Source organism: Oscillospiraceae bacterium (assembly GCA_034925865.1).
In the GTDB taxonomy this organism is placed as follows: Bacteria; Bacillota; Clostridia; order Oscillospirales; family SIG627; genus SIG704.
Genome location: JAYFRN010000043.1, coordinates 1 through 57,671, shown reverse-complemented (window position 1 = coordinate 57,671; position 57,671 = coordinate 1). Strand labels below are relative to the sequence as shown.

Genomic DNA, 57,671 nt, shown 5'->3' with positions numbered 1-57,671 from the left:
TTTCGCGGCGGCGGTTTTATTGCTGTTTTTCCTGTTGATCTGGCGCGGATATTATATTGCTCGTTACGCTCCGCGTCGTTTCGCCGCGATGCTCGCTGCGGGACTTACGACGGCGATAGCGGTTCAGGTTCTTCTCAACATCGCGGTTGTTACGAATGCAGTGCCCGCAACCGGTGTTTCTCTTCCCTTTTTCAGCTACGGAGGTACGTCACTTACGATTTTTATGTCTGAAATGGGAGTTGTATTAAATATTTCGAGATATTCATATATCAACCGTAATTAATGTCTTCAAATAATACCGCTTGCGGTAAGCTTCATAAGGTTGAATTTTTAAAAAAGCAACTCCTGTCGAAAGGATAAATCGTATATATGAGAGTTTTATTGAGCGGAGGCGGTACGGGAGGGCATATAAATCCTGCTCTTTCCATCGCGAAAAGAATACTTGTCGAAGAGCCGGACAGCACAATTGCCTTTGTCGGAACGCCGAAAGGAATGGAAAACAGGCTTGTGAGCAAGGAGAATTTTCCGATATATCACGTAGATGTCATGGGATATCAGCGAAAACTCACTCCTAAAAATATAAAAGCCGCTTTTCTTGCCATTACATCTGTATATAAAGCTGAAAAAATAATCCGAGAATTCCGCCCGGATGCCGTAGTAGGCACGGGCGGCTATGTCTGTTGGCCTGTGCTGCGCGCCGCGGCAAAAATGAGAATACCGACGTTTGTGCATGAACAAAACGCCGTCGTAGGAATGACCGTAAAAATGCTTTCAAAATATGTGGATAGAATTCTCGTCGCTTTTGAAGAAAGCAAAAATGAATTTAATTCTCAGGACAAAATAAGAGTCGTAGGAAATCCGGTTGATCCGAGAATGCTCGGATCTAACCAACTCGCATCGAGAGATTCGCTGGGAATAACCGGACCTTTCGTACTTTCATACGGAGGGAGCCTTGGCGCCCGACCGGTAAATGAAGCGGTGTTTGACATGATGAAGGACTATTCGTCAAAGCGAGGTATTTATCATACTCACGCGTTCGGAACCGCCGCCTACCAAAGCTGGTATAAAAAAGCAGAAGAAAATGGGCTTTCAGGGCTTGCCAACATTAAGCTTTTAGAGTATATTTATAATATGCCGGAGCTGATGGCGGCAGCGGATATCGTGATATCACGCGCGGGTGCACTTACCTTAAGCGAGCTTGCTGTTTTAAACAAGCCTGCCATTCTTATTCCTTCTCCTTATGTAACCGGAAATCACCAATATAAAAACGCAAAAATGTTTGCCGACGCAGGAGCAGCGATACTGATAGAAGAAAAGGAGCTTTCGGGTGAAAGGCTTTCCTCGGAAGTCGACGCGCTTCTCAGAAATCCCAAAATAATTGAAAAAATGAAGTCGGCCATGCGTGCGTTTGCCGTAACTGACTCGGATAAAAGAATTTACAGGATAATCAAAGAAATTACAGGATAATACAAAATGGATGAGCGCGGTCTTAAGAAAGCCGAAGTAAAAGCAAGCATTAATAAATTGGGGCAGAAAATCTTTTTCTGCCTTTTAATTGCTTCGCTCATCGCTTGTGTATTTTACTTTATCGAAAAATATTACCTTACTGTTTCAGTTATCGAAGTTTTCGGAGCTTCCATACATACCCAAGATGAAATAATAGCTTTTTCAGGAATTAAAAACGGAGACGAAATGCTTTCAGTTTCTGAAACCTCCGTAAAAAAGCGGATTTACAAATCTGCGGCTTTTATATCTGATATAAAAATAAAAAAACAGTATCCCAATAAAATAATCATAACGATAACAGAAGATCCGGGTTCGATGACCATCAAAATAGGCAATAATACATTTATTCTCTCGGCAGATCAGAAGGTAGTAGGATGCCTTTCCGATATAAAAGAAAATCTGACAGAAACTCCACACAGAATCGAACTTAAAATTAATAAGGTGAAACGCTGTATTGTCGGTGAATATATACAATATAATGACGTCAACCTATTCGATGCCGTTGACAAGCTTTATTGTGTTTTAAAGTCAAAGGAAATTTCTGACTGCATATCTTATATCGATGTAACGAATAAGTTTTATATAACTCTTGAATTTAAAAACAGATTTTTAATATATTTCGGCGATTGGGATAATGCCATATATAAAACCGCGCTGTTTATAAAGGTAGTGGATGAGCTTTATGAGGACGACACAGGAGAGATAGACGTGTCAAACACGAGAGAAGCAATAGTAAATCTTTACAGCAAGATCTGATGCTTTAATCATACTCAGTCGATTTATACTTTATGATGAATTTTTTTGAAAAAAAAGAACAAAAGCTCTTGCAAATTGTCCTATTATCGTATAGAATATATAGTGTTGTATAATATGCGCCGATAGGTCATTGTAAAGTTCTTATCGGCTTTTTATAATTGAATATTTAACTGTAAATACATCAGGAGGACATAAATATGCCTATGGAACTTGATACAAGCTATGAGAACAATGTCGTAATTAAAGTAATCGGTATCGGCGGCGGCGGTAACAACACAATAAACCGTATGATCAACAACGGTGCCAAAGGTGTCGAATTTATAGCCGTAAACACAGACAGAGCAACACTGAGCCAATCTCGTGCCGACAAAAAAATACCGATCGGCGAAAAAATAACAAAGGGTCACGGTGCAGGCGCAAAACCTGAAATCGGACAGCGCGCCGCAGAAGAATCGCTTGAAGAAATCACTTCCGCAATTAAAGGCGCAGATATGATTTTTCTCACCTCCGGCATGGGAGGCGGCACCGGAACCGGCGCCACTCCTATTATAGCGAAGCTTGCCAAAGACATGGGCATACTTACCATCGCCATCGTCACAAAACCTTTTGCATTCGAAGGTCAAAGGCGCATGGGTCAGGCCGAAGAAGGCATAAAAAATCTCAGTGAACATGTGGACTCTCTGATTGTCATACCGAATGAAAGACTTCGCCTTGTATCTGAAACTCGTATAACCTTCCTGAATGCTTTCGAAATTGCCGACGGAGTGTTGAGCCGCGGCGTACAGAGCATCTCGGAATTGATAAGCACGACCGGTCTCGTCAACCTTGACTTTGCCGATGTTACTTCGATAATGAGCAATGCCGGTCTTGCTCATATGGGCGTCGGCAACGGCAAAGGCAAGGATAAAGCCGAAGCAGCCGCAAAAATGGCTATATCCAGCCCGTTGCTTGAAACAAGTATTTCAGGCGCAAGAGGCATCATAGTCAACATCACCGCTTCTCCTGACATCGGATTTGAAGAGGTTGATACAGCTTCAAATATGATAGCCACAGAGGCTCATCCTGATGCCAACATTATCTGGGGTGCGGCGTTTGATCCGTCTCTCGAAGACGAGATGCGTGTGACCGTCATCGCGACCGGATTCACCACCGAAAAAAAGGGCGCGGTTCTCGGTAAACGTGCTGCATCTCCTGCGGCAGCCGCTCCTAAAGCCGCTGATACCGCTTCCGCCGCAAAAGCGGAGACACCCGCCAACGACGATGAATACGATCTGATCCTCGATATTCTCAACAAGTCAAAAAAGAGAAAAGAAGACGAGAACAAACGCAATTATTGATTATACATGCAAAGGATCGTCGGCGCGCCGGATTCGGCGCGCCGCTGTTTAATATATGAACAGATTGACTATAGGTTGTCATCTTTCGTCAGCAGGAGGATATTCGGCTATGGCTTCGGAAGCCAGCTCGATAGGCGCTAATACCTTCCAGTTTTTTACCCGCAATCCGCGCGGCGGCGCCGCAAAGCCGATAAACCCTGCCGATATTTCAAGTTTTTCGCTGCTTTGCGAACGATTCGGTATAAGGCATATACTCGCTCATGCTCCGTTTACGCTTAATCCCTGCGCCTCCGACCAAAGAGTGCGTAATTTTGCAAGGGAAACATTTGCAGACGATTTAAAGCGTATGGAAGCAACACCCGGACAGACATATAACTTTCATCCCGGAAGCCATGTCGGTCAGGGAATTGAAACAGGTATTTCTCTTACAGCAGAGCTGATCGGAGAGGTCATGTTCGACGGCATGACAACAACTGTTTTAATAGAGACAATGTCGGGAAAGGGATCCGAAATCGGCGGAAAATTTGAAGAAATACGAGAAATTATCGACAGAGCCGTTTGTCCCGGACATACCGCAGAAAAGATCGGAGTCTGCCTTGATACATGCCATGTATTTGACGGCGGCTATGACATTGTGGGAAATCCCGACGGAGTATTGACGGAGTTTGACAAAGTAATTGGTTTGAAAAAGCTCAAGGCAATACACCTTAACGATTCAAAAAGCGCTTTTTCAAGCAGAAAGGACCGGCATGAGATCATCGGCGGAGGTAATATCGGATTTGAACCTCTGATGCGTTTGGTCACTCACCCCGCTCTGCGCGAGCTTCCATTTTATCTTGAAACCCCGAACGATATTGATGGATACAGAGAGGAAATTTCCCGCATAAGGGAATATGCCGAGTCAGTTTAATCTGGAGCTTTTCCCGGGAGACTCCCGGGTAACTTCTTCATTGATGAACTTTTCACAAAAAGGCTCGGACTCCTAGGCTCGTATTTGAGATAGCGATTGTTAAATCGGAAATTAAATCATTACCGCTAAAAGAGAGAAAAGCTCTTGTATATGGGCTTTTATCTCTAATAATAAGTTTCTTTACCAGGCTTCTTTTCAAAGAAACCGCGTACTTCCCTTTTAAAAAATCCGGCGGCGCGTATTACACGCGCCGCCGGATTTTTACCTGAAATTATTTTATAATGACTTCGTGTCCTGTCTTTGCGGATTCGTAAATGGCATCGATCATTTTCATCAGGATTACTCCGTCTTCCGCGGGAGCTTTGCATTTTGTGCCGTTTGCAACACAATCAATGAAATGCGCTATCTCCGCGTTGAACGCTCCGGTAAAATCATTTTTCGGAAGCGCATACGGCTTTACATCCACAAAATAATCATTCATCTGAGTGTACATTTCGAGGGTGTCGCCCACTTTCAATCCGGCCTTTGTCCCGAACAGCTCATAATAAGCAACATCTTCTTTTATATTCAGATTGAAGCTCGCCTCTACACTGAGAACAAGCCCGTTGTCGAATCTGATCATTGCGGTTGCGAAATCCTCTACGGAATATTTGCAGTCGGAAGGAGCGTTGTTGTCACGTTCATAACCAAAAGTCGGAATGGAATTACACGCGCGGTTGCGACCGAGATTGTTGAAGGTCGCGCCATATGCGCTGACCGGCTTTGGCAATCCCCCGAGATATCTGACGATATCCATTACGTGAACGCCGAGATCTATAAGCGGACCGCCTCCGGCATATGATTTGTCTCCAAACCAGCCGCCCGGGCATCCGTTCCGGCGAAGGTATGTAGCTTTTGCGTAATAAATGTCGCCGAGAGCGCCATCGCGCTTTAGGTTTTCCATAACTTCGGTTGTATTGTTATACCGCATAACAAATCCGATTTGCAGCAGCTTGTTATTCTTTTTGGCGGTATCCGCCATAAGCTGAGCCTCTGCGGAGTTCATAGCCATCGGCTTTTCGCAAAGCACGTTTACTCCGGCATTAAGCGCGGCAACAGACGCCGGCATGTGAGCCGCGTTCCATGTTGTGACGCTTACCGCGTCAAGTTTTTCTTTAGCAAGCATTTCGTTATAATCGGTATAATATGCCGGTATATTATAATTCTGTGCATAAGCCGCAGCCTTTGCTTCATTTATGTCGCAGCATGCAACCACCTGGCAATTCGGAAGGAGGCTGTATCCATGTGTATGACATGCGCTGATCCCGCCGGAACCAATTATACCAATTCTTAATTTTCCCATTTTACACTCCATTATTATTAGCTTTTCGCTGAAATTCATGATAATTCTATCAGTAATTAAAGGAAAAAGCAAGCGTTACTATTGAAAAAAAGCCGAAATGTGTTATAATAATATACACTGAAAGCAATAACAGAGGGATAATATCATTTATCCTTCAATTACCCTCTGCAAATTTTTGCCTTTGAGCATTAATTTATCAAACTGGCATTTAAATACTACTGTAAAACAATGATTTTTTATTAACTCGGCAATTTAATAAATACCGCTAAAAGAGAGAAAAGGCTCTTGTATATGGACTTTTCTCTTTTATAAAACAAGGATTATTAAATTGCATTTTTAATAACTACCATTTTATAACAATCGAACAGCCGTATAAAACAGTCAGAATGTTAGTAATTAGTATAATACAAAATTAAAGGAGATAGTCAAATGATGATTTGTCCCGGATGCAAAAAGGAAGTTCCGGAGAATCAGTATTGTCCGGAATGCGGATATAAGCTTTCTGCGGAAAAGCCTGAAAGTGAAACAGCAAAGTCGTCCTCCGAAACCGGAAATACAGATTCTCAGTCAAAACCCAATAATCAGGATTATAATACAGCTCAAAATAAAGGAGCTTCATATGCTCCCGTTTACGGTTCGTATAGCTCATCCGGCGGCCAAGGCGCCGGACAGCAATTCAATTACAATCAGGGATATTATACAAACACAGGATATAACCAATACGGGCAGCCATACTATGTCCAGCCACCGCAGGTGATTTCCGTCAGTTCATATCTTTTAATGATACTCGTGGGAATGATACCGATCGCCGGGCTAATTATATACCTTATCTGGGCATTTGACTCCTCCACAGAGATAAATAAAAAGAACTTCGCACGGGCACATCTGATCATAATCTTAATATCCATTGGTATCTCAATTTTATTATACACGTTGATTGCCGCATCATTTATCGGATTGTTGGCTTCCCTCGGGAGTAGATAAACATATATATGAATAAAGCTCTACACAAAAATCATAAGCGCAAGCTTCGCAATTCTATATCCGCGTCAATTATTATACTTCTGACATTTGTGTTATGCCTGATATTTATAAAAATCAATTCCGGCACAGCTATCGATTATAGCAAGGCTCCGGAAACCACTGCCGCATCCGTTTCAGATACCTCAGCACCGCCCGTTACGGATGAAAATCAAGCAGCTGATAATACCGGCAACTCAACAGGTAAATCAATAAATAATACCGGCAGCACTGCGAATAATTAAGCAGAAAATTAAATTGTCATTATATATTATTATAAAGGATTATAAAATGAAAACAACAGCACTTCGTTTATACGGTCAGAACGACCTCAGACTCGAGTCATTTGAGCTTCCGGAAATAAAGGATGACGAAATACTCGCCCACATTATTTCAGACAGCGTTTGTATGTCAAGCTATAAAGCCACCATACAGGGAGCGGCACATAAAAGAGTTCCCGATGACGTAGCGGTAAACCCAATCATAATCGGTCACGAATTTTGCGGTGAAATCATCAAAGTCGGACAAAAATGGCAAAGCCAATTCAAGTCCGGAGACAGATTTTCAATACAACCCGCGCTCAATTACAACGGCAGTCTTAATTCTCCCGGTTATTCATATAAATATATCGGCGGTGACGCCACATATATCGTAATTCCTCACGAGGTGATGGAAACGGGTTCTCTTCTCCCTTACAATGGAGAGGCATTTTTCCACGGCTCTCTTTCCGAGCCAATGAGCTGCATAATCGGTTCTTTCCACGCTATGTATCATACGCAAAACGGCGTGTATACTCATAAGATGGGTATTAAGGAAGGCGGATGCCTCGCAATTCTCGCCGGAGCGGGACCGATGGGTCTCGGAGCCATTGATTATGCGATTCACGGCGGAATAAAGCCCGCCATAATAGTCGTCACCGATATCGACGACGCAAGACTGGCACGCGCGGCCGAGATACTTTCGGTTGAAAAAGCGGCCTCGGAAGGCGTAAAGCTCTATTACATCAACACAGCAAAATGCGAAAATGCAGAAGATTATCTGCGAAGCCTCACCGGCGGCAACGGATTCGACGATCTGTTTGTATTTGCTCCTGTTAAACCCGTTGTTGAAATGGGCGACAGACTGTTGGCACGCGACGGATGCCTCAACTTCTTCGCGGGTCCGACAAACACCGAATTCTCCGCCATGTTTAATTTTTACAATGTCCATTATATTTCCACGCATATTGTCGGAACCAGCGGCGGGAACACGGATGACATGAAAGAATCTCTTTGTCTTATGCAGCATGGAAAGATTAATCCTTCCGCAATGATCACTCACATCGGAGGGCTTGACGCGGCGAAGGATACCATTCTCAACCTGCCGAATATAAAGGGCGGAAAGAAGCTTATATACACAAATATAAGCATGCCGCTTGTCGCTCTTGACGATTTGGAAAAGCTGGGTGAAAACGATCCGCTGTATGCAAAGCTGGGCGAAATAGTGAAGGCCAATAACGGTCTATGGTGCGCGGAAGCAGAAAAACATCTCCTTGCGCACGCAAAAAGCATCGGCTGAAATTACAAAATGCGCTGCTTCTTAGAAAAGAAGCATGGCAAGATCTTTATAAATAATCAAGCAATCTCGCTGTAACATCAGTGATTATCAAGGCGGTGCGAATATTTCGTGCCGCTTTCCTTATAAATAAACCGGGTTGCGTTCACTGATCTTTTACAACATGAAAATATGTTTATTTTAATCCAAGCCTGTACGGAGTGTAGACAATTCCGTCGCGGACCATCCTTTCTCCTGCTTTTTCAAAGCCCATCGCCTCATAAAAAGCCATGCCGTAATCCGACGAGTTTACTGTCATTTCGTTTATATTCGCATCAGTTTTCGCAAATTCATACATTTCATTGAATAATTCTCTGCCGATTCCGTGGCGGTGATATTCTCCGTCGACAAAATTCAAACAAATATGGCTCTTTTCGCGCACTCCGGAAACGCCGACAAGTCTGTCTTTTGATCGGTCTCCCTGATCGAACGCGCCGAACAAAACAACATATCCATCGAAGCTGTTCATTCTCAAAGAAACAGGTTCGATAAAATTTCTAAAATTGACAAGTCCTTCTTCTGAATATCCCTTTGATTCGAATTTATAAAAAGTCAGCCATATCAATCGCGAAGCTTCTTCGATTTCATTATCAAAAAGCCGTCTTACATAAAACATACCAACAACCTTAAATCCTTAGTGTATAACTTATTTATTAACTCGGCAATTAAATAACACAATCGATTATTCTAAAATTCGAGTTTTTAGAGGTTGCCATAATTGCCATTTTAATTATTATAGTACACATTCATGCGGGTTTCAATGTCATGGCATATTTAAATTCTATTTTTTTGAAAGGCAGTAAATCAAATGAATAAATTGTTTTTAGGTTACGATATTGGCGGAACGAAAATCAATATGCGTGTTGAAAGCTCCGACAGCAGTTTTTTCAAACAGAAGCGTATCGCTTCTTCATCTGATTTCAATTCAATATATGATGACACTCTTTCATTTTTACATGAAAACGGCATAAACGAGTCCGATATTGCCGGCTGCGGCTGCGGCGTTCCGGGCTGCGTAGCCAAAGACGGCGTGACCGTTTCCGTTGCTCCGGCGCTCGGTTGGGAAAACATATCTCTTTACGATGCGTTCTTTTCAAAATTCAAGTTTCCATGTTATGCGCTGAACGATGTCAGCGCGTCGCTTTATGCTGAAATAAGTTCCGGAAGCCTTAAGGGCTGTCAGGATGCCCTGTTCATATCTGCCGGCACGGGACTGGGAAGCGCGATATTATCAGATGGGGCCGTCATATCCGGACATAACGGAAGCGCCGGAGAAATCGGTTATTTCATTGAAGAAGCGGAAGCGCGGGAATCGCTGAGGTTTTCATCATCCACCTTCGGCGCATGTGAAAATAAACTCTCAGGCACTGCGCTAAATGACTTTGCCGTGAAAATCGGCACGGATTCACGAGGGCTATTTTCACAATACATGAAAAACAATAAAGCGAGAGAAATTGTCGATACATATGTTCTCCGCCTTTCTGTGCTTATTGCAAATTGTTCAAGCCTGCTTAACCCGGAAAAAGTAGTGATTGGAGGAGGCGTTTCCGAATCGCTCGGCGGTTTTATCGGTGTCATATCAGAAACGGTCGGAAGACTTACTCCTATAAAATCAGAAGTCATCATAACAAAGCTGAAAAACGATGCAGGAGCAATCGGCGCATGTGCGTATGCAAAAATACGCAATGTGAATAAGTAATTATAAGCCTTATACGGAGTTGGGTCGCCGTGTTATTATTTATTCGGAAAATGTTTGGTAAATATAGCCATCGGCTGTAAATTATGTTATAATTATTATAGTATTAACCTTTATAACAAAATAAAAGCATCAAATGAAAAATTAATAAAGGCGGTGCCAGGATGGATTGCTCTCAGAAAAAGCTGATCATTAGTGATTTGTGTAAAGAATATGCAACCTTAAACGGACGGGTAATTGCCATAGACCATATGTCGCTTACCGTAAATGAAGGCGAATTTGTCGCCGTTGTAGGTAAATCCGGTTCCGGCAAAACGACTCTGCTTAATATGATCGCAGGTCTTGATCGGCCGGACAGCGGACGCATTTATTTGGACGATATAGAGATCAACCGGTTATCGGGCAGAGAATCAGCGAAGATACGGCGACAAAAGGTAGGCGTAATTTATCAGTTTTTCAATTTGATACCGGAATTAAATGTAATTGAAAATATTACACTTCCTACGGAGCTTGACGGCAGAGTTATTGATAAAGCGGAGCTTGCTTCCATTATTGCGAAAATCGGTCTATCAGGTCGTGAACAAGCATACCCTTCAATGCTCTCCGGCGGTCAACAGCAACGTATTGCCATCGCAAGAGCTTTGTTTAGTAAGCCGTCCATTCTCCTTGCGGACGAACCAACCGGAAATCTTGACCGGGAAAGTTTACGAGAAGTTCTCGACTTGTTGACCGCGATGAATCAGGAATATAGGATTACTGTTCTTGTTGTGACTCACAGCACTGAAATCGCAAATTCCGCCGGACGTGTAATCACAATTTCTGACGGTAAAATTATTAGTGACAGGAGGCAGTGATATGTCACCTGTAAAAAGAATTGCGTTTAGAAGGATCAAGCAGAATTATCATAAAAACATATTTTTTTCTATTGCATTCTTGTTTTCTATGCTGTTAATTTCGTTTTTCTCTTTCTTTGGGCTTCAAACGAATGCAATTACGAATCAAACTTATATGGATTTACCTTCAAGAAATTTTACGGAAAAAGTTCAATTATGTATGAATTTGACCGTTGCATTTTTGGTTGTTATTACATTTATAACAGTAAGAATTTATTGTCGCATGCAAAGCGAAGAAATCAATCAAACACTCGCTGTTCTAACCAGTGTAGGAGCCACCGGAAAGCAAAAAAGAATACTCATTCTGATTGAAATATGTGCCTTGTATCTCCTGCCTAATATCATCGGTGTTATTTGCGGAAGCATTCCCGGAATTGCTTTAGGCAGACGTTTTCAAGAAGTATCGCAAGAAAATGCTTTGGATTATGGATTATTCCTATTGCTTTCTATTATATTGATTGCCGGGGGAATGCTTTTAATTATCATCAGTTATTTCTTGCAAACCATAAGTCTGAAAAGGCACTCTGTGATTCACTCGATAAGAAAGCAGAATATCAAAGCTTCGAAGGAAAAGCACAGCTATCATCAATCCCAAACCTTTAAAAACCAACCAATATTAAAGCTGTTGGCAAATAAAAGCATGGAGTATTATAAAAAAGCCTATAATGGAATTGCCCTCACCTTCGCTACATCTGCACTGTATCCGGTATTGGCATTCTTATTGTTATGGAATATAGGAAATTCCAATGTTGTTCTGGACACCAATCCCTATGATCAAATTAACACAACCGCAGATGTATTGGCTGTTGTCCATCATTTGCTGTTATTTTTGATAGGATGCTTCCTGGTATTGACACTTGCGGGGATTGCTCAAACAGTTTTTATTGCTCGTATGCAATATATGAACCGCAAAAAGTCAGCAAATATTTATCTTTCAATCGGTATGCCTGATACAGATATAAAGAAAATGCTGATATATGAATTACGAAGCGTGTTTTTGCGTTTCTTTGTTTATTTATTTTTCGGAGCGTTTTTGATAAACACCTGCTTTAAAATGTTTGTAAAATGACATTATATAGGGCATGCACCATATTTCAATTTGGAAATTAAAATTTCATATATATTATAATTGACATCACAGATCTTTTATGTTATAATATACAAAATTGATGAAAGCGAGGTGAGCTATATGGCAAAGGATAAACTTCAGGGTATCAATATTTCAATGGGCATTTTGTCCGTTAAATCATTGATATGCGGATTCACTGTTACAGCTATAAGGGAGAAGTCTGCCCATTTTTGCCGTTATAGCTGTGCCTCTGAAAATATCGGATAATATTTTATCTGAATTTAAGCGGACAGCTTCGGCTGTCCGCTTTTTGTTGAACAGTTGAAATGCGGAACACCGGCAGAACTTCACCCTGTAATTCGGGGCAAGAATTCTGCCGGTGTTTTTCCATGTTTATTTTAAAGGAGACATTATTATGCGAATTTTTAAAATATATGAACTCTCCCACGCGTTTGTGGGTAAAAGTATCTTTAATAAAACCGAACTTATGGTAACTGACAGTGACCGTATCGGTCTTGTCGGTCCGAATGGCTGCGGCAAATCGACATTGCTCAAAATGCTCACCGGAGAGGTTATCCCGGATGAATGGCGCTTTGAATCGAACGGAAAACTGCGTATCGGGTATCTTGACCAGTATGCCGATATCGGCAAGGATATCACGGTCTATGATTATCTCGACAGTGTTTTTACAGAGCTATATAAAATGAATGACGCAGTTGAAAGAATTTATGCGAGCCTTGCGGAGCTTGATGAAGCGGAACAGATGAAAGCTGTCAGCCGCGCGCAGAGTATGTCGGAGTATCTCGATGCGCACGAATTTGACCGTATACCAAAAAAGCTTGACAATGTTCTTCTCGGTCTCGGCTTTTCTGATTCTGACAGAGAAAAGACTGTTTCGCAATTATCCGGCGGCATGAAAATGAAGCTGATCCTTGCAAAGCTTCTCTTGACTGAAAACGATTTACTCGTTCTGGACGAGCCTACAAACTTTCTAGACATCAGTTATATAAACTGGCTTGGAGATTATCTCTGCCGTTTGAAATGCGCTTATATTATCATATCGCACGACCGCGCGTTTCTAAATCGCGTGTCAAACAAGATTGTTGAAATTGCCAATCGAAAATTCAAGGTATATGAGGGTTACTACGAGTTTTATGTTAAAGAAAAAGCTCATCGTGAGGAAATACAGAACGAACAAAGCATCGCACAGGGCAAATTCATAGCTCGTTCGGAAGCATATGTTCAAACATTTTTATATAACAATCCCGGCGGTCAGGGCAAGTCAAAGGCGACATGGCTTAAAAAAATGCTTGAAAACCTCGAACGGATTGAAAAGCCGGACGAGATTGTCAAACCGCAGTTCAAATTCAAGTACGCAAACGGCGCGACCAGGTTAATTATGACACTTGCTGCGCTTGAAGTTGGATATAATGGCTGCGCCGTGCTGCCTCCATTATCGCTTGTTGTTACGCGCGGTGAAAAGATTGTGTTCAAGGGCTTTAACGGAATCGGGAAAACTACGATTTTGAAGACGATTAACGACGATTTGCCAGCAGTCGGCGGCAATATGGAATTCGGCGAAAATATCGAATCCGTTTTCCTGCGGCAGGAGGAGGATTACGAAAACAATTTTTCGCATTTTGATAAATTCGAACGCAAACGACTCGGCATAAAAAAAGGCAAACAGCACGCGATCACTGTAATTGAATTTGCCAAAGAATACTACCCCGAAATACCACAGAAAGAGCTGCAGGCGGCGCTGTTTTCCTGCGGTCTGAACGAGACGCATTTTTTTAATCAGGTGCGGACACTGTCCGGCGGAGAAATGACGAAGCTTCGTATGTGTCTTGCGATGATGAAGCCGGTGAATCTCATCCTCCTCGACGAGCCGACGAATCACCTGGATGTTTATTCGAAAGAAGTGCTGATGCATTCGCTTAGCGAGTTTCCTGGCACCGTTCTTATGACGACGCACGACATCAATGCCGATATTTCATGGGCGACGAAAACTATTAATCTGGAGGATTTATTCAATTAAAAAGATGTTATTAAACAGCAAATATAAAACAGCATTACCCTCAGCATCCATTGATTACCGCCTGTGCAATCAATTGTTTTCTTAATAGGTAATTCTTCAGCTTCTGCTTCTGCGGTTAATCGCTCCTATTAAAAGCGCACGTATCGGAAAAGCGGTGCGCCACAAAAAGAATACAAATTTCCATTTGATCGCAGAACAATCAATAATCATGTTTCCGCGGATAATAGTATTTACTATAGCAATAACGCAATCAGTTTTAATCGGCATATCGCGTCCAAGGCAGCCATCGCCCGTTGTCTGAAGCGACTTTCCGCCGCGGAATATCCTGGTTATACGGTGAAGTATGTATCTGTCCTTTTCATACGGCGATTCGAATAAGACTATATCGCCCTTTTTCAAAGAACGGTTAATTGCGGTAATAATAACCGCATCCGTATTGTCCCTGATAAGCGGACTCATGCTTATTCCGCTTACAGTGAATTTAACATCATAGCCTTCGCCGAGAAGTGATTTTACAAGTGGAAAAAACAAATGCGAGGCAACTATTCTTTTTTCCTTTTTTTCTGTCATTAAATTACACTTCTATACTGTTTGTTTTTATAAGGCAGTTTTTCAGCGTTGTGACAGCGTCGGGATCGGGTTTGCAGCAAAGCCTTACACACGGTATATTTTCGCATAGATTTAATATTTTGTCAACAGCAAGCGATTTATATTTATAATCCCAAAGCGGCGCCGCCGCACGGCAAGCAAGAGCCTTGAAAGCGGACGGAGATGGCATAATTTCCGCATGATTCTCGTCTCCGCGTTCCAGCAGCACAATAGCCGACAACGGCACCCGGCGGTTAATACATTCTCCGGACGATCCATACCACGGAGAACCATACAGATATATTCCGCCATCGGTTTCACGGCAAAGCCCTCTGTCTCCGTTTAATATTATCGCATTTTCATAATCACGCCATAAAGCCGCATGCGTCGACTTCCCTACTCCGGAAGCGGCGCATATCAAAATACCGGTGCCTTTATATTCTATTGCCGCACCGTGAAAAACAATCGCATCTGTCAGAACGGCATAAGAAAACATTCTGCCGAGTTCTCCCGCGAGATCGAAATGAGAATCCGGCGATGTAATGTCTTTGATTATATCGACAGCTTTATAATCGCTCGTAACATCGAGTATCAGCTCTTCACAGCCATGCTGCTGATATCTGAAAATATATCCTTTTTCAGAATTATAAACCCGCATTGAATCAAGACCGCATTCCGATATGTGAAGCGGCGATTCAACAGGAACTTTTAGCGTCTGATCAACCTGACGGCACCAGTCGGTAAAAACAGCTTCGCGCTTTCCCGCGAATGCGTTAAAGCGCGAAGGAAGTCTGAATGCTTTTGCTTTTTCAGAACGATCCTGCGCGCGAACGCAAAAACCGCCTATCGTAAAGCACATACCTTCAGTTGTTATTTGACAGATATCCATCAGAGTCTATGCGATAACGCTGTCGGGAAAATCAATACTGCTGTCTTTTGTATTTGCTATACTGTTGCTGAATTGTGTTGAATCAACATTTGCGGCTTCAAGCGCGGCGATAAATTCGGCAGGTATGCCGCCCTTGCAGCCGTTAGTCCATGTAGCGGAAACGGTTACTGTCTCTCCGTCTCTGTTTGTACCTACCCATGTCGCCCTGTTATAGCCCCAGCATACCTCGGCTATTCTTTCGAAAAGCTCAAGCTCTTCGAACTTTATTGTTGGCGGTAAGTATTTTTTCATTTTCATTTTAATTTCAATCCCCCTGTCATAATTTTGTTTTTTGTAGAGTGTCTGTGATAAGTTTTTTCATATACACGGCTTCTTGCCGAGTATATTCCGGGCAACCGTCGAGCATACCGGTTTCGGCAAGTCTTGTGGCAGGACAAGCGACACAGTTTTGTGAAAGCTCGCATTTTTTGCATCTTTCAGGAACGGAAGAACACACGACTTTTTCGGGAAGCTCTTCCCATGCCTTTATGAATCCGCTTTCAAGCGGCAATGTATATACATCCGAAAGAAGTTGACAACCGTAAAGCTTTCCATCCCAGGAAACTGTAAACGAATTTATTCCCGCCGAGCACCCGTACATACAGGTTTCGGAAGAATTTAATTTTTCCTGATCTTCTTCGGAAATACATTTCTCTCTTTGAATGAATTTTTCAGCGGCTTCGGAATTGTCCATATATAGTTTTTGTATAAGCTCTTTCGCAGAACCAAAAAGCATTTTTATATTTTCCTCAGGCGAAAGCCTTACGGAATCGACATCCGCTTTCGCGCCGCGCACCGGCTTTGTGACAAAGCGGCTGATATTGAAGGGAATCTTTTTGCCTGCAGATATCGCTGTTTCAACAGCAAATTCCCGTATGCGTTCCAGATCGCATAAATTATCTTTTATTATAGTTGTTCTCAGAGACATGACGGACGGAAGACGTTTTAAAAAACCGACTCCATTTTTCATCTTTTCATATGCTCCGGAATTTCCGCATACTCGTCCGTATGTTTCCGGAGAAGCGCCATATACGGTAACTCCGATTTTATGCGGCGGATGCTTTTCTAAGACAGAGCATATCTCAGGCGTGAGAAGAGTGGCGTTTGTATACAGCGACGTGATAAAGCCCATTGATGCGATTCCCGAATATATTTTTGAAAAGTCGGAGCGGAGCATCGGCTCACCGCCTGTGATCAACAACGAAAGAGTCCCCGCATTCAACATTTCACGCGCAAGCGAAAGCCATTGATCCGCGTTAAGCTCGTTTGTTCCGCTTGATGAAATATCTTCCGCGGAGCGTCGGACCAGGCACATTTTACAGCTTAGATTGCATCTGACTGTCAGTTCAAGAGTCGCATTGACCGGGCGCCTCGTGATATGCGTCATTGATTTTCCAGCACATTTCTTTCGGAAAGAATCTTTATAAAATCATCTACGTCTTTTTCGGCATCAGTACGTGATAAATCATACTCGCCGAGCAAAGCGGAAATAAGCTCGTCGCGTTCAGCTCCGGGCTCAAGAAGCCGCCAGAGAAAAGCGCCGGCTTCATTAAGGGATATTATTCCGTTGAAATCGGCAATTCTGTCAGATACCGGGATCACCATAGGCTGATCGGCAATATTTCTAAAAATATACCCGCTTTTGATCTTCATAATAACATTAAACCACATATTAATTAAAATACAATATTACATAATATTTATATCATATTTATATATAATTGTCAATACTATAGGGAGAGATTTCTAAATCACAGCTAATCTTTTCTGTTGCATTCAATGATTATAAATATTAGCGCATAAATAGTGTCTCACAAAAATGCAAATAAATACAGTGAACATAAGTATATCCGATATTGTTACACTACAATAAAACCATGATTCAATATCCGACTGAATATCAAAATCATGGTTTAATGTTATAATGATTCCGCGAAAAATTGCTTAAAAAATTATATTTCGATCTTCTTTGCGGCTTCACGCAGGTTTTCAAGCGCGTTGATATAGCCGGCAAGCTTATCGCGCTCCGCGTTTATAACTCGCTCAGGAGCCTTTGAAACAAATTCGGCGTTTGACAGCTTTTTATTTATTCTTTCGATTTCTGAATTGAGCCGCTCGTTTTCCTTTGCAATGCGTTCCCTCTCCTTGTCGAAATCAATCATTTCGGAAAGCGGAATATAGCATACCGCGCTGTCGGAGACAACAGCCACGCTGTTTTCGGCGTCGAATTCATCGACAAAAGTCACTCCGGACGCTCCGGCAAGCCTTGAAAAGTATTGCTCGCTGCCTGAAAAAGCGGCCTTTTCGTCGGTTTTGATGAATATGTGAGCCTTTTTGGATGGCGGTACATTCATTTCCGCGCGACGGTTGCGTATCAGCCGGATAAGCTCAATCGCCTTTTGAGTGTTATCCGCGTCCACGGCAAAGTCATAATCCGGATCTACCTTCGGCCACTGTGAAATCATTATGCTTTCGCTGCCATGCGGAAGCGTGAGATAAATTTCTTCGGTGATGAACGGCATAAACGGATGCAGCAGCTTGAGAGCTTCGGTGAATACATAGGTAATCGTATTCTGAGCGGCTTTGTTGCTCGGACAATCTTTATCTGAAAGCCTGGGCTTCACAAGCTCTATATACCAGTCGCAGAACACATCCCAGAAAAAATCATACAGCTTTGAAAGCGCAATTCCAAGCTCGTATTTATCGATATTTTCTGTGACATCGGCAATAAGCGCGTTGAATTTATGAAGAAGCCATTTATCCTCCTGTGCAAGCCCTATCTCTAATGAAGCAGAAAGCGGCGAAACGACTTCTTCAATATCAAGGTTCATAAGAATGAATCTCGCGGCGTTCCATATCTTGTTTGCAAAATTACGTGCCGCCTCAACTCTTTCGGGGTTGAATCGCATATCGTTTCCGGGTGAATTACCGGTAGCAAGCGTAAAACGCAGCGCATCTGCGCCATATTTGTCGATAACTTCAAGCGGATCGATACCGTTGCCGAGTGACTTTGACATCTTTCTGCCCTGTGAATCTCTAACCAAACCATGGACGCAGACATATCTGAACGGTATTTCGTTCATCGCGTCCAGTCCGGAGAAGATCATCTTGCTTACCCAGAAGGTTATTATATCATAGCCGGTTACAAGAACGCTCGTCGGATAGAAATATTCGAGATCTTTGGTTTTGTTCGGCCAACCGAGCGTGGAAAACGGCCACAACGCAGAGGAAAACCAGGTGTCAAGCACATCCTCGTCCTGATGAATGTTTTTGCTTCCGCATTTCGGACAGATCTTGAGATCATCGCGGGAGACGCTCATTTCGCCGCAGTCGTCACAGTAAAACGCCGGAATGCGGTGACCCCACCAGAGCTGGCGCGAAATGCACCAGTCGTGAATGTTTTCCATCCAGTTAAGGTAAATCTTTGAAAAGCGATCCGGAATGAATTCAAGCTTGTTATCTTTGACGACCTGTATTGCCGGCTCGGCAAGCGGCTTCATTTTTACAAACCATTGGCGGCTTGATATCGGCTCCACAACGGTTCCGCAGCGATAGCAATGAGCGACATTGTGTGAATGCTCTTCGACCTTGACAAGAAGTCCGGCCGCTTCGAGATCCTGAACAATCGCTTTTCTTGCTTCGTATCTGTCCATTCCCTCATATTTACCGCCATTATTATTAATCCTTGCGTTTCCGTCCAGCATGACGATCATTTCGAGATTATGACGTATACCAACCTCAAAATCGTTGGGATCATGACACGGCGTGATCTTGACACAGCCGGTTCCGAAGTCCTTATCGACATATTCATCGGCGATAACAGGTATTTTGCGCCCGACAAGCGGTAAAATAAGGTTCTTCCCTACTATTGATTTATATCTTTCGTCATCCGGATGAACCGCGACGGCAGTATCTCCGAGCATTGTCTCGGGACGTGTCGTGGCAATGACCACATAACCGCTTCCATCCTCAAAAGGATACCTGATATGCCAGAAATGCCCGGGAAGCTCCTTATAATCAACCTCAGTGTCGGAAAGCGCGGTCGCGCATTTCGGACACCAGTTGATTATCCTGTAGCCTCTGTATATCAGTCCGCGTTCATACAGTGAAACGAAAGTTTTTTTGACAGCCTCTGAAAGATTATCGTCCATCGTGAATCTGAGCCTTGTCCAGTCGCAGGAAGATCCAAGCTTTTTAAGTTGCTCAATTATCCTGTTTCCATAAAGCTCCTTCCATTTCCAAACGCGTTTAACAAACTCTGCTCTGCCAAGATCATATCTGGAAATACCTTCGTTTTTGCGAAGGCTTTCCTCAACCTTTATTTGAGTAGCTATGCCGGCGTGATCCGTGCCGGGAATCCATAGTGCATTATATCCCTGCATCCTCTTTGTACGGATGATAATATCCTGAAGAGTATTGTCAAGAGCATGCCCCATATGAAGCTGGCCAGTGACGTTTGGCGGCGGTATTACTATACAAAAGGGCGTCTTTGAATGGTCGTCATCGGGTGTGAAATAACCTTTTTTCTCCCATGTATTATAAAGGCGCTCTTCAAAGCTTTTGGGATCGTAAATTTTATCAAGCTGTTGCGACATTGTTAATCCGTGCCTTTCAAAAAACTATTAAGTATTATTTTATCACAAATGCAAAGTAAATTCAATACCGCGATTTCGTTAAACAGTGACGCGCAATCAAATACTCACGCTTTTTATGTGAATAGTCTCTGGAATATGAATTTTTAATAAAAGATAAGATGCTCTAAAAGAATTTTCAACCCGATCAATACAAGAATTATGCCTCCCGCAAGCTCTGCTTTCTTTTCATATTTATTACCGATCCTGTTTCCCGCCACAACTCCGAGTGCGGAAAGAACAAATGTTGTCACTCCTATTGTTGTTATTGAAACCCATATATTTATATCGGGAAGCAGCGCGAAGGTAATACCGACTGCAAGAGCGTCAATGCTTGTTGCCACAGCGAGAGCAAAAAGCTCTTTTATTGTTATTATACCATTGCTATTTTCCATTTCGGTTTTACAATCGGATTTATTTATGTTATCTTTACCGCTGTCAGGCTTCAGGGCATCCAAAATCATTTTACCTCCGATAATGCCCAAAAGCAAAAAAGCTATCCAGTGATCATAATCGGTTATATAGCGCTGAAACCTCGAGCCTGTCAGCCATCCTATCAGCGGCATGAGCGCCTGAAATCCGCCAAAAAAAACAGCCATTAAAAGAGCGCTGCGATAATTTACTTCTTTCATATTTAGTCCCTTGCAGATACATACCGCAAAGGCGTCCATTGATAACCCGACGGCAATCAGAAAAAGCTCCGTGAATCCCATTTGTTGTCCTTTGAATAAAATTTTCGCAATAATTTTTGAATTGAAATTGTCTATACACTTTATTATACCGATTATTATAATATTTTCAACATGAAATTATATGAAAAGAGTTATAATTTAATTTATCATTAAACTCAGCTAACAAACCCGTAATCGTCATTGTATGTCATTTGTCGTATGTAGTATTTAATAATTAATGTTTTTTTATGAGAAAAGTCTCCGGTATATGGGCTTTTCGATTTTAATAATGATTGTTAAATTTTCAGATTAAATTTCTGATGAAAGAATTAATGACAAAGGATTTTCAATATTAATGGACAATGGAAATGAGCAAAATAATTATAAAAAGCTGAAAAAGCTTTCTGAGGCATATTTCAAAAGCAGAATCGTGCCGGTTCGTGATAAAAACGGCGCAATTATACAAGATATGTCCGATAAGCTGCCTTATACGGTCACAGGATATTGTTGTGCAATAGGGCTTTCCGGAACGGAGGAAATAACTAATATAAATAATCCGAAATGTATGCAGCTTGTAAAAAGATCTCTGCTCCTGATTGAATCTTATGCCGAAGAAAGGCTTTTTAATAAAGATTCATTTTCCGGCGCAAAACTCTTTCTTGAAATAAATTTTCCGCGCTGGTCGAAAGCTGCCGCATCATCAGACGAAGAAAGCGACGACGAATCACTGTGTTTATTCGAAAAATGGGGTAAATAATATCTACTCAATAATGCCATTTTCGAACGGTATAGTATCCATTGATTGCCACCTACTGTCGTATGTGTTTTATGATTGTTCAGCGGGCATTAAATAAGCGGCGCATCGGATTGTCATATACCGAAAGCACCGCTTATTGCATTGTAATTTCAGGATTAACCATATATTGACGCAATTATTTGTTTTCTCGAAAATTGAATAATTACCGCTATAAAACAAGATTTATTTAATTGCCATGTTAATAAATGCCGTGAAAGTAAACCGTTTTTAATATATGCGCTTTAAAAAGTGTATGATTTAATTTTTTCGCGCTGTTTAATAAATCCGGCACGGACAATAACAGCCATTGCGATCAGAACAAGCACCGTCTCCGGTCCGAGATAGGTGATATTATATACAAATGAATAAAGCCATGCGCCTACGGTATGAACATATTCGTTCCAGTCGCCGTTTTTGGTTATTTCATACCATACGACCACCCCGGATAAATATGAGCTTATAAAACGCAGGACACATACCGAAAACGCGCCCAGCATTGCTCCTATATAGCTGTTTGCCGATTCCGAGGTTGTTAATTTTATATTTTTAAATATGCCCGCGAGACCGATTACGGTAAAAGCGATAGTATAATCAAGCAGTGTCGATATAACTATTCCGACTGCGGTAGGCACATATGCGAGCACGGAAATTCCGAGAAGAGCCTGTATCACGGAATATACGAAGCCACTCGCAAGCCCCCATTTGACACCGTGTCTGAATGAAATCACGATGATCGGAACCATAGAGAAAAGCGTTACGGACCCTCCGAGCGGAGCTTCATAAATTTTAATAAAACTCAGCACGGTCGCGGCGGCGATGAGAATTGAGCATTCGACAAGCGTTCTTGTCTTTGAATATTTTGCGGTCTGCATTTTTTCTTCCTTTCTGCGCAAAGCGCGTGATATGCGACAGCTCTGCGATAGGTCCGGAAGACTTTTCAAATACGGGATCCGCGCAAAAAAAGCACGGAAACCCGTGCATGAAGAAGCAAACACATAATAAACTCCCTACGCCGGCATTATCCATATCAGGTTATAGGGTTCGGATATAAAATATATCCATCTCAGCTTTCGCACCCCTGTTTATGCTTTTATTATACATCAACGTTACATATATGTCAAGAGCGATCTTAGGTTATCCAAAATTATCATAAAATATTATATATTTCGTAAATTTAAGCCGCTGTAAGCGGAGTAACCGCCGTAAAAATACAGATTATGCAAAACCAATAGAACGCTTAAAATGAAATTTAGCTTTAATTTTATATTAGAAGATATAAACATCAGTATGCTGTAAATCAACAAAGGAACGGTATTATAATTTGAAAAGAACAGATAAATATATAAAATCACTCCGTCCCTTCCCTCCTCAGGAAAAATTCTTCACAGCTGACGCGCGAAGGATAGCTTATGGAGGTGCAAGAGGCGGAGGAAAAAGCTATGCGATGAGGACAAAGCTTATTTTGCTTGCTTTGAATCTCAGCGGTATACAAATCCTGCTTTTACGACGTAACTTCCCGGAGCTGCGCGAAAATCATATTAACCCGATGAGAAAGATACTGTACGGCATCGCTAAATACCGTGACAGCACAAAGGAATTCATCTTCCCAAACACAAGCCGTATTAAATTAGGTTATCTCGCGGATAAATTTGATGCGCTCCAATATCAGGGGCAGTCATATGACTGCATAGGCATGGAGGAAGCGACACAATTCACCGAAGAACAATATATGGCTATGACGGAATGCTGCCGCGTATCGGGTATGATGAAGGCGGAATTCTGTCCGCGTATGTACTTTACCTGCAATCCGGGCGGAGTAGGTCACGCATGGTTCAAGCGTCTGTTTATCGACAAGGATTTTCACGAAGGCGAATCCGCGGAGGATTATGTTTTTATAAGATCCACTGTTTACGATAATGAATTTATAATGAAGCATAATCCTGATTATATCCGGAACTTGAAAAGTCTCCCTCCTATCCGCAGAAGAGCCATGCTCGACGGTGACTGGGACGCATTCGAGGGGCAATATTTTCCGGAATTCACACGCGATTTACATGTTTGCGAACCATTCGTTATCCCCTCTGACTGGCTTAGATTCGCATGCCTGGATTACGGACTTGATATGACGGCCTGCCTTTGGCTGTGTTATCCGCCTGATCTCGGTAAACTTTATGTATACCGTGAGCTATACGAGCCGGATCTGATTCTTTCGGAAGCGGCAAAACGGATCGCGGAAGCGCAGAAAAACGATATAGTGCGATACATATGCGCGAGCCCTGATCTTGCCGGAAGGAGGCAGGAAAGCGGAATGAGCGGCTTTGACGTAATGCGCGCGTCAGGGCTATCAAAGCTGACTGCGGCAGATAATGCAAGAATCGCCGGATGGCGAAGGCTGCGCGAATTTCTGCACACCGAAATTGAGTATAGCAATGACGGCAATATCAGCAATGATAATATTAAAACGCGTTTTGCGATCTTTTCCTGCTGTACAAATCTGATTAGGACGCTACCGAAGCTCACCTTCGACAAGTACGAAGCCGAAGACGCGTCGAGAACTCCGCACGAATTTACTCATGCTCCGGACGCTCTCAGATACGGAGTAATGTCTTTAAGCTTCCTGCCGGGTAAATCGCGCTTTCAGATCAACAATAAAAAAGAAAAATCCCTCAAAGAGGAATTTTTCGGTGAAGAAAGAGGCGATTATTCAGTCTTTATGCGTCAGTAAAGCCGTGGCGGCGACGCTCAAGATTTTTAAAATGCGAAAACGTCTCGCTGCACGCAGACGCAAAGCCGGTTGGAATGAAAAACCTGTCATCTTTAATGCCTTGCCTGATATCTGTGTAATCCCCGAGCATCCCTTCGTATATAACATAATTGGAAAGTAACTCTTCAAGCTGTGGTATCATAGCTATTTCTTCAAGGTCGAGCATGGCGGCGACAAAACTGATACAGGTATAGGCGTGATTTATCCTGTATCTGAATCCGCAGATACAGGCAAGCGCGTCATAAGTGTTGTATATTATATATCCGGGATTTTCCGCTGCCACGGAAATCTCGGATTTAATTTTTTCATATCTCTCGTTAGAAACGGACAGACAGCATATTTTTATCGGAATGTAAGCGTGGTCGCACATATATCTTTTTGGCGTTTCAACTACAAAGCCGCCGGCAAGAGGCACGTTTTTACGGTATCTCGCGCATGAATAAAGCTTTTCCAGCGACGGATCAAGAGCAAGCGATGCATGGTTATAAAAATTTCCTGTCATTAATCTGATTATTCCGCCGATTCTTGTGGATGTGTGCGAAAATACGATATATAAATTTTTTTCATTTGTCATATGGCATACGACTCCTTTTGAATTTATATTATTTTAAGAAGCACCAATCCGATAGTATTAACAGCTAAATTGGAAAAGCAATGCGTCGCCCAAGAGGCAAACACACTGTTGAATGCTTCGTCGATTCCGATAAAAATAACTCCGGCCGCCACCAACGCAATGAGCACCGCCGCAAAAATAGGAATAGAAAACCATCCGATCAGCATCGATACATGATATACGGAAAATAATACAGATGAAAAAAGATATGCTTTTCTCCTCGGAATCAATGTCTTTAAGCCAAAAAAGCAAAATGCCCTAAAAAAAACCTCTTCGATCAATGAATTCACAAAGGCAATATACAGCGATACATACAGGAAATTATCTTTGCCAACTCCGACACCGTTTGCCAGCGCGTCGGTCACGCGGGAGAGATCAATTATGTTTCTAAGGAGCAGATAAGCTATTATGATAAAAGCATAAACCGCGGCTCCTATTGTTACTGCTATTATACCAGTTTTAATTCCCGGTTTCAATGCTCTCATAAAGCCGATGGCAACTTTATTAACGCCGGAACAGCAGCGGAAAGAAAATGTCACAACCAGAGGTATAATCAAAAGCAACACGATCTTAACACCAGCTTTAATTATATAAGACGGCTTCCAGATAATCTCAAACGCCGCCATAAGCGCAACGCATGTCACCGCGACAAGCAAAATAAATCCTATATTCCTATTCGATGGTCGCTTTTGTTCTGTCAAAATTCTGTCTCCTTGAGAATAATCAGTTTCAGTTCAACGGGCATATCATATATTATAGTAAAACGCGCAAAACGTCTTCGGAAGCATGTGCGAACATTACGAAGTTTTCAATAACTGAAAGGCAATAAAATAATATTACGCGTATTATTCCGATATACAGCGCTGAAAGGAATGAATTATAATTTGGATACTTTCTATATAGGAATGAACTCTGTGACATATGCGCACAAAGCCAATACCTTACTCAATTTAAAAGGCATTAAATGCCGCGTCGTTCGCTCGCCGGAGCATTCGTGCGGTTATGGAATTTATGTAACAGCATCGTCCCGTGACGAAATAATACGGATATTAAGCGAGGGCGGCGTCAAGCTTTCAGGGGTGAAATAATGAAACCCATATATTTTGATAATGCTGCGACCTCATACCCGGTCTCCGCGGAAGTGACGAAAGCAGTGGAATTATTTCTGCGTGGACCGTTTGGAAACCCGGGGCGCAGCGGCCATGATCCCGCGATAAATACATCCGAAGCAATATATAATATACGCAAAGATCTTTGTTTGTTTTTTGGAGTTAATTCGCCGGAAAATGCAGCATTCACGTATAATGCAACCAGCGCGCTTAATGAAGCCATACTTGGCTCCGCTTCGGCAATCGCCGCGGTCAAAGGATGGGGATTTAACGTAATAACCTCTGTTTGGGAGCATAATTCTATCTTAAGACCGCTTTACGCGTTAAAAGATGGATATAATATTGATATCAAATTCATAAGCGCTCCATTTTCAAACAGAGATGCCGTAATTTCTCAGCTTATGTCGCTTGCCGATAAACAGACCGGAATGATATGCCTTTCCGCATGCACAAACACAACCGGTGAAACATCGCCTTATTGCGAGATCGGCGAAATTGCAAAACGGCTTGATATACCCTTTATATTAGACGGTTCGCAGGCAGCCGGGCATTTTCCATTTTCTCTGCCTGATTCGGGAGCAGACATACTCTGCGTTCCGGGACATAAAGGACTGCTGGGAATCATGGGGTGCGGAGCGATGATCTTGTCTGACACATCGCGTATAATGCCTGATTCAACCATGTTCGGCGGAAGCGGAGTCAATCCGCAGCTCCATACGATGCCTCAGGAACCGCCGGAGCGGTTTGAAGCGGGCACTCCCGGGGTTCCTGCAATAATAGCTCTCGGTAAAGGTATTGAATTAATAAATCGTACAGGAACCGACAGCATAAGAAAGCATGAAGCAGATCTGACACATTTTATCTATGATCAGCTGAGTGAAATGAAATCCATTCGATTGTATTCGCCGGATTGCGGCGGAAGCATAATTTTGTTCAATACAAAAATGTCATGCGAAATTGCCTGTGATATGTTGAACAGCAGAGGAATCTGTGTCAGGGGCGGCATGCACTGCGCGCCGAAAGCGCATACGGCCATAAAGACGTCTTCGAACGGTGCAGTCAGAATAAGTGTCGGCATTTCCAACACGATTAAAGAAGCACAATATCTCGTCAATGAAATTCGCAATCTTTTTGAATAAAACGCATTACATGGGATAAACTAAGCATGACGAAAAAAAGAAGAGGAGATTTTCCGATGCAGGACAATAAAAACAAAAAGCCGTCTAAGAAACGCGGCGTGGCTCAGGGCGGGGGCTTATACATAGCCCTTGCGCTGTGTATTCTCGCCGTCATATGTATCGCCACTTATTCGGCGATAAAAAACATGTTCGATATTTCCAATCCCGGTAACACTCCCCCGATTTCAGCCGTAAACCCTCCGCAAACCCAATCTCCGGTAGACAATCCTCAGACAAACGATGCTCCGGCGGCCCAGACAGGCAATAACAACGAAAACCCGGTAGATAATCCTGTTGAAACAAATCCGGCCGGAGAAAATAACAATACCCAGGACAAGCCGGTATCGGTTGACCCGCCCTATGTAAGAACCTACGCAAAACCGATAAACGGTACGGTTTCCAAAGCTTTTTCAGGCGATACGCTCGTATTTTCCACCACAATGAATGATTACAGAGTTCACAACGGTGTGGACATCCCCTGCTCCGTCGGTGACGGCGTTAAATGCTTTTCAGACGGATTTGTAGAAAGCATTACCGAAGATCCCCTGATGGGATATACAATCACAATTAATCATGAAAACGGACTGAAATCGGTTTATCAGAATCTATCCGACGTTTTCCCGCAGGAAATAGGAGAGGGAGTGCGTGTGAGCACAGGACAAATAATCGCCGGAGTCGGCGAAAGCGCTCTTATTGAATGCGCGGAATTGCCCCATCTCCACTTTTCAGTACTGCTAAACGGAGTCGAAGTCGACCCGGAACCTTACTTCGGTTAAGCAAACAAAGCTCAAAGACATGGCATAAGAAAAAGCCCCAGCCCATAAAGCCGCGGGCTTTTTCTTTTATAAAACTGTCAGACCTTTGCCCGGCGGTAATCCACTCCTTCAAATAAAAGCACCTTGAATTCTCCGAACAATCTGGAAATCATACGTGGTTCATACTGCTTTTCAAGCTGCACATAATTTAAATTAGTGCTTATTATCATCGGACGGCCGTCAACCAGACGGGAATTGATAATATTGTATATATCAGATAAAGCCACGCGGTTAGCAAATTCTGTTCCGAGGTCGTCTATTATCAGCAGATCACAGGTAAAATATTTGCCTGTGTCAATATCCTGACTTTTACCGAACCTTTCTCGTTCGAAAGCAAGAAGTATGTTCGGTGCGCTTTCGTAAACGGTGTGATAGCCTTTTTTTATCACAGCTTTCCCTATTGCGCCGGACAGATGAGTTTTTCCCAGCCCTGTTCCTCCGATAAATAATAGAGAGCCGCTTTCATTTCCAAAGGAATCGGCATATGCGAGACATGAATTGTAATTAGTCAGCATTATGTCATATTCGGAGGCTTGTTTGCCTGCTTTAGGCGTTTTTGTGAAGCGGGAAAACGCAAAATTAGTAAAATCCTGCGTCTGAGCCAGTCTGCCGAGACCACTCGATAAAAAGCTGTCCTCGTTTAAAGCTTTTTTCATACACGAACACATATCTATGCCGACATATCCCGTGTCAGAACATAAATTGCATTCGTATTTTACATGAGTATAATCCCTCGGAAAGCCGTGAGAAGCAAGAATATCGCCCTTCTCAGCCTGCAGCATCAGGTTTTCTTTCTTAAGTTCCTCAAGCTTTGCGTTCATATCCGAACCGCCGGCCGAAATGGCCGCGAATATTTTCGATCCCGTCTTTTCAAGCTTCATATCAATATTTTTAATCTCGGGGAAAAGACTGCTTACTTCTTCCCGACGCTTCTGCGCCATGGCGCGCGCGTTTGCCGGCTTTGTTTTAAACATATCGGTAACGCGGATGATTGTTTCTCTGCTGTAGCTCATGGCTTTTACACCTTTACATTATTTCTAAGAGAGGAGGCGGAGATACGGTTGCTTTTTAAAAAGCTCTGCAAAAACTTCAATAATGGGTCTCGCTGTATTTAATTCGCTTATATTTAATTGAGTTTCTTGACATAGGCTTTTCGAAGAAGCTGCGTTTCTTATAATCAGGCACGTCTGGCCTTTTCAACAGCCGCCTGAAAGAAATCGCCTGTATCAAAGCTACGATCACATGACGAAGCAGCTGATTTCGATTTAGAATATTCTTCGGCAACCTTTTCCGGCGTGTCGATTCCGTCGGCGCGCCAGCGATCCATGACCTTTTTCATATATGATATGGAAGGTTTGTTTATAGCGTTGACCGTTATTTCATAAGCGCATTTAATAAGCTCGTCAGTATAGAATTTATCCTGTGACCATTCGCCGACGGCGGTCTTTTCATTTTTGGTAAGCTCACGTTCGCCGATACCGCACATAGCACGCAGCTTTCCTTCAAAGCTCTTGTATTTAACATACCGCTGTATATAAGCTTCAGCGGCGTCGTATGTATTGATTCCGTTTTCACAAAACGCAATAAGCAGCTTTTCGATATATCTGAGCGATTTCTTTCCTTCAGCAACACAATGCTCGGTGGCAAGCATTATAACATCCGTGGGAAGAGCCAGATAATCGTAAAACGAATACAGTATGGAAAGCTCGGTGGTATTAAGCGGCTTTTTAACACGAGTTTCTGTAAATGCCAGCAGCTGTTTAAATTCTTTTTTATTATCGATCGCCGCTGACAGTTCCTCTGAGGTATAACAAGGTTTTTTCTCGGGATCAAAAAGCGGAGCGCGCGTCTGCAAGCCGGAAGTAACTGTTATCTTGGTTTTATCCGTTTCCACGGGAAGCATATCAGCAATTTTTGGCGCTTTTTTCCCAGCGATCTCTATAACTCCGGCGCCGCGCCAAAAGCTGAGAGCGCGCGCAATTTCATCTTTTTCAAATTCCTCCGGAAGCTTTCCGGATAAAGAAGCAGCATCAAACTGCGATAGACCGTCTGAACAAGCGGCGTATAAATATATTATAAGCTTAGATTCGACAATATCCGTACCCGGAAGAAGCTCCGCGATTTTACGCGGCAGAATTATATCGCTTTCAGAGCTTGGACCTATTTTCAATTTAAATTTCATCGTTTTTTGCCTTTTTTATGCAATATAACAGCTGATGCAACCGCAGCAAGAGCTATGACCGCGCATATTGAAATAAATATTTTTGTTATTTTATTATCCTTTATTTCATCCTGATCCGCTCCCGGGTCGTTAATATCGCCCATATCGGTTTGAGTCACATAATCATCGGCGGTGTTTTCTTCCGTTTCAATGTCTGTGGTCTGAGTCTGGGCAGGTGGAATATTTCCGGCATCATTGGAAGAATCAACTGATTCAGAGCAATAATCATCAATTTTTTCTTTACATAATGAGGCGATGAGCTCATGACCGGATAATGTCGGGTGAATATCACCGCGTATTATATACTGCGACGCTTTTCCCGCAAAAGCCGCGCAGACATCAATATATGTATATCCGTTTTCCTGCGCTCCGTCACGGATACGACCATTCACAAGATCAAGATATCCGTTCATAAGCTGCGCAAGTAAGTCCATGCCATCAATTCCGTCAAAGGGATTATATATCGTGTGTACAATCACAAGAGCGTCGGGATTGATATTTTTTATACGCGATATGATATTTATAATGTTGTCATATACCGATTCATCCAGCCCGGAAAAAGCCGCCGCAAGCAATGGTGACGCAAAAACTTCAGCAAGTGAATTCAGATATTCACGGTCTGCAAGGCGTGAAAAATCAATTGAGGAACCGGATGCCGAAAGGAATACCTGAAGAGCACCGAGATAATCGTTGGCGCCGATTGACATGATAAACACACCGCAACCGGATATATCATTATCGTATTCGCCGTTAAGAAAATCATCCGAAAGCTGAGAAGCCTTCTGACCGTCTATCGCGCGGTTGACAAGCGGACAGGAATATTCAGTCTTCAGCCTGTTTGCATAATTATAGGTAAACTCTCTGCCTTTTGAAAAATAATTTTCAAGATTATAGCCGGTCGAAATAGAATCCCCTGCCACAAACAGAGAGCTGACGTTTTGCCCGGCGATCGCTGTATCAACAAAAAAAGCGAATAAAAGCAGCATAGACACGGCGGCAGCGATTATATGTTTCATAACATAAGCTCTCCTTTTTAATACATCATATTTTTTTATCGCAGTATACACATCTGATTTCATCTCCGTCACGGCGCATAAAAGGCTGCAGATAATGTTCAAACGCGGTGACGCATTTAGGATTCGTGCATTTTCGGGTTCCGGTGAAAGCGCGAGGGCTTGGCTTTTTAACAAAGGGCTTTTCACACAGTGAGATGATAAGAGCCATCCTGACGTACATGCCGAATCGCGCCTGATCGAAATAACCGGCTCGGGGATCGTCGTCAACGGCGGGGACAATTTCATCCACCTTGGGAAGCGGATGCATAATTAATAGATCCTTCTTGGCAAAATAAAGCTTGTCCTCGTCAAGCCGGTATACCTTTGACTGAGCGATATATTCGGATTCAGAATTGAATCTCTCTTTTTGGATACGAGTCATATATAAAACATCAAGCCGCGGAATGCATTCCTCAAGGCTCTGCGTTTCGATTATGCGGTTGCCGCTGGAAATCAACAGCTTTTGACACCACATCGGTATTTTAAGCTCACCGGTTGAAATTAAATAGATCGTATTGCCATGATATCTCGAAAGAGCACCGGCAAGTGAATGGACCGTACGCCCGTTGAGCAAATCACCGCAGATACCTATGCAAAGTCCTGTAAGAGTACCTTTCAATCTGGTGATGGTGAACAAATCCGTCAATGTCTGGGTGGGGTGAAGATGTCCGCCGTCTCCGGCATTGATAACCGGAACAGATGAATAATACGAAGCGGCAAGCGCGCTGCCTTCGACCGCCGTACGCATTGCCAGTAAATCGCAATATCCAGAAATTATCCTGATCGTATCAACTAAGGATTCGCCCTTCGAAACCGATGAACGCGCGGGATCGGAAAAGCCAATGACATTTCCGCCAAGGCGAATCATCGCCGCTTGAAACGAAAGCTGTGTCCTGGTGCTCGGCTCGTAAAACAGCGTGCCCAGAAGCTTTCCGGAGCAAACGCCGGCATAATCAGCAGGATGCTCATATATATCCGAAGCAAGAGCGTAAAGCATATTCCATTCTTCGGCCGTTATGTCTCTGAAATCCGTAAGATGCGAAAATTCCACTTTTATGCGATCGCTATCTTTAATCATAATTGCGTTTATTTTTCCTCCGCAGTATTGATAAGGCGAGCTCGCTCTCCGGACGGACAGCGAAAACAAAATTCCGGCTTCAAAAAAGGCGCGATAGCGCCTCAGTTTGGGAGCCGCACACGCTCCATGAGTTATTATAGCATAAGACCGGCTTTTTTTAAATAGACAACCCTTAAATATTTTTATTGAATTCCATAGCTTTATATGTTAAAATTATAAAACAGAATGTATGAAAAACACATGTTGTGTCTGAAAGGCAATATTTTTGTATGAATAATATAACAAGAGAACAGTTTAAGGAGCTGATTGATAAAAAAATCGGCTTTATATGCGACATGGACGGTGTAATATATCACGGCGACAGACTTCTCGACGGAGTTACGGAATTTGTCTCATGGTTAAGACGGGAAAATAAATCTTTTTTATTTTTGACTAACAGCAGCGAACGGGCACCGGTTGAACTTTCGCGTAAAATGCAGCGCCTGGGTCTTGATATTGAACCCATACATTTTTATACGTCGGCGCTTGCGACCGCATCGTTTCTCTCTTCGCAATGCCCGGGAGGCAGCGCGTATGTAATCGGAGAGCCCGGACTCGTTTACGCTCTTTACGAAGCGGGAATAAGTATGAACGATTATAACCCCGACTATGTCATTGTCGGAGAATCACATACGTATAATTACGAAAAAATTGCACACGCTGTCAAGCTCGTCAGAAACGGAGCAAAGCTGATCGGTACGAATACCGACCTCACAGGGCCGTCAAACGAAGGAATAATACCCGCCTGCCGTGCGCTTATATCTCCGATAGAGCTGGCGACGGGAAAAGCAGCATATTTTATTGGAAAACCGAATCCGCTTATAATGCGCCACGCCATGCGCAAGCTTGGATGCCACAGAGAGGAATCGGTGATCATCGGCGACCGCATGGATACCGATATAATAGCAGGTGTGCAAACAGAGCTTGATACAATACTCGTGCTTTCGGGCGTCACCGCCGCGGAGGATCTATCATCATACCCTTACACGCCGACATATGTCTGCAACGGAGTAAGGGATATTTGCACAATCGCAATGTCATAAAAAACAATGTTATAAAACACGTATAAGCCGTAAAACAATCCGAAACCTGCGAAATAGCTTTCCCAATTGGTTTATTATTAACGCGGCAATTAAATAACTGCCGCTTAAAGAGAAAAGACTCTGGCATATGGGCTTTTCTCTCTATAAAATAAGGCTTATTTAATTGCCATTTCAATAACAATAATCCTTCATCATTGTATTTGTACGGTTACATTTTCATTTGTATAGAATCTGTATATATTTAATCGGGCAGTAATATGAACTGTATCGAAATTTTTTAGAAACTATCATCCTGTACTGTTGAATTTTGTTTATAGGGGATATATAATTTAAGAAAGCGCGATATTTCATTTCAATGACAATACCATATAAATAAGCGTTTTAACAGATTTGACCTTAAAACAGCACTTTCAGAATTTATTTTCTTGCAAAGAAGTTATTGCCATGAATAAAAAAATTCCGAAAAGAAGCATCTCCAGCCTGAATTCCTTCTGTGATAACCGGAAATCCGAAGCGTGCCAGCCTTCCGCCTCGGATTTTTGTCATGGCAGAATTAATAAAGGCAAAAGAGAAACAGCGGCATCGCCGGAACTGATTAAGAAAAATTTTGACGATTCATTTAATGAGCTTGTTATAACCTCAGCCGTTCCGAAGGATGCAAATAAAAAATCCGGCAGTTCGTTCGATATTGCCAGATACCTCATTCTCGCCATATGCGCAGGCGTTTTCTTGTATTCTTCATACAATCTGGTAAGCCGTATATTTTCTTATATAGACGGGCGGCGTATTTATAATAATATTTCCGATATGTTCAACGGGAACGGAAGGTTTACGAATCACTATCTCGTAAAATCACCGGAGAATATTGTTTCTCTGCCTGCTCATGATGCTTTGGGCGGAGCCGAACCTCCCACCCCGAACGATTCAAACCAGCAAGCCGATATATCCACGGAGCTGACGCTGTTTAAAATTAATCAATTAAAACAGATCAACCCCGACACGTACGGGTATATATACATTCCGGTTGCTAAAATTTCATATCCTCTTGTTCAGACAAATAACAACAGCGACTATCTCGAGAAAAATTTCTACGGTGACGACCAACCCTGCGGCGCGGTATTTGTGGACTACAGAAATTCAAGAAAATTAACCAAAAACCGCAATACGGTCATTTACGCTCACCGTATGGATGACGGATCGATGTTCGGCAATCTTCATCAATTCAAATATGAAAATATATTTGATAGCGGCACTGTTGAAATAACGACAAACGAGGGTATTTTCCATTATCGTGTGTTCTGCGCCGCGGAGCTTCAGGCAACATATAACTATTACAGAACGGATTTCGAATCCGATGATCAGTTTTTAAAATTCGCAGAAGAAATACAATCCCAAAGCAAATTTAAGACCGATATCGTTCTTAAGCCGACAGACAAGATAATAACGCTCAGCACATGTATGGTCAACATGCATGATTATCGTTTCGTGGTTTTCGCCGTGCTTACAGACAAAACTCTGTTCTGATATACTTGCGTTTTTCGCTTCCCGGCAAAGCGACTTACCGGTAAACATTACGGTATAACCGTACAATATATGAAAAATAAAACAACTGACTCTTCTCCCAAAACTTTAAATGTTCCGCGCAAAACAGCTCTGATTATCAACATAGCGGCGCTTATACTGTTCATCGGTATATGCGTCGCCGTTTGTATTTGTATTTATCCGTATTTAAAAACTTATTCCGAAAATCCTGAATTGGTAGCGGAATACATTCGCCAAAATTCATTCAAGGGAGTTCTTGTGCTGCTTGGCATGCAAATCCTTCAGGTTGTCGTTGCTATCATACCAGGCGAAATACTTGAAATTGCAGCCGGCGTTGCTTTCGGACCAATATTTGGATTGATCCTCGCGGAAATCGGAGTCGCGGCCGGATCAACAATTATTTTTTTACTTTTTAAAAAGCTCGGTAAGCCGCTCGTTTATTCTATGCTTGGAGAAGAAAAGCTTTCTAAGCTCGAAAAATTCGGAGGCGACATAAAAAGGCGCGAAAAAATACTGTTTTGGCTGTTTTTTATTCCCGGTCTGCCAAAAGACCTCCTGACTTATGTCGCTCCGTTTACAGGGTTTTCTCTTACTCGCTTTCTGGCGATCACTCTTATTGCGAGAATTCCGTCGATATTGACTTCTACTGTGGCCGGAGACGCCGTGCTCTCCGGTAATTACGCGACCGCAGCCATTATATTCGCAATTTGCGGAGCCACCGCGGTTATCGGCTGGTTATTAAAAGAGTTTATTATGAAAAAGCTTTCAAAAGCTTCCGGAGATCAGCAACAGACAGAAAAAGCACGTACGGAAAATAATAACTATAAACACAAATAATATTTGGATTTATTCGTTTTGGTCAATATCAATAAAACGCAAAAAGCCCGGGGCTTTACAGCATTTGGCATTCCCGGCAATATGCTGTGGATGTAAGTTTAATCAGATACAATATATATTGTTTTCATGAATTGGCAACATTTTTCGAATTTTACATGATTATGTGATGAATGACGAAAATAGCGTATTTTGTAAAATCCACTTGAAAAATAGTAGAATTTGTAGTATTATGTAAACAAAACTCAACAGATTGAAGGCATATCAAATGACAGGTTTCATCGGTGTCGGCAACATGGCCGGCGCAATAATATCATCTATTCTTAAAAACAACATAGAATCCGGCGGCATAATGCTGTATGACAAGCTGACCTTGCAATATGAAAAATACCCTCAGCTTGCCGTGGCATCGTCCGTAACAGAGCTTGTGAAAAAATGCGATGTGATATTTATCTCCGTAAAGCCCGACAAGGTCGCGGAGGTATTGGCAGAATGTCATGCGGCTCTTGGCGATAACGGAATACAAACAAAGCTTTTTATTTCAATTGCCGCAGGAATATCAATTAAATATTTAACCGGGATATTGGGTGAAAACGCGGCTGTCGTCCGCGTTATGCCAAACACTCCCATGCTCGTAGGATGCGGAGTCTGTGCCCTCTCAAGGGGCAAAAACGTGACCGACAATCAATACTGCTTTGCCCGTACGGTTTTTTCCTCTGCAGGTGAAATAATTGAGCTTGACGAAGATAAAATGAATGCCGTTATATCGCTAACCAGCAGCAGTCCGGCGTATCTTTTCGAACTCGCGGATGCAATGAGCAATGCGGCCGTTATCCAGGGCTTTGATAAAGCCGAATCCGTGCGGCTTTGTGCCGCCGTCTTTGCCGGAGCGGCGAAAATGCTTCTCGAATCCGGTAAGACACCGGCAGAGCTGTCCCGGATGGTCACTTCTCCAGGCGGGACGACGCGCGCGGCACTCGATGTTTTTGAGGCATCCGGTTTTGCTTCCATGATACGTGACGCTATGCTCGCCTGTACCAAGCGCGCTCAGGAGCTTTCAAAATAATCTGAGAGCATATTTTTTTCTCTGATTTCATATAATTTGCCATAGGCAGCTTGCCGGACGGTAAATTTATAATTACGCCGCAAAATGCGGCGTGTTATGGCGGAGGAAAATAATATGCTTTTACTAAGGCATTATAACAAGAACGCATATGACAGAAGGTACGGTATTTTTAAAAAATATGTTCTGTCATATTATTTGATTTTTCTGTTTGCGACACTTGTCGGCGCGATCATATGCTCAAGCTTTATGCTTACAGAAAAGGGCGGCAGCTCCTTCGAAAGCTTTCTTGACTGCGGAGCAACGATCTTCGGAGGAACACAGCCGTTTGTTTCCGCGATTTCCGCCGCGGGATTCTGGCTTTTAATTCTGACGGCAGGACTTATATTGGGCGTCACAGTATACGCTCCGGTTTACGGCGGCGTCGCTATGCTGATTTCCGGAATAAGGTTAGGCTGTTTGGTTCGTTTTTATACGGGAGCACTGATGTATAACAATCTGCTCCCTCTTTATTTATCGGATTGCGTCTTCAGTGTACTCTGCGCAGTTTTGTCCGCTGTTTTCCTCGCGTTTTCTTCATGCGTGGCTTTCAGGCTTTTTACGCCTGACAAAAAGGAATTAACTGAAGATGACAGGATATTTGGCGGAACCCTGTTTAATTCCGAATACTTTATGCAGACAGTGAATTTGCGATTCCTCTCTGTTTATATATCGATATTTATATTATTTGGCGCCGTTTGTTATCTGCTGGCAGCCGCAAAGATATTCGTAGAGAATTTATTTATCATTTGATGAAGCTAAAAGGAGCGGACGTAAATGAATGGCCTCGACAAAGCTCTTGAAAATTATATAGAATCCCTGAAACCCGTTTCTTCTGATAATACTCTGTCTGCATACCGCCGCGATGCTGAAACATTTGTTTCTTATTTCGTATCAGCAGATAAGTCAGAACCTGATGATATAACCGAAGAGGATATTGCTGAATATTTTGCGGACCAGGCTGATAATATGTCTGCCGCCTCGGTCACGAGAAGGCTTTCGGTTGTTAAAGGCTTTTATAAGTATATGTTAAATGCGGGTATATTAACAGAAAATCGCGCGGCTGATGTCAAAGCATCTGGATTTGAACGCAAAACGCCTGATATATTATCACGCACAGAAGTAGAAAAGCTTCTTGCACAGCCTGATATTACCGACCCCAAGGGAATCCGTGACAGAGCTATGCTGGAGGTAATGTACGCGACGGGAATGCGTGTCACCGAGCTTCTTGACCTTCGGATATCAGATTATGTCCCCAGAACGAAAACCATTATATGCAGCTCGGCGAAACGGCCGCGTTCATTTGAGCTATATCCTATCGCCGCCAAATGTCTCGGAGATTATTTAAAGAATTCTCGTCAAAGCTTTATAAAACAAAGTAGCGATTGTGTTTATATATTTATTAACTTTAACGGCGAGCGTATGACACGTCAGGGCTTTTGGAAGCTTCTTAAATATTACGCAGAGGCATCCGGGATCTCCAATCAAATCAGCCCGCATACACTTCGCCACTCGTTCGCTACTCATCTTCTTGAAAACGGAGCGGAGCCGAGAGATGTCCAGGAGCTTTTAGGAAACCGTGACGGAGCGGCTGTTAAGGAATATCTGAACTATATAAAATCGAAAGCTATGGGAAAAGCCATAAAGCACCATCCCAGAGCATGAAATTACGTTCAAGAACTATTAAAACGGCGATTAAATTAATAAAGTTTCTTGCCAGGCTTCTTTTCAAAGAAGCCGCGTATTCCTTTAGTTTATAAATCAGGCGGCGATGATGAATCATCGCCGCCTGATTTTGCTGTTAGTCTTTCTTTAAGGAACTTCTAGTAACAAAAATCGCGATAAACTGCGGGTTTTGGCTGGTTTTCAAACTGCCAAAACCTATGCCGTTCGAAAACGGCATTATTCTGTAGACATTATATACTGCCTGTTCCGCTGATAGAATCATATCCAAATGAAATTGATGTCAATACTTTCGCAGTAAAATCCATTGTAATAGACAGCGTTTCAAATGTACCGTCCTGGTTATATTTAATCGAGCGGTATTTCAATGTAAAGCCTTTATCTGTGCGAATAACGGATGCCAAATCGTTTTTCGAATCAGCGACATCAATTTTAACGCTAGCTCCCGGGAGAAGACCTGATATTTTTTTATAGTCACAGCCAACCACAGACAACGCGCCGACAATCCCGTCGCCTAATTCTATTCCTCTCGGAATTATTAAGTTATAGCCCGTTTCGGTTAATTTAAACTCGGCATGAGTTTCCTTCCGTCCGTCAAATACTCCGCTGTTGATTACTGCGGTAATCCCGGCAGCTGTAATCGTCTTTTTGATCGATTGATCCGCGGATGTGGTCTGAGTCGAAAAAGAAACTTTGCTGCCGTCCTTTGTCATCATATTCAAGATATTATTAAAAGACTCTTGGTTTATTCCGAAATCAAGTCCGTTAATAGTTATATCTGTCTTTGATAAAAGCCCCGTTTCAAAATACGGCATCGGAAATTTACCTGACATATCAATATATATTCGTCCTGAATACTCTGACTCAATATTATCTGAAATCGAGGTTATTATATAATCAACAAGTATTTTTTTACCCGCAGTTATCATAGCCGCATTAGATCTGATGGTTATTTCGGCATCTTCCGGTATTCCCTTGGGATATTGTCCGGAGGTAACTATATCATCTTTAGTTATGGCATATTCGTTAATTACGGTTCCGGAAATAATATTGTATAGACAGAATCCGGAGGAATGATTAATCAATACCTCTGAATCGCTTACGCAGATTATTCCATATTCACCGCTAGCCGGATTGCCTTCATATGCCTCTGAAATAAAGTTTTCTGACCAGTTTTTACTTATAAAAACTATTCCAAAGGGATTATCAGGATCCATCGAATAAAGGTTTGCAAGATACCATGTATTGTTGAACATCTTCAACGGATAATCCATGCGAAATGTAAATCCGTTGCTTGTCTTCACATATGCTTTAAAATCATCCTGAGATGTTATTATAATTCCAGCCACCATTTCTGATGTAATTTGCTTCAATTTACCAGAATCGTCAGTGTTGAACCATGAATATTCGCTTCTGTTGAGTTTTACAAGCACATCGGTAAGAGAGATTCCCATTACATCACAATAAGCTTTTATATCAATCTGTTTATCACCTTTGAGATCGAAATAATAGGTTTTGTGAATAAAATGCGTTTCCGATCCAATAATCGCAGTATTGCGACAGATTGTTATCGCAATTATACCGTTTGTTTCATCTATATCATATCCGACGCTGATTAACGAAGGTGGATTTGTCTTACATACAGGATCAAGAGACCAGCGGTTTATATATTCGATGTTCTGATCGAAAAGAGTCTTTAGCAAATTTTCAGAGAAAGCCCGGGCGTTCGCCGAACCGGATGTCAGAACAGGAAATTCGAACGAGCATGGATATGAAACATCATCATAAATGATATTAAATGCTACGGAGTATGCCGTCACTGTGTTTTTACCGGGTTCGGACTGAGAAGCGACAGCGGCGTCGACAAGCGCTTTACAATCCGGCACATATTTATTTAAAAGCATATATGCTCCGTGTTCATCCAAGCGTACTCCGGCGGAATAATCATAATAATATATAAATACTGTTTTTTCCGGTTCATACGGATAATAACCGGTGAGTATCGTCACACTGATTACCATGCAGCCATTTTTAATAAAATAACTGTAGTTTACAGAGAAATAATCGGTATTTTCAGATAATTCGGCATATTCGTGTCTGCCTGAAAGTGAAAGCTTTCCTAAAACATCGGCGACAATGGCTTTATTTATGCTTTTTGCTCCTTCAGTACCTCCCGTTATATACGGAATGCGAATTCGGAGCGGATTAAAACCGGACATGTCTCCCAAAAAGGATGAAAGTAAATTTGTATCAAATGAGGTCGCCACCTGCACTTCCGGTATTGAGACCGACTTATTATTTATCAGAGCAGATAACGAAGTTATATCAAAAAATCCGACAATCAGTTTGTCCGGCTCATTTGATATATATACTCTGAGATCGCCGCCAGGTGTCGGGAATATGCCTATTATGTCGGGTATTTTAAACGATGCGGCAACAACAGGATCGTCAGTCAGCTTTTCTTGTATTTTTGGCACTGTGGTTCCCAGATATGACGCGAATTCATCAAGTGATATTTCTCTGTCAACGGCGGAATCATAATAATACAGCGTATAAGAAGTTTTAACGCCTTTTGACGATTTTATTGTCTCAGATATTACAATAACATAAGTGTCGCATATCAATGCAAAATTATAGTCCGCACACACAACCGATTCATGCATTATATCTCCGCCGCCGGAAATATAATCAGCATATACCGCGGAATATTTCTCTTCAAATAAAGCTTCAAGCTTTTCGTTCAGAGCTTTTGCTCCCGGCATATCAGAATTCAGGCAAGGAAACCGAAGCATACACTTTTCGTAAGTATACCCATCTCCGGAAGCAATCGGGAAAAACGCGTTCGCATATTCCGCGTCCTTGATCGGTTCTTCCTCACTAAAAAGCTCTGATATAGCGTTTTCCGCTTGTGTGGTACGCGGCAATACAATGCTTTTTGTCTTGCATCCCATGTCACCGGCAACATAGACCTCTAAAGCACCACCGGAGATGAAATTCGCGGTTATAATATCAGATACGACAAATTCCCTTCCCGACGCGGAAAAGGCGTGAGGAGAGGAAACATACTGCCTGATCTCGGAAACCAGCTCGTCTTTATCAAGTCCAAGGCGAGCAAAATACTCTTTCTCATCTATTTCCGTGTTTTTTCTGATATCATAATAAAAGTTCTTATATTTATTCACACCAGAGATATCCGACGGACAAACGACTGAAATTGATATAAGCCCGTGTGCGATATCCGCATTGAAGGAATTTGTTCCGTATTCGGTAATATCCTTTACATCATCAGGCTCAGAATCAGAGGCATACATCACAATGTTATCAATTATCCATTTTGCGATCTGCAGATTGAAGGCATCTCCGGTGAGCGTCTGAATATCGGCATACGGTACCGAAATAGATATTTGACGTGCAGCTCCTTCCGACGAGGCAATAACATAAGTGTCAAGCCAAACTGATTCAATTAGAGAATCATGATTTCTGGTCAACAAATAATCAGAAACAAGCTGTCCGGTTAATTGATCAAGACGACCTGAATGGATTATATCTCCCGGTGTCACTACCGGAACATATGAAAGCAGCTTATCTGCTTTCATATCGTAATAATAAACCGAACTATCGGAGAGATATTCACCGCTGAAGCAAGCCGCTTTATGAAATATCTCTATTTTTAATATCGAGCCTTTTAACGAATATTTATATCCGACGTCGTATACCGCCTCTTCCCACATCGGTTGATCCTGTGAAGTCAGGTATACAGACTTCATATTTTTAATGTATTCCGAATACATGGAGAAGAAATCGTCTATTATCTTTTTATTCGTCGCTTTCGCTCCAGCGGTATCAAGGTTTATCCTCGGAAGTCGGAAACGACTGCATACATCACCGGAAGCAACATACTTTTCCGGGCATATGCTCGTCGGCATCGCTATGTCGAAAAGCTCGGTTACAATATCTCCGGAAATGGTCTTATTCAACAATGAATATAAATAATTCTTTTGTTGTTCAAGTGAAAGTATTTTTAAGGGGATTACAGAAACTACATTTTCATCTCTTTCGGCACCAATAAACAGCTCAAAGTCTCCGGTAATAAACGGAACAAAGCCGGAAATTTCCGATTCTTTATATTCTTTTTCGCTTTCAGAAAGATGATCGTAATGTGAGCTTAGAATTTTCGCATTCATCATCTGTTCGGGTTTTATAGAGCGATATGATAAATACTCATTCATAGATAATATTTTATCGGATGAACGGTCATAATAGAATGCTCTATTTTCATTAATTATAAAATCCGTTCGCCATAATCCTTTGTGAGCATCGATCCATACTATAATAACATTTCCGTCAACGCAGTAATTATATGAAAAACTATATGATACTTCTGTTTTTAATGGGACATCTTTTTTATATACGGATATAACTTCTCCATAGAAATCGTTTATATAATCAGTAAGCTTTTTATTAAATTCGACAGCACCGGGCTTATCAGCTGAATCGGATAGCACGGGATACTTTAAGATAAATGTATTTATAGTACCGGAATTATTAAGCTTTATTTCATATTCCTTTTCTGTCACGACACAAGGAACATATGCTGCTCTGTCTTTTTCTAGAGCTTCCAGCGCGGCAAAATCTCTCGGTATTAAAACCGAGTGTTCTCCTTTTTCTGAATTAGATAATATTACTCTTAGAGCGTACTGGCTGATTTCTGAATAGGTAAATAAAATTTGATCATTAGAAGTGTTTTTACAAGTATCGTATTCTTTAATTTTTTCTTTAAGGCTTTCGGAAGTAAATCCAAATTTTTTAATATATTCGTCAAATCCGAGTTCTTTTCCTGCTTCGCAGTCATAATAATAGGCTATACTGTGGCTGTTGACGTTTTCGCAGTCATTTAAAGTAAGATATACTGAAATTGTCTTTGTGAAAGGGTCTTCGCTTGTCGTACAGTATATCCTGTAATACTGCGATGCTCCCGAAATAACGTCATTTATATCACAAATGTCTTTTTTGCTTGTCGACGCTAAAAATCTTGTGACTTCTGAGCATATCTTTTTATTAATCGCATCTGCGGCGGAATTATCATCCGTGATAAAAGGAATATTTACATCCGACCGATATGTCACTTTTTCATCTTTATAATTTTTAAATGTACTTATGACCAACAAGCTTTGATTTTTTATGTCCGGATCAGCTTTAACTTTTTCGCTGTATATTTTTTTCAAAAGTCCGTATAGTGCGTCTGTGTCCCATTGAGAGGGATCGAATGTAATAAACATAAACAGAGGATCATTGCCGTTTATATACGATTTGCTAAGTTTATTATAATATTTTACGCTAGTATTTTTTTGTATTTCAGCTTTCTCGCCGACTGTCGTTTTTTCTGTTATTGAGATACAGACATCCTTGTTGCCGGCAGAAGTCGTTTTTAAAAAATATTTCAAAGGCGCGATAGTTTCTAATTGCGCTTGTCCTTCATGATCCGACTGTAATTCAGCTTCAGAATTAAAATCTGATCCAAATTCATTATAGAACAGTTTTACGGTTGTTATATCATCATTGAAAGATTCACAGGTGAGCTCATATTTTGTATATACAGTAATTTTACCGTCATATAGGTTTTCCGGGTCTGATCTTAATGCGGAAGTAATAACTTCGTAACCTTTTGAATTATACATTATATAATTACTTATTAAATTACGTATATGTTGAATATCGTAAAGTACGGATGATATCCTGCAATCAGTGTCTTCTTCCGCTATATCCGTAACAAATATTCCGTCCGGGAAAAGTATGCCTGCTTCTTTTGTATTGTCAGCATTTAAAATTGAAGCAATTATGTTTGTATTTGTTCCTATACTGTCAAGATAGCCTTTATAATCAATTATTGAATATTTATTTAAGTCATAATAATAGTATGTTGATTTTGTATATGAATCCGATTCGGCATATCCTACGGTTTCAAATATTCTTATCGCTATCACTTCGTTTATCATTGAATATTCGTAGCCGATATTATATACAAGATCGCTTTTGATTATCTCTTCCTGTTTCGACAGCTCTATTTGCTCTTTATATTTTTCATATAGTTTATTATATATATCTGCGTTAATTTTTACGGCAGCAGCACTGTTACCATCGCATATTTCAGGTATTTCGATTATGTTTTTATAAATGATATCAGAGTTATTCGATTTGGAAAGAAATTCGACTCTAAGAACAGGTTTTACTGTTTTATCATTGTCTTTTTCATCATTAATATATTCGGACACAGCTGTATAATCTGTCTTTTCCTCATCGCTTTGAGTTTCTGACGGATTTTCAATGTTAATGTTTTCAGTTGTATTTGTGATTTCTGTTTCAGCAGTTTCGTTTGTTTCTGTTGTCAAAAGAACTTTTTTATTGCATGACAACAAAACGAAAACCAAAGAGAAAATACAAAATATAAATAAAACTATAATTTTTTTCATTTTTTCCATTTAACAACAAAACATTAAATTTATGGCAAGATCTTTTATTAGTGCCAGGTTATATACTATATTATATAACTCTAATAATCATTTGTAAAGTGGATTTATTGAATCAGAATCATAAATATATAATCGAGTTGGAGGTCATCTATTAATTGATTGACCGACCTCTTACACCACCATGCATACCATTCGGTACACGGTGGTTCAATTATTAACTCGGCAATTAAATATGTCCTACCTTATAAGAGAGAAAAGCCCATATACCAAAGGCTTTTCTCTCTTTAAGCGGTAATTATTTAAATGACTAGTTAATAAAGCAAGATATGATGAAATTTCAGCGGCGGAAGATAAAGTAAAAGTTGCCACATATCGCCCCAGTCCCACGCATCTATGCCGATAAAACGCAGGGCAGGTATTTCTATGTACTCAAATTTTGTTGGTGTGATTTTTTCGTCCATTATATCATCACCCTTTATAAAATTCTTCTCTCGACACCTTAAGTTCGCAACCCGTGAAGGTTCCCTTTTTGCCACCGAAGTAATTGTTTTGAAATTTCCTCGTGACTTTCATTCCAAGCTTCATGAGCGGTTCTAACTTTACCTTATCATCAAACGCCCAATATGAACGAATTCCATCAATCTCCATTGTCTCAAATGCAAATTTATATAACAGGCGAAGGCCTTCGTACTCATACCCTCGACCGGCAAATTCAAGATTCATAACATGACCGATATCAAGATATTTTTCATCAGTTATTCTGTTGAAATTAACAAAGCATACAACCTTATCTATGTCTTTAGCGTAAATTGCTGACATGCTATCGTTTGTTGCCAAGTAATCAGCCATTCCTTTTATAGATTCTTCGTCAGTAGGCCATTGTTCATCGCAATATGCAAAATCAGAAGCAGCGTTCGATAATGCAATATCACGTAAATCCCGCCAATCCCCGGAAGTAAAGCTGTGTACAATAACATGCTCGTTTTCAAGGGGTTTCTGTTTCATTTTATCTTTCCTTTCAATACTATATTTTTAGAATAATCATACTTTCCCTTTGTTACAGGCAAACAGGACACCGCAACAAAACGTCGGATCAACCGGAGTTTTATCGATGTATACTTCTCCGTGCCAATATCCTACTGGATAAGGAATCCCGATACCGTCGCCCAATATTTTATCCCGTGTAATTTCATATCTTAAAAAAAATTCATTCTCCACGCCATTATCAAATACGGCATATGCAACTATTTGCGGTTTCAAATCGTGGTAATCATATCCGTCTGGTACAGTGGTATCAGCTTTGAAAAATCTTCCAATCAAATAACGGTTAACAACGTCAACTTCACCGTCGTCGTGGTGGCAAAAAGCGCATACATGCGGTATTGTCAAATCGAGACTTTCCTTCATGGATTCAAGCTGTGGCAGAAATTCATCCTTACGCCGCCACATATCGCCCCAGTCCTCTTTTGTTCGCCATGCGTCTATGCCTATGAAACGCAGTGCGGGTATTTCAATGTACTCAAATTTTGAATATTTTATCTTATCGCTCATTTTCTTATTCTCCTTATATAGAGGTGATTATATCTTTCGTTCATGATTTTCGCCGAGAGCGGTTATCAGTTTTTTAATGCATTCAAGCACAGCTTCATCATTTTCTTTGAATTTCAAGAGAATGACTTCTAGCATATCGCCGTAATAATGCGACTTCCAGTCATCCCAGTTTATGCACTCGTCAAGCCCGATTATCGACCACGCAAGATCGTGGGTGTAGCCATAACGCCAGCTTATTGTATTGAGTATATCGCCGAATTCAGGTTTTCCGAGCGTTTTTACATTTCCGATGCTGTCGTAGACATGCTCAGACTTTCTCTCGCTTTCTGTATGTTTATTTTCTTATTCATCCTTTAATATTTTCATTCAATATCTTAACAACCTGATCAATACAGTCCCCAAATTTTCGGATTTTTGCGGCAATTTTTGTCCGCTTCTCTATGTTCTGCAACGCCTCAAGCGTAACATTAAATCCGCCTCCTAAATCTTCAAGCCCGCCGTTTGCATATGTGCCTTGCCTGCCGAGAATAGAAATGATTTCCGAAATAAAGCTCAAGTCATGATTAAATTCTAACGCTTTTGATAAAAACCGTCCCGATGTTGCTGCAATTGTTTCAAAATCGCAGACAAAGCTTGTATGTGTTCCCCATAAATCTACTTCATCTTGCGTTTTACCGTCATAAAAACCATTTTCTATATCCTTAGCCCACGCATAGAATGCTCTGGCTCCGAAGTAATACTTATCAGTTTCTGTTGTTAAAATTTCGGGCATTTTTAAAACAGCTTCCCGGTAAATATCGGCAAGTATTTTCTGTTCCTTTTTTTCTCCGATAAAAATCCAACCCTTCAATTCATTGTCAGCAAAATAGGTTTCATCCAGTGAAAACTTTTCAAAATTATCGTTACATGGGTATCGTTGCAAAAGAATATTACCATGTTCTTCATAACCGCAAATTAGGCTGTAATTTCCCTTGAATTGCATGATTGGTAAGCCTTTGTCAATGTAAGCTATAAGTGTTTGCCGATACATTTCCTTATTTGATAAAAGTCTTTCTTTCGGGATATAGGTGCAAGCATACCCCATTTTATCAAATATACCCTCTATATAACTCGTGCAGTCATCATGATACAGTATATTATAATCGGATACGCAATAACGGTCGCTGTAAAAGGTATGATTTTTGGGATATACCTGTGCGAAACAATCTCCTGTAATACCCGCAATCAGCCAATAGCCGAGATCCTTTTCTCCGAGGCAATCCATGAGCCGCTCACAAGCGCCGTCAAAAGCAAAATTCTCACCGCGTTCACCGACGCAATATGTTTGAATGTTTGAAATCTGATTATTGCTTTGTTTTGTTATCATGGTTAGTTCTCCATTCTTTATTTGAATTTTTATCTGCGTTTCAAAAGGAAAAAGAAGCGTTCCTGCAAAGCCTGCGGCTTGGTAGCGCAGTTTCTGCAGCAGCTGCACTGACCCGTTAACCCACTCGTTACAGAAGGTCACGCCGTTGTCTACGCGTCGAATCCCTCAAGATACATATAAACGGAAGCGAAGCAATTGATAAATGATGTGGAGCAGAATCCCGAAAACGGGATTGAAAAATCAAGCTTTTTCATAGTGTTGTGAATCTCGCTTTCTGCATGTTTATTTTCTTATTCATCCCTTATGTTTTCTTTAAGTATATTAACAACCTTGTCCATAATATCCCCGCACTCGCGGATTCTCGCGGCGATCTTTGACCGCTTTTCAGGTGTTTGCAATGCTTCCAGCGTGACATTGAAGCCGCCCCCGAGGGCTTCCAGGTCGTTCCCGTTGTCGTTGTTCCAGATTTCCCCCGTTCGCTTATACAGCTTACTTATCTCATCCAGATATGTCATATCTGGATTCAGCTCCTTTGCACGCTGTAAAAAGCCATGACAGCAGCTGCCGTTGGTCGCAAGCACGCAGACGAAGTTGGTATACATCGACCAGCCGTCAAATTCTTCCGGTTTCATGCCGTCGAAATGTCCGTTTTCCACATCATCTGCCCACACACGGAAAGCTGCCGAACCGAAGCAGTATTTATCGTTATTGGTAGTCAGAAGCTCAGGTAGTGCATAAATTGCTTCACGATAGAGTGTTGCAAGATCCTTTTGCTTTTTTTTCTCACCGACGAAAACCCAGCCGTTTAGCTCTTGTTTGTCACTATCGATTGCTTTATCAAATGGAATACGCTGCGGCTCGTTATTATTGCCTGTTATATAAAGCAGCGTTTTTCCGTGCTCCTCGTATCCAACAAAAACGCCGTCTAAAAAACCGCTGCTGTATTCCTTATTAATTCCGTTTACCAGCGCTATGACGGGGATTCCTTTATCGATATATCCAATGAGCGCATTGAGATACATTTCTTTGTTTTTGGATATATCCTTCAATGTGACAAAGGTTGACGCATATCCGCATTTCTCAAAAATACGCTCGAAGAATCCGAAATCGCCATTTACTTGATAATGCGCGTCAATGCTATCGCCCATAAACGGTTGTTTGTAATGCTGTGTAAATACATCACCCGTAATTCCGGCGAAAAACCAATAATCATATTCTTTCTCCCCGAGACATTCCATAACATATTTCGCCGAACCGTTGAACCAGTAGTTTTCTCCATATTCGTCGGTGATAAGACGATGGATAATCGAAATAATGCTGTTGCTTTGTTTTGTGATCATGGTCAGCTCTCCGTTCTTTATTTTGGTTTTCGGGGAATACGCAAGCTGAGAAATTTTAATCGCTCTAAAATATTTCTTTCCCTGCCCGTTTGAACCGATTACAACGGGATACGCTTTCTCGCTGTTCAAATCAAGATACATATACGGAAAATTGGCGCCGCAATACCGGATTTCGCCGTTTATTATGACCGCTAGGTATTTTTGACCGATTATCCATGTGACGTGGTTATACTCGTTCGGCTTGATCCTGCCCTTATGTGGAAAATTGTAATAGTCATGGAAAACCGGCTGATGAAAACTTATGGATTCCTCCGGACGGTTTGAGTGATTATTCATGTTGATGCCGAAGCCCATAATTCCGAGATTCACCCCGATGTTATAGCCGTTATCATCGCCATGATAAAAGATAATGCTGCCCTCATTATCACCATAGCCGAACTGCTCGTCATCCATCGGCACACGAAACTCGATATCTACTCGAAACGGGAGCTTGACCGATACATTTGTACTCAGAGTCCGTGTGGAAATCCAACCGGTATACTCCACTTCGCCGTTTTCCATAACTCTGTAATGCGGATTGTTTATCGGTGTGAGCTTATCAAGCTCGACTTCTTTTTCCCACAGTATAGGATTTTGCTTTTTTAGTACACCGACCGTAATATTGGTGATTTCGGTTGGCTTCGGATAAAGCGACACGTCCGGAATCCTCTTTTTTACGGGGACATATAACGCCACAAGCTGCCGCCGCTCGTCGGGAGAAATGAGATTTTCAAGCATGGCGGCGTGACGCAGATTGCCGTCGGCTGTGTAGTCAATCTGATAAAATTTATTATCATCAAAGCTTTTTACAAGCGAATAAAACGATTGTGCTAAGTCGTCGTCGAGATACACGTTCGCCGCGGCAAAATAACCGCCGTCAAAAATGAAATCGGTAAAATTGCTGTCGTTTGTAAAACCATCTGCAATTTTTGTAATCATAACGTCGCAGTCGTTTTCCTGATACTCAAAGCTGCCGTAATTGTCGGCTTTCATTCCGTTCATTTGCAGATAACGCATGAAAGCTGTGGTGTCGGATGTTTCCGCATCATCTTTTAAGTATGAAGACAGAACTCGCATTTTCGGTAACCTGATAATCGATATGTCGAGTGGCTTTGCGAGCTTTTCCGATACCTCATTCAAAGCTTCGCTTAACGCGAAGTTTTTTTGTTCCATGTTGATATTTTCCCGTGAGGTGAGCTGCTTGTCCATTTCCTCGTATAAAAGCGGCAAAGCTGAAATCTGCTTTATGCCTTTTTCAATCATCTTCTGTAAGAATTCGTTTATGATGCGTTTAAGCTCGGATAAGGCGGTGACCTCGCCGTCGATTTCATTGATTTTGTCCACGAAAACCTGCGTGATTGCCGACATTTCGTGGCTTTCGTAAATCCGCACGATATCCTTTATGGGTATCTGCATTTTCCGAAGTACCATTATCTGCCGCAGCCGCTGCACATTCTGCTCATCATAAAAGCGATACTTTTCAAATTGTGGTCGAACGCTCGTGATAAGCCCCGCTTCCTCGTAATACCGCAATGTCCGTGATGAAAGGCCTATCTCAGTGCTGAGTTCGGTTATTTTAATTAAATTCATAGCGCTCTATTATCTCCTTTGCGGACAGTATATCACTTGACGTTACGGCAGAGTCAAGGAAGTATTATTAAATACATGAAATTATATTTTATCGTTCCTTTTCTATCAACATGTTTTTAGCCATAATGCCGGACGAATGCCGTTTATACAATGCTCGTCCTCCAGACCATTCGACAGAGAACCGAAACTATCAAACTCAAAATGTCCATCTATTAACCCGGAACAACCTGATATGTCTATAACGCCCTGGTCAAATCCGTCTCCGCAAAAGCCTGATACGAAAGCGATACGGTACCTATTCGCGCCGGGCGACCGCAATCTCCAGAACCGAACAATGCCCGTGTCATCTACAACACGGCGTGCTATGTTGTATTGGTCGTCAATCCACGGCAGAAATTCGTCCTTGCACCAGTCGCCCCATGGAGAAGGATACATATACCGCGTTTTTATCTGACCGCTGTCACCGAAATATTTCAGAACCTCGTCGATACTTAGTAAAAACACCTTGTCGGTAGTGGGATTACCACCACTTGTGCCATACCACGGATTGTCCCGATTTTCGTTTGTGACTTCAATAATGCGGTTTCTGTCATTTTCTTCAAACGAATCATAAAACTCGCTGTTCAGATATGTTCGCATATCGCAGGTTTCCCACGTGATTTCAGTTTCTCCATGGTGATACGGATGCTTTTCTATAACATTTTCGGTTAGAATAAGCATTTTATCATCTTGTTTATCCAAGACAAACCAGTCATATTTGCCGAACTTAATTTTACCTCCCGCAGGTACGGGAATAGGTCTTATCGGCGCGCCGCAGTCAGGACACATCTCTCTGTTTTGTGGGTCGTCTTTTTTACATCTAGGGCAAAGCATAAGTTTAGTCCTCCTTATATTCAAATACACTTACCGTATTACCATCGAGGTCTAGAAACCAAAATGAAAACGCGCCCCACGGACGACGCTGTGGCGGTGATGTCACAACTAAATCGGGGAACTCTTTTAGCAGACGGTTATATTCGACTTGTAAATCCTCGGTGGATAACATTATCGACATATTTTTATGTTCGGACATCGTGACATTTCCATCATCATACACAGCAATTTTAGAGAAACCATAATGAGTCCCGTCAACCTCCGGTTTTTCCTGTAATACTTTTTCGTAAAACTCAGCAAGGCGCGGAGCGTTATCGGTATGGATACAAACAGAGGCAAATTTCATCTTTCAATTCCCCTCATATATATTTCATAATCGTCTCGTCGCTCCAAATATGAGCTTCAACATACTTCAAGTGATGATTTATATTTTTGTCTATCGGATATATCCCGCGTTTGAAATCGTATTCCACATAAGGAGGGAAACCAAGTCTGTCAATGATTTGCAACATTTCGTCCGCAAAATATACCTTGTTCCAATATTCCTCATCGCCAAAAAGTGACGAATTTAAAACTGAAAATGAATCGCCGTATGTAAATGAGACGGTGAGGGGATCAAATTCTTTAAGCGGGATTTTGATAACCGCAGGGTTTTCATATGCCGATTCCCACTGTTTGTGTTCTCCGAGCATCATATACACCGGGGCAGTACGTTCAGGCTTGCCACCATGTTTTATAAACATCTCACGAAGAAGCTTGTCACGATCATATCGTTTCTGTAAAAATCCGTCGATGTCGGGATTGTGGAATTTCCCAGCGGCTTCTTGTATTAGCAAAATTTCTTTTGCTTCATTCATCGGCAATGCGGTTAGCGGCATAAACGGTCCAAAATTACGCTCGTAATAGTGGTAGAGGTAATATTTCTGTTTTTTCACATTCATCACTTCTTTTTTATTCATGATCGTGTATAATTTTCACGCTACGGGCTGTCAGTATATCCTTTATAATAGTTTGTCGGAGAAAAAGCTTTCAATTCCCATCAAGTGGATTTTGTGCCGCATGTTGCAGGTAGTGCATTCAAGAAAATAATTTATTTCTTTGCAGAATCCTCATTTAAATGCTTTTCGCATGACTATCAATACTCACTTCAACACCAATCGTTTATAATCCAAACATCAATTTCGTCTTTGTTTGGTGTTTCCCAAAAACTTAAAAACATTTTCATCGTGTTATCATCAATTACGCAATCAACAGTTCTACCAATTTTAATATCGTTATTACGTTTCCTAATGCCTTTTTGCCACATTTCATCTGGCACATCAATATAATGCCATTCTGGGATTATATTGTGGTTTTTATAAAATTCATTTGCCTCATTTCTGTCTGCCTTTTGCCAAAATCCTGTATCAATTACAACATTAAATCCTGTATTGTAGATTTCAATAGATTTATTAAACAGATAGTGTATTATCTTTTCTACTACTTGAGCGTGAGTTGAGCCAACTTGTCCGCCATAAATAGACATACTTATTTCATCAACCGATAGATGAACAGCTTTTATTTCTTTTATCAGCTTTTTTGTATAGGTAGTTTTTCCACTACATATTTTACCGCAAACCAAGATTAATTTTGGCATATACATCACTCCATTTCATAGTTTTGCATTTATCCGAAAAGCATATCAAAAATCCCAAAACAATTGTAAAGCTATATGGATTTTCCTCAAATACAAATTTTGTTTTCTTTTATTCTTAAATAAGCTTATTCATAAATTCAGTTCTAATACCTTTGCCTTAACCAACACTACAGCAAGTTCTGCAATCTCCTTTGCTAAAGCAGGCTTATTTTCTATGTAAGTTTGTTTCATTTTTCCTTAATTCTCTTTCAAACATTTCCGCATGACCGCTATGTCTTTCACTTCATAAACGACCGTAAAGCCCAATTTCTTATACATCTCGACAGGACCCATAAAATCACGGGTTGTGCTGACAAAAGCTTTATTCGGGTAGCTCTCCACCACATCAAAGCCGTCAGCTGCTGCGTCCTCGCATACACGGCATAGCAGCTTTGTCGCAATACCTTTCCGTTGCATATCGGGCACAATTACAAAGCAAAAAACCGATTTAATTTTTAAGTTTGTATCATCTACATCAACCGACTGCATAAAGCGCAGCCAGCTTATACAATGCTGACATTCCGCTTTTGTATTTGCGTTACACCAACCGATGACTCTCTCACCCTGATATGCCAGATAACCCTGAATGACGCCGTCTTTTATGTATTGCCTTGCAAGCTCCCGTCTTTTCTCCTGCGATGAGAAGTCGGTTGCTATGCGGTGATCCGCACTGCACCAGCAAACACAATAACATTTACTGCCGGGGATATCATCGTCATGCGGTGTGACATCGAAAAAGTGCAGGTAATCCTCCGTTAGTTCGGGGATCAGCTTTTTAATTTCAATGTTCATTTTCAACTACCTTTCTCAATTAATTCTTTTATTTCACAGACAATTTGATCCGGCGTTTTGTTATCAGTATTTATAACATAATCCCCGGAATACGGCGGCAAATGAAGCCATTGAAATGATACCTCATTTTCGTCCCCACGGCTTTTGTGCCGTGCCGTCAGTGTTTCCTCCGAACAGGTCAGCGTAATTCCGATTACTTCAATGTTTTTTACCGTGATATCCTTTAAAATCGGCTCTCTTATTGCTTCGTACATAACCACAACCGAAGAAAATATGACATAATTGAAATCGGAGTTCAAATAATTAGATAACACGAATGACATGCTTTTTTCACCGTTACGCAGTCTGGGGTCGCTTACCGAAAATGGATTTACACACCAGCACCAGTCACCGTCAAGATACGCGCTGTTTTCATATGATTGAAACAGCTTGTCTGCAACAGTCGTTTTACCGACACAGGGTGAACCGCTTATTATAATAAGTTTTTGTTTAGACATTCTTGTCCTCCTATTCAAAAAGACACCATGTAACGCCAAATTTATCGTTCAGAACACATTGGCATGGGCTGTAATCGCACTTTTGCGGCGGATTCTCAACTTTAGCACCGTTTTTCAAAACTTCATACGCCTTTTTCACCAAGTCCCCGCCACCTTCACCGAATTCAAAGCAAAACATCATAGTATTGCCAGATATGGCATCTTGTGTAATTTCAGATACGGCAATCGCCTGACCGTATACGTTCAGCTCGGCGTGCATATATCCGCCGTTTCCATCTTCATATGAACATAATACCTCTGCATTAAAAGCCTTCTTGTAAAGCTCCAACGCTTCAAAACCTCCTTTTACAAATACCTGCATCATTGAGCGTTTCATCTTTTCACCCACCTTTTACATTGTTCAATTCTCGCTCCTTTCGGGTTGTCGCCATGCTCAGGATCGCAAGAATACTGTGTCAACAGTTTACATGGTATATCCGGACATTCACCACAGTGCGTAAAGCCCTTATCCTGACAGCATTTCGCCACAGGACATTCGCCGTGAAACGGGTGTCCGTTTGTTTCAATACATCCGCCGCAGCCACAGGTGACTTTATATTCGCAGTCTGTGCAATGCAGTCCGCAGCGTGAGTCAACTTTATTTACTTTTCTCCGTTTTTTATAAACTACAATTTCTGCATCTGTTCCGTTTTGACCGTATTCACAGACCAGAAGATAGTTTTCATCGGCAGTCAGACCGTAGCAGCGGTTGCTGTTTTTCTTTTCCAGCTGATTGCCGAGATAAATTCTGCTGCCGTCCCAGAACTTGACCTTCTGTCCACCGGGCAGAGTGTATTCAAGATTTATGTAAGAGCCACAAAGTGCGTTTAGGTCGGTTACTTCAGGCATATCTTCAATGCCAAGTCTGTTAAATTCTGCGATGAGTTGCCTTTTCAATTCGCAGCTATCCTTTGCACAGGCGCCACAGCTCTCGTTCCCGCTTTTTAAGCAACAAGCCGCGAGCATGCATTCACCGCCGAATGGCTTGCCCTTTGTCGCACTGCAACCGCCGCAAGTATCCTTTAATTCACACTTACCGCAGTCAAGACCGCATATTGATTTTGCCATTGTAAATCCTCCGTTTTGTTTTTTACATGTTAGAAGGGTGTCATGTTTGTACAAGCTTAATTATTATTCTTATATTTTTCCAACCGAAATATTTATTTATCTGTTGATGTTATATTGTTTGTTAACCGGCGAAATATTTGATTTTCAATATTCGTCCAATTATTATTTGAGACATCGCACATTACGACAGGAGCGGATAACATTGGTAGTACGACTGAATCGACTTTGTTTCGTTTTTGCCAAAAGACAATTTTTTCTTCATTGAGTGGTGGTTGTTTCCGGCATATACGCGCATTTATTAATCTGTTTCTAATATTATCAGAATAAAGATAAAAAACAATAGGAGAATAATCCGATACAAAAGCAAGCAGTGTATTTAAGTGATTTGCAATTTCACAAGAAGAAGCGTTATTATTTCTCATTAAATCATTTGTCATATGACTTACAAGTGAAGCATCAAAAATTTCATAATCATAACTGCTGTTACTATCTCCAAAGCATCTCCACATCATAGAATAAACTTCAGTAAATTTTAAAATTGGCAGTTTATTCTGCGGATTGTAACAAAATTCTTTATCATGTAGTAATTGATGAAGTTGTGTACAGAATAATGATGTGCGCCCCGTTTGATATCTGACTAAAACATAATCACCTTTATGCAATGTGTTTTTAACAATCTTATCAACTTCTTCAGGAAATGAATCCAGTAATTTCTCGTATTCGTATGGAGTTATATACGATACCCAGCATAAATCAAGAGCACTGTCGTAATCACCTTCATAATGGCATTTGACCGAGTACCCAAAATCAGACAAAGACTTACCAAGATTAGATACAGTGGTCGATTTTCCGACACCGGAAACTCCTTCAATAAAAATTAATCTCAAAATTATAAATTCTCATATTTTATTATATTTTCAACTTTCTCAGCTCCGGTGATAAGGTGTATGTAACCTCTCCTCCAGATATGGCGGACAAAATAAAATCGGTGAGTCACTACTCCCGTTTATTATAACAGTGCACCGAATAACACATCCATTATAATATCATACCTTGGTTTGAAGGCTCGTTTTGTCCTCTCGCTAAGGTCATTCCAGTCATGCTCGAAATACTTCACCCACTCGGCAACCGAATCCGTGTTTATCTTATTATACTTGAACGCAACACCAAAACACATCGGTATATTATCATAATGCGAAATTATATCGGCATCGGCGACACACAATTCTTCAATATTATCAGCATATTTACTGCTTCGGTGGTGTAAAATGCAGCCCAAGACCCGCTGTTTTCTGTCATCCGGATAACCGTATTCGCTTAAAAGTCTGTCGGCGATGACCTTTCCGTTGATATGATGATCTGCGCGCGTTCCGACCTCAGTAATTAATGTCTACTGAACAAATACGAATTTCAAATTTCGCTGCGGTAGATGATGTGTTATTAGCAAACAATATAGGAACACAAAAAAGGCGCAAAGAACCTTTTTCAGGTTCAGGACAATAACAGACATAGCGATACAGT

General features: G+C 41.5%; 56 protein-coding genes and 1 riboswitch (1 of these 57 running past the window's edge). Of the genes, 24 read left to right on the top strand and 32 right to left on the bottom strand.

Going from position 1 to position 57,671, the window contains the following annotated elements:
- From ftsW to VB118_12430, 5 genes are all read left to right on the top strand, one after another.
- Positions 1–283, top strand: partial view of a putative lipid II flippase FtsW gene (ftsW, locus tag VB118_12450; protein ID MEA4833411.1) — the end only. Its footprint begins 998 nt before the window's first position; only the last 283 of its 1,281 coding nucleotides appear in the window; its start codon lies off the left edge, out of view; its stop codon occupies positions 281–283.
- Positions 284–369: 86 nt separating this feature from the next.
- Positions 370–1,467, top strand: coding sequence for an undecaprenyldiphospho-muramoylpentapeptide beta-N-acetylglucosaminyltransferase (gene murG / locus VB118_12445; protein ID MEA4833410.1), 1,098 nt, complete (start codon positions 370–372; stop codon positions 1,465–1,467).
- 6 nt (positions 1,468–1,473) lie between these two features.
- Entirely contained in the window at positions 1,474–2,262 is a 789-nt protein-coding gene (locus VB118_12440) for an FtsQ-type POTRA domain-containing protein (protein MEA4833409.1), read from the top strand.
- Positions 2,263–2,459: 197 nt separating this feature from the next.
- Positions 2,460–3,599: a cell division protein FtsZ gene (gene ftsZ, locus VB118_12435; protein MEA4833408.1), complete on the top strand. Its 1,140-nt coding sequence runs from the start codon at positions 2,460–2,462 to the stop codon at positions 3,597–3,599.
- Between the two features lie 55 nt (positions 3,600–3,654).
- Positions 3,655–4,509, top strand: a complete 855-nt coding sequence (locus VB118_12430) for a deoxyribonuclease IV (protein MEA4833407.1) — start codon at positions 3,655–3,657, stop codon at positions 4,507–4,509.
- Positions 4,510–4,780: 271 nt separating this feature from the next.
- Here VB118_12430 and VB118_12425 read toward each other — a convergent pair whose 3' ends face one another.
- Positions 4,781–5,851, bottom strand: a complete 1,071-nt coding sequence (locus VB118_12425; protein MEA4833406.1) for a Gfo/Idh/MocA family oxidoreductase — start codon at positions 5,849–5,851, stop codon at positions 4,781–4,783.
- Between the two features lie 429 nt (positions 5,852–6,280).
- Between VB118_12425 and VB118_12420 the strand changes: the two genes are divergently transcribed.
- Genes VB118_12420 through VB118_12410 form a run of 3 tightly spaced genes read left to right on the top strand, consistent with a single transcriptional unit; the run spans position 6,281 to position 8,428 of the window.
- Positions 6,281–6,835, top strand: coding sequence for a hypothetical protein (locus tag VB118_12420; protein MEA4833405.1), 555 nt, complete (start codon positions 6,281–6,283; stop codon positions 6,833–6,835).
- Between the two features lie 8 nt (positions 6,836–6,843).
- On the top strand, positions 6,844–7,116 hold the full coding sequence (locus tag VB118_12415) for a hypothetical protein (GenBank protein ID MEA4833404.1): 273 nt from the start codon (positions 6,844–6,846) through the stop codon (positions 7,114–7,116).
- A 46-nt stretch (positions 7,117–7,162) separates the two neighbouring features.
- Complete coding sequence (locus tag VB118_12410) at positions 7,163–8,428, top strand: zinc-binding dehydrogenase (protein MEA4833403.1); 1,266 nt, start codon at positions 7,163–7,165, stop codon at positions 8,426–8,428.
- Between the two features lie 172 nt (positions 8,429–8,600).
- Here the strand turns inward: VB118_12410 and VB118_12405 are convergent, their stop codons facing one another.
- The gene (locus tag VB118_12405; GenBank protein ID MEA4833402.1) at positions 8,601–9,080 is read right to left on the bottom strand and encodes a GNAT family N-acetyltransferase; all 480 of its coding nucleotides are present in this window, start codon (positions 9,078–9,080) and stop codon (positions 8,601–8,603) included.
- A 192-nt stretch (positions 9,081–9,272) separates the two neighbouring features.
- Between VB118_12405 and VB118_12400 the strand changes: the two genes are divergently transcribed.
- The 5 genes from VB118_12400 to VB118_12380 all read left to right on the top strand — a co-directional run bounded on the left by VB118_12400 (position 9,273) and on the right by VB118_12380 (position 14,160).
- On the top strand, positions 9,273–10,163 hold the full coding sequence (locus tag VB118_12400; protein ID MEA4833401.1) for an ROK family protein: 891 nt from the start codon (positions 9,273–9,275) through the stop codon (positions 10,161–10,163).
- Between the two features lie 161 nt (positions 10,164–10,324).
- Positions 10,325–11,014, top strand: a complete 690-nt coding sequence (locus VB118_12395) for an ABC transporter ATP-binding protein (GenBank protein ID MEA4833400.1) — start codon at positions 10,325–10,327, stop codon at positions 11,012–11,014.
- Between the two features lies 1 nt (position 11,015).
- Positions 11,016–12,122 (top strand): hypothetical protein, encoded by a 1,107-nt coding sequence (locus tag VB118_12390; protein MEA4833399.1) that lies wholly within the window; start codon positions 11,016–11,018, stop codon positions 12,120–12,122.
- A gap of 120 nt (positions 12,123–12,242) precedes the next feature.
- Complete coding sequence (locus tag VB118_12385) at positions 12,243–12,389, top strand: hypothetical protein (protein ID MEA4833398.1); 147 nt, start codon at positions 12,243–12,245, stop codon at positions 12,387–12,389.
- 148 nt (positions 12,390–12,537) lie between these two features.
- Positions 12,538–14,160 carry an ABC-F family ATP-binding cassette domain-containing protein gene (locus VB118_12380; GenBank protein ID MEA4833397.1) on the top strand — a complete coding sequence of 541 codons (1,623 nt, stop codon included), beginning with the start codon at positions 12,538–12,540 and terminating at the stop codon, positions 14,158–14,160.
- A 96-nt stretch (positions 14,161–14,256) separates the two neighbouring features.
- On the opposite strand, the gene VB118_12375 is transcribed toward VB118_12380, so the two are convergent.
- From VB118_12375 to VB118_12345, 7 genes are all read right to left on the bottom strand, one after another.
- Positions 14,257–14,730: a S26 family signal peptidase gene (locus tag VB118_12375; protein MEA4833396.1), complete on the bottom strand. Its 474-nt coding sequence runs from the start codon at positions 14,728–14,730 to the stop codon at positions 14,257–14,259.
- A gap of 4 nt (positions 14,731–14,734) precedes the next feature.
- Entirely contained in the window at positions 14,735–15,637 is a 903-nt protein-coding gene (locus VB118_12370; GenBank protein ID MEA4833395.1) for a hypothetical protein, read from the bottom strand.
- Between the two features lie 6 nt (positions 15,638–15,643).
- Positions 15,644–15,934, bottom strand: a complete 291-nt coding sequence (locus VB118_12365) for a hypothetical protein (protein ID MEA4833394.1) — start codon at positions 15,932–15,934, stop codon at positions 15,644–15,646.
- Between the two features lie 19 nt (positions 15,935–15,953).
- Complete coding sequence (locus VB118_12360) at positions 15,954–17,063, bottom strand: radical SAM protein (GenBank protein MEA4833393.1); 1,110 nt, start codon at positions 17,061–17,063, stop codon at positions 15,954–15,956.
- Positions 17,060–17,329, bottom strand: a complete 270-nt coding sequence (locus VB118_12355) for a PqqD family protein (protein MEA4833392.1) — start codon at positions 17,327–17,329, stop codon at positions 17,060–17,062. The genes VB118_12360 and VB118_12355 overlap by 4 nt, the downstream gene beginning before the upstream one ends.
- A 299-nt stretch (positions 17,330–17,628) precedes the next feature.
- On the bottom strand, positions 17,629–20,271 hold the full coding sequence (locus VB118_12350; protein ID MEA4833391.1) for a valine--tRNA ligase: 2,643 nt from the start codon (positions 20,269–20,271) through the stop codon (positions 17,629–17,631).
- Between the two features lie 143 nt (positions 20,272–20,414).
- Positions 20,415–21,020, bottom strand: a complete 606-nt coding sequence (locus VB118_12345; protein MEA4833390.1) for a manganese efflux pump MntP family protein — start codon at positions 21,018–21,020, stop codon at positions 20,415–20,417.
- Between the two features lie 313 nt (positions 21,021–21,333).
- Here VB118_12345 and VB118_12340 point away from each other — a divergent pair, with 313 nt between their 5' ends.
- Entirely contained in the window at positions 21,334–21,735 is a 402-nt protein-coding gene (locus tag VB118_12340) for a hypothetical protein (protein MEA4833389.1), read from the top strand.
- A 281-nt stretch (positions 21,736–22,016) separates the two neighbouring features.
- On the opposite strand, the gene VB118_12335 is transcribed toward VB118_12340, so the two are convergent.
- Positions 22,017–22,646, bottom strand: coding sequence for an energy-coupled thiamine transporter ThiT (locus VB118_12335; protein ID MEA4833388.1), 630 nt, complete (start codon positions 22,644–22,646; stop codon positions 22,017–22,019).
- Positions 22,647–22,761: 115 nt separating this feature from the next.
- Positions 22,762–22,864, bottom strand: a riboswitch (TPP riboswitch).
- Positions 22,865–23,095: 231 nt separating this feature from the next.
- Here VB118_12335 and VB118_12330 point away from each other — a divergent pair.
- Complete coding sequence (locus VB118_12330; GenBank protein ID MEA4833387.1) at positions 23,096–24,499, top strand: phage terminase large subunit; 1,404 nt, start codon at positions 23,096–23,098, stop codon at positions 24,497–24,499.
- On the opposite strand, the gene VB118_12325 is transcribed toward VB118_12330, so the two are convergent.
- Both VB118_12325 and VB118_12320 read right to left on the bottom strand, forming a co-directional pair.
- A complete protein-coding gene (locus VB118_12325) occupies positions 24,486–25,112 on the bottom strand; it encodes a hypothetical protein (GenBank protein ID MEA4833386.1) in 627 nt (208 codons plus the stop codon). The two genes, VB118_12330 and VB118_12325, sit on opposite strands and share 14 nt — an antisense overlap.
- A 23-nt stretch (positions 25,113–25,135) precedes the next feature.
- A complete protein-coding gene (locus VB118_12320; protein MEA4833385.1) occupies positions 25,136–25,852 on the bottom strand; it encodes a CPBP family intramembrane glutamic endopeptidase in 717 nt (238 codons plus the stop codon).
- 183 nt (positions 25,853–26,035) lie between these two features.
- Here VB118_12320 and VB118_12315 point away from each other — a divergent pair, with 183 nt between their 5' ends.
- From VB118_12315 to VB118_12305, 3 genes are read left to right on the top strand one after another with little or no spacing between them, the layout of a single operon-like run.
- Positions 26,036–26,239, top strand: a complete 204-nt coding sequence (locus VB118_12315) for a DUF3343 domain-containing protein (GenBank protein ID MEA4833384.1) — start codon at positions 26,036–26,038, stop codon at positions 26,237–26,239.
- Positions 26,239–27,399: an aminotransferase class V-fold PLP-dependent enzyme gene (locus VB118_12310; GenBank protein MEA4833383.1), complete on the top strand. Its 1,161-nt coding sequence runs from the start codon at positions 26,239–26,241 to the stop codon at positions 27,397–27,399. Before VB118_12315 ends, VB118_12310 begins: the two co-directional genes overlap by 1 nt.
- A gap of 26 nt (positions 27,400–27,425) precedes the next feature.
- On the top strand, positions 27,426–28,214 hold the full coding sequence (locus VB118_12305; GenBank protein MEA4833382.1) for a peptidoglycan DD-metalloendopeptidase family protein: 789 nt from the start codon (positions 27,426–27,428) through the stop codon (positions 28,212–28,214).
- A 77-nt stretch (positions 28,215–28,291) separates the two neighbouring features.
- Here the strand turns inward: VB118_12305 and VB118_12300 are convergent, their stop codons facing one another.
- The 4 genes from VB118_12300 to pyrB form a co-directional block, all read right to left on the bottom strand.
- The gene (locus tag VB118_12300) at positions 28,292–29,266 is read right to left on the bottom strand and encodes an ATP-binding protein (protein ID MEA4833381.1); all 975 of its coding nucleotides are present in this window, start codon (positions 29,264–29,266) and stop codon (positions 28,292–28,294) included.
- 164 nt (positions 29,267–29,430) lie between these two features.
- Positions 29,431–30,435, bottom strand: coding sequence for a DnaD domain protein (locus tag VB118_12295; GenBank protein ID MEA4833380.1), 1,005 nt, complete (start codon positions 30,433–30,435; stop codon positions 29,431–29,433).
- Positions 30,432–31,490, bottom strand: coding sequence for an SGNH/GDSL hydrolase family protein (locus VB118_12290; protein ID MEA4833379.1), 1,059 nt, complete (start codon positions 31,488–31,490; stop codon positions 30,432–30,434). The genes VB118_12295 and VB118_12290 overlap by 4 nt, the downstream gene beginning before the upstream one ends.
- 25 nt (positions 31,491–31,515) lie before the next feature.
- Positions 31,516–32,607 carry an aspartate carbamoyltransferase gene (gene pyrB, locus VB118_12285; GenBank protein ID MEA4833378.1) on the bottom strand — a complete coding sequence of 364 codons (1,092 nt, stop codon included), beginning with the start codon at positions 32,605–32,607 and terminating at the stop codon, positions 31,516–31,518.
- A gap of 269 nt (positions 32,608–32,876) precedes the next feature.
- Here pyrB and VB118_12280 point away from each other — a divergent pair, with 269 nt between their 5' ends.
- The 6 genes from VB118_12280 (at position 32,877) to VB118_12255 (ending at position 38,832) form a co-directional block, all read left to right on the top strand.
- Positions 32,877–33,689, top strand: a complete 813-nt coding sequence (locus VB118_12280; GenBank protein ID MEA4833377.1) for an HAD-IIA family hydrolase — start codon at positions 32,877–32,879, stop codon at positions 33,687–33,689.
- A gap of 444 nt (positions 33,690–34,133) precedes the next feature.
- On the top strand, positions 34,134–35,213 hold the full coding sequence (gene srtB / locus VB118_12275) for a class B sortase (protein ID MEA4833376.1): 1,080 nt from the start codon (positions 34,134–34,136) through the stop codon (positions 35,211–35,213).
- 69 nt (positions 35,214–35,282) lie between these two features.
- Positions 35,283–36,068: a TVP38/TMEM64 family protein gene (locus VB118_12270; protein ID MEA4833375.1), complete on the top strand. Its 786-nt coding sequence runs from the start codon at positions 35,283–35,285 to the stop codon at positions 36,066–36,068.
- A 265-nt stretch (positions 36,069–36,333) separates the two neighbouring features.
- The gene (gene proC / locus VB118_12265; protein ID MEA4833374.1) at positions 36,334–37,131 is read left to right on the top strand and encodes a pyrroline-5-carboxylate reductase; all 798 of its coding nucleotides are present in this window, start codon (positions 36,334–36,336) and stop codon (positions 37,129–37,131) included.
- Between the two features lie 114 nt (positions 37,132–37,245).
- A complete protein-coding gene (locus VB118_12260; GenBank protein ID MEA4833373.1) occupies positions 37,246–37,920 on the top strand; it encodes a hypothetical protein in 675 nt (224 codons plus the stop codon).
- Between the two features lie 24 nt (positions 37,921–37,944).
- The gene (locus VB118_12255) at positions 37,945–38,832 is read left to right on the top strand and encodes a tyrosine-type recombinase/integrase (GenBank protein ID MEA4833372.1); all 888 of its coding nucleotides are present in this window, start codon (positions 37,945–37,947) and stop codon (positions 38,830–38,832) included.
- A 251-nt stretch (positions 38,833–39,083) separates the two neighbouring features.
- On the opposite strand, the gene VB118_12250 is transcribed toward VB118_12255, so the two are convergent.
- From VB118_12250 to VB118_12175, 16 genes are all read right to left on the bottom strand, one after another.
- On the bottom strand, positions 39,084–45,239 hold the full coding sequence (locus VB118_12250; protein ID MEA4833371.1) for a hypothetical protein: 6,156 nt from the start codon (positions 45,237–45,239) through the stop codon (positions 39,084–39,086).
- A 392-nt stretch (positions 45,240–45,631) separates the two neighbouring features.
- Positions 45,632–45,781 carry a hypothetical protein gene (locus VB118_12245; protein ID MEA4833370.1) on the bottom strand — a complete coding sequence of 50 codons (150 nt, stop codon included), beginning with the start codon at positions 45,779–45,781 and terminating at the stop codon, positions 45,632–45,634.
- A gap of 7 nt (positions 45,782–45,788) precedes the next feature.
- Positions 45,789–46,325, bottom strand: coding sequence for a hypothetical protein (locus VB118_12240; protein ID MEA4833369.1), 537 nt, complete (start codon positions 46,323–46,325; stop codon positions 45,789–45,791).
- A gap of 36 nt (positions 46,326–46,361) precedes the next feature.
- On the bottom strand, positions 46,362–46,871 hold the full coding sequence (locus VB118_12235) for a hypothetical protein (protein ID MEA4833368.1): 510 nt from the start codon (positions 46,869–46,871) through the stop codon (positions 46,362–46,364).
- Between the two features lie 346 nt (positions 46,872–47,217).
- A complete protein-coding gene (locus VB118_12230; protein MEA4833367.1) occupies positions 47,218–48,237 on the bottom strand; it encodes a hypothetical protein in 1,020 nt (339 codons plus the stop codon).
- A 290-nt stretch (positions 48,238–48,527) separates the two neighbouring features.
- A complete protein-coding gene (locus VB118_12225) occupies positions 48,528–51,206 on the bottom strand; it encodes a MerR family transcriptional regulator (protein ID MEA4833366.1) in 2,679 nt (892 codons plus the stop codon).
- A gap of 105 nt (positions 51,207–51,311) precedes the next feature.
- Positions 51,312–52,079, bottom strand: coding sequence for a DUF6273 domain-containing protein (locus VB118_12220; protein MEA4833365.1), 768 nt, complete (start codon positions 52,077–52,079; stop codon positions 51,312–51,314).
- Between the two features lie 4 nt (positions 52,080–52,083).
- Complete coding sequence (locus tag VB118_12215; protein MEA4833364.1) at positions 52,084–52,425, bottom strand: hypothetical protein; 342 nt, start codon at positions 52,423–52,425, stop codon at positions 52,084–52,086.
- A gap of 13 nt (positions 52,426–52,438) precedes the next feature.
- Complete coding sequence (locus tag VB118_12210) at positions 52,439–53,014, bottom strand: hypothetical protein (GenBank protein ID MEA4833363.1); 576 nt, start codon at positions 53,012–53,014, stop codon at positions 52,439–52,441.
- 212 nt (positions 53,015–53,226) lie between these two features.
- Complete coding sequence (locus tag VB118_12205; GenBank protein ID MEA4833362.1) at positions 53,227–53,715, bottom strand: ATP-binding protein; 489 nt, start codon at positions 53,713–53,715, stop codon at positions 53,227–53,229.
- Positions 53,716–53,952: 237 nt separating this feature from the next.
- A complete protein-coding gene (locus tag VB118_12200; protein MEA4833361.1) occupies positions 53,953–54,546 on the bottom strand; it encodes a GNAT family N-acetyltransferase in 594 nt (197 codons plus the stop codon).
- Positions 54,547–54,548: 2 nt separating this feature from the next.
- On the bottom strand, positions 54,549–55,043 hold the full coding sequence (locus VB118_12195) for an AAA family ATPase (GenBank protein ID MEA4833360.1): 495 nt from the start codon (positions 55,041–55,043) through the stop codon (positions 54,549–54,551).
- Positions 55,044–55,053: 10 nt separating this feature from the next.
- On the bottom strand, positions 55,054–55,419 hold the full coding sequence (locus VB118_12190; protein ID MEA4833359.1) for a VOC family protein: 366 nt from the start codon (positions 55,417–55,419) through the stop codon (positions 55,054–55,056).
- Positions 55,416–56,150 (bottom strand): DUF3795 domain-containing protein, encoded by a 735-nt coding sequence (locus tag VB118_12185; GenBank protein MEA4833358.1) that lies wholly within the window; start codon positions 56,148–56,150, stop codon positions 55,416–55,418. The genes VB118_12190 and VB118_12185 overlap by 4 nt, the downstream gene beginning before the upstream one ends.
- A 92-nt stretch (positions 56,151–56,242) precedes the next feature.
- Positions 56,243–57,037, bottom strand: a complete 795-nt coding sequence (locus tag VB118_12180; protein MEA4833357.1) for a hypothetical protein — start codon at positions 57,035–57,037, stop codon at positions 56,243–56,245.
- A gap of 122 nt (positions 57,038–57,159) precedes the next feature.
- A complete protein-coding gene (locus tag VB118_12175) occupies positions 57,160–57,429 on the bottom strand; it encodes a hypothetical protein (GenBank protein ID MEA4833356.1) in 270 nt (89 codons plus the stop codon).
- Between the last annotated feature and the right edge of the window lie 242 nt (positions 57,430–57,671).

Excerpts from the sequence above, each read along its gene's own strand:
- murG (MEA4833410.1), top strand. The coding sequence starts at position 370 with ATGAGAGTTTTATTGAGCGGAGGCGGTACGGGAGGGCATATAAATCCT.
- VB118_12440 (MEA4833409.1), top strand. The coding sequence starts at position 1,474 with ATGGATGAGCGCGGTCTTAAGAAAGCCGAAGTAAAAGCAAGCATTAAT.
- ftsZ (MEA4833408.1), top strand. The coding sequence starts at position 2,460 with ATGCCTATGGAACTTGATACAAGCTATGAGAACAATGTCGTAATTAAA.
- VB118_12430 (MEA4833407.1), top strand. The coding sequence starts at position 3,655 with ATGAACAGATTGACTATAGGTTGTCATCTTTCGTCAGCAGGAGGATAT.
- VB118_12425 (MEA4833406.1), bottom strand. The coding sequence starts at position 5,851 with ATGGGAAAATTAAGAATTGGTATAATTGGTTCCGGCGGGATCAGCGCA.
- VB118_12420 (MEA4833405.1), top strand. The coding sequence starts at position 6,281 with ATGATGATTTGTCCCGGATGCAAAAAGGAAGTTCCGGAGAATCAGTAT.
- VB118_12415 (MEA4833404.1), top strand. The coding sequence starts at position 6,844 with ATGAATAAAGCTCTACACAAAAATCATAAGCGCAAGCTTCGCAATTCT.
- VB118_12410 (MEA4833403.1), top strand. The coding sequence starts at position 7,163 with ATGAAAACAACAGCACTTCGTTTATACGGTCAGAACGACCTCAGACTC.
- VB118_12405 (MEA4833402.1), bottom strand. The coding sequence starts at position 9,080 with ATGTTTTATGTAAGACGGCTTTTTGATAATGAAATCGAAGAAGCTTCG.
- VB118_12400 (MEA4833401.1), top strand. The coding sequence starts at position 9,273 with ATGAATAAATTGTTTTTAGGTTACGATATTGGCGGAACGAAAATCAAT.
- VB118_12395 (MEA4833400.1), top strand. The coding sequence starts at position 10,325 with ATGGATTGCTCTCAGAAAAAGCTGATCATTAGTGATTTGTGTAAAGAA.
- VB118_12390 (MEA4833399.1), top strand. The coding sequence starts at position 11,016 with ATGTCACCTGTAAAAAGAATTGCGTTTAGAAGGATCAAGCAGAATTAT.
- VB118_12385 (MEA4833398.1), top strand. The coding sequence starts at position 12,243 with ATGGCAAAGGATAAACTTCAGGGTATCAATATTTCAATGGGCATTTTG.
- VB118_12380 (MEA4833397.1), top strand. The coding sequence starts at position 12,538 with ATGCGAATTTTTAAAATATATGAACTCTCCCACGCGTTTGTGGGTAAA.
- VB118_12375 (MEA4833396.1), bottom strand. The coding sequence starts at position 14,730 with ATGACAGAAAAAAAGGAAAAAAGAATAGTTGCCTCGCATTTGTTTTTT.
- VB118_12370 (MEA4833395.1), bottom strand. The coding sequence starts at position 15,637 with ATGGATATCTGTCAAATAACAACTGAAGGTATGTGCTTTACGATAGGC.
- VB118_12365 (MEA4833394.1), bottom strand. The coding sequence starts at position 15,934 with ATGAAAATGAAAAAATACTTACCGCCAACAATAAAGTTCGAAGAGCTT.
- VB118_12360 (MEA4833393.1), bottom strand. The coding sequence starts at position 17,063 with ATGACGCATATCACGAGGCGCCCGGTCAATGCGACTCTTGAACTGACA.
- VB118_12355 (MEA4833392.1), bottom strand. The coding sequence starts at position 17,329 with ATGAAGATCAAAAGCGGGTATATTTTTAGAAATATTGCCGATCAGCCT.
- VB118_12350 (MEA4833391.1), bottom strand. The coding sequence starts at position 20,271 with ATGTCGCAACAGCTTGATAAAATTTACGATCCCAAAAGCTTTGAAGAG.
- VB118_12345 (MEA4833390.1), bottom strand. The coding sequence starts at position 21,020 with ATGGGATTCACGGAGCTTTTTCTGATTGCCGTCGGGTTATCAATGGAC.
- VB118_12340 (MEA4833389.1), top strand. The coding sequence starts at position 21,334 with ATGGACAATGGAAATGAGCAAAATAATTATAAAAAGCTGAAAAAGCTT.
- VB118_12335 (MEA4833388.1), bottom strand. The coding sequence starts at position 22,646 with ATGCAGACCGCAAAATATTCAAAGACAAGAACGCTTGTCGAATGCTCA.
- VB118_12325 (MEA4833386.1), bottom strand. The coding sequence starts at position 25,112 with ATGACAAATGAAAAAAATTTATATATCGTATTTTCGCACACATCCACA.
- VB118_12310 (MEA4833383.1), top strand. The coding sequence starts at position 26,239 with ATGAAACCCATATATTTTGATAATGCTGCGACCTCATACCCGGTCTCC.
- VB118_12305 (MEA4833382.1), top strand. The coding sequence starts at position 27,426 with ATGACGAAAAAAAGAAGAGGAGATTTTCCGATGCAGGACAATAAAAAC.
- VB118_12300 (MEA4833381.1), bottom strand. The coding sequence starts at position 29,266 with ATGAGCTACAGCAGAGAAACAATCATCCGCGTTACCGATATGTTTAAA.
- VB118_12295 (MEA4833380.1), bottom strand. The coding sequence starts at position 30,435 with ATGAAATTTAAATTGAAAATAGGTCCAAGCTCTGAAAGCGATATAATT.
- VB118_12290 (MEA4833379.1), bottom strand. The coding sequence starts at position 31,490 with ATGAAACATATAATCGCTGCCGCCGTGTCTATGCTGCTTTTATTCGCT.
- pyrB (MEA4833378.1), bottom strand. The coding sequence starts at position 32,607 with ATGATTAAAGATAGCGATCGCATAAAAGTGGAATTTTCGCATCTTACG.
- VB118_12280 (MEA4833377.1), top strand. The coding sequence starts at position 32,877 with ATGAATAATATAACAAGAGAACAGTTTAAGGAGCTGATTGATAAAAAA.
- srtB (MEA4833376.1), top strand. The coding sequence starts at position 34,134 with ATGAATAAAAAAATTCCGAAAAGAAGCATCTCCAGCCTGAATTCCTTC.
- VB118_12270 (MEA4833375.1), top strand. The coding sequence starts at position 35,283 with ATGAAAAATAAAACAACTGACTCTTCTCCCAAAACTTTAAATGTTCCG.
- proC (MEA4833374.1), top strand. The coding sequence starts at position 36,334 with ATGACAGGTTTCATCGGTGTCGGCAACATGGCCGGCGCAATAATATCA.
- VB118_12260 (MEA4833373.1), top strand. The coding sequence starts at position 37,246 with ATGCTTTTACTAAGGCATTATAACAAGAACGCATATGACAGAAGGTAC.
- VB118_12255 (MEA4833372.1), top strand. The coding sequence starts at position 37,945 with ATGAATGGCCTCGACAAAGCTCTTGAAAATTATATAGAATCCCTGAAA.
- VB118_12245 (MEA4833370.1), bottom strand. The coding sequence starts at position 45,781 with ATGGACGAAAAAATCACACCAACAAAATTTGAGTACATAGAAATACCT.
- VB118_12240 (MEA4833369.1), bottom strand. The coding sequence starts at position 46,325 with ATGAAACAGAAACCCCTTGAAAACGAGCATGTTATTGTACACAGCTTT.
- VB118_12235 (MEA4833368.1), bottom strand. The coding sequence starts at position 46,871 with ATGAGCGATAAGATAAAATATTCAAAATTTGAGTACATTGAAATACCC.
- VB118_12230 (MEA4833367.1), bottom strand. The coding sequence starts at position 48,237 with ATGATAACAAAACAAAGCAATAATCAGATTTCAAACATTCAAACATAT.
- VB118_12225 (MEA4833366.1), bottom strand. The coding sequence starts at position 51,206 with ATGAATTTAATTAAAATAACCGAACTCAGCACTGAGATAGGCCTTTCA.
- VB118_12220 (MEA4833365.1), bottom strand. The coding sequence starts at position 52,079 with ATGCTTTGCCCTAGATGTAAAAAAGACGACCCACAAAACAGAGAGATG.
- VB118_12215 (MEA4833364.1), bottom strand. The coding sequence starts at position 52,425 with ATGAAATTTGCCTCTGTTTGTATCCATACCGATAACGCTCCGCGCCTT.
- VB118_12205 (MEA4833362.1), bottom strand. The coding sequence starts at position 53,715 with ATGCCAAAATTAATCTTGGTTTGCGGTAAAATATGTAGTGGAAAAACT.
- VB118_12200 (MEA4833361.1), bottom strand. The coding sequence starts at position 54,546 with ATGAACATTGAAATTAAAAAGCTGATCCCCGAACTAACGGAGGATTAC.
- VB118_12195 (MEA4833360.1), bottom strand. The coding sequence starts at position 55,043 with ATGTCTAAACAAAAACTTATTATAATAAGCGGTTCACCCTGTGTCGGT.
- VB118_12190 (MEA4833359.1), bottom strand. The coding sequence starts at position 55,419 with ATGAAACGCTCAATGATGCAGGTATTTGTAAAAGGAGGTTTTGAAGCG.
- VB118_12185 (MEA4833358.1), bottom strand. The coding sequence starts at position 56,150 with ATGGCAAAATCAATATGCGGTCTTGACTGCGGTAAGTGTGAATTAAAG.